Below are 57671 nucleotides of genomic sequence, written 5' to 3' on the forward strand. Positions count from 1 at the left end.
GTCGGGATCGGGCGCGACCGCCGCGGGCGCGGCCGCCTGGCCGCCGCCGCCCGAGGAGGACGGCGCCGAGTAGGAATCCGGCGGCGCGGTGCCGGGCTTGAACGCCTCCAGGATCGTCCCGGCGCCCTCCCCCGAGCCGGCGCGGGTGCCGCTCGCGAGGTTGATGCGGATCAGCTTGATCCCCGGGGGCACGCGGAACGGCGTCGGCGGCTTGTCCTTGAGGGCCGTCTTGAGGAACTCCAGGGCGATCGGCGCCGCCAGCCCGCCGCCGGTGGCGCGGTCGCCGAGCGAGCGGGGCTTGTCGAAGCCGATATAGATGCCGACCGCCAGGTCCGGCGAGAAGCCCACGAACCACGCGTCCTTGGCGTCGTTGGTGGTGCCGGTCTTGCCGGCGAGCGGCTTGCCGATCTGCTTCAGGATCGTGGCGGTGCCGCGCTGGACCACGCCCTCCATGATCGAGACCATCTGGTAGGCGGTCAGCGGGTCGAGCACCTGCTCGGAATCGTCCACCAGCTTCGGCTCGTCCTGGCCCGACCACTTCTCGGCGTCGCAGCCGATGCACTTGCGGTTGTCGTGCCGGTAGATCGTCTCGCCGATGCGGTCCTGGATCCGGTCGATCAGGGTCGGCCGGATGCGGCGGCCGCCGTTGGCCAGCATCGAGTAGGCGGTGACCATGCGCATCACCGTGGTCTCGCCCGCGCCGAGCGACATCGGCAGCACCGGCAGCATGTCGTCGTAGACGCCGAAGCGGCGGGCGTACTCGGCGATGAGCGGCATGCCGACATCCTTGGCGAGCCGGACCGTCATCAGGTTCTTCGAGTGCTCGATGCCGTAGCGCAGGGTGTGCGGGCCGCCCGACTTGCCGTCGTAGTTCGAGGGCGTCCAGGCCTCCTGGCCGGGGCCGGCCTCGATGGTGATCGGGGTGTCCTGGATGATCGAGGCGGGCGTGTAGCCGTTGTCCAGCGCCGCCGAGTAGACGATCGGCTTGAACGAGGAGCCGGGCTGGCGCATCGCCTGGGTGGCGCGGTTGAACTCGGACTCGTCGTACGAGAAGCCGCCGACCATCGCGTGCACGCGGCCGGTATTCGGGTCCATGGCCACGATGGCGCCGGACACCTCGGGCTTCTGGCGCAGGCGGAACTGGCCGCGGCCGCCGTCCATCGCCTCGACGTAGACCATGTCGCCGGGCTGGAGATTGGCGCGGCCGGCCCAGCGCATGCCCTCGGGGACGATCACGCCGGTCTCGCGGTCCTTGCCGACCTGGCCGGAGGCCTCGCGCCGGGGCTGCAGGCCGATCTGCACGCCGCCGCCGCCGTTGCCCAGCACCACGGCGAGCCGCCAGGGCGCCACGTCGCCGAGCGCCGGGACCTCGGCCGCCGCCATGCCCCAGTCGCGCCCGGTCAGGTCGACCTTGGTGACCGGACCGCGCCAGCCATGGGCCTGGTCGTAGCGCACGAGGCCGTCGACCAGCGCCTTGCGGGCCCAGGCCTGCATCTTCGGGTCGAGGGTCGTGCGCACCGAGAGGCCGCCCTCGTAGAGCTTCTTCTCGCCGTAGCGCTCGGAGATCTCGCGGCGGACCTCCTCGGTGAAGTAGTTGGCGTTGGCGGCGTTCGGGAAGGCGACGCGCGGGTTGACGCCGAGCGGCATCTTCTTGGCGGCATCCGCCTCCTCGCGGGTGATGTAGCCGTTCTCCGCCATCAGGCGGATGATCTCGTTGCGGCGGTCGAGGGCCGCCTGGGTCTTGCGGTAGGGGTGGTAGTTGTTCGGCCCCTTCGGCAGGGCGGCGAGGTAGGCCGCCTCGTTGATGGTCAGCTCGTGGACCGACTTGCCGAAATAGTCGAGCGCGGCCGCCGCGACGCCGTGCAGGTTGCGGCCGGGCACGATCGTGCCGAGGAAGATCTCGTTGAGGTAGAGCTCGAGGATCTTGTCCTTCGAGTAGGCCGCCTCGATCCGGAGCGCCAGCAGCGCCTCCTTGATCTTGCGGTCGTAGGTCTGCTCGGAGGAGAGCAGGAAGTTCTTGGCGACCTGCTGGGTGATGGTCGAGGCGCCCTGCCGCTTGCCCGACTTGGCGTTGGTCAGGAAGGCCCGCACGATCCCCTCGGGGTCGATGCCGCCGTGCTTGTAGAAGTTCTTGTCCTCGGCCGACAGGAAGGCCGCGACGACGATCTTCGGCATCGCCTGGATCGGCAGGTACAGCCGGCGCTCGCGGGCGTACTCGGCCAGCAGCGAGCCGTCCGCCGCGTGGACGCGGGTCATCACCGGCGGCTCGTAATTGGAGAGCGCGGCGTGGTCGGGCAGGTCCTGGCTGTACTTCCAGTAGAAGTAGCCACCCACCGCCGCGCCGACCATGAACAGCACCGCGGCGGCGCTGAACAGGATCCCAAAGAAACGGAGGATCAGACGCATCCGGTGTTCCGCTCGTCGCTGGCCCGGCCGAATGCCGGAATCGGCTCATCCGGCGCGTGCAATCCGCGCGCTGCGCGGCCGGCCCCCGGACGGTCCCGTGAGACCCCCTCGGAATGCCGGTTTCGGCGGCCGTGCGACGGGGCGTCGGACGTCCCGTATCGACACTCTATCTATGGTGAAACTGGGGCGGCGGCCGCCGCGCGGCGCGTCGGGGCCGGCCGGCCGAGCGTGGCGCGGTTGGTGAAGAACTGGTCGATCGCCTTGGCCATGGAGCCGGTGACGTCGGCCCGCCACTCCGGCGATTGCAGCATCTCCAGGTCGCGCTTGCTGGAGAGGTAGCCGAGTTCCACGAGCACGCTCGGCACGTCGGGGGAGCGCAGCACCACGAAGCGCGCCTCCCGGTGGGGCTTGGCGCTCATCTTCATCACGGGGGCGAGCTGGCCCATCAGCGTGCGGGCGAAGCCCGACGAGAAGCCCCGCGTCTCGCGCAGGGTCAGCTCCTGCAGGATGTCGGCGATGTCCGGCGGCGCCTCGGCGGCGTCGACGCCCGCGGCGGCATCGGCCCGGTTCTCGCGCTCGGCGAGCTTGGCGGATTCGGCGTCCGTGGCCTTCTCGGAATTGGTGTAGATCGTGGCGCCGCTCACCTGGGGCGCCGCCGAGATCGAGTCCGCGTGGATCGACACGAACAGGTCGGCCCTGGCGTCGCGGGCGAGGCGCACCCGCTCGGCCAGCGGCACGAACACGTCGCGGTCGCGGGTCATCCGGACCCGGTAGCGGCCGCCCGCCTCCAGCCTCGCCACGAGGGCCTGGGCGAAGCCGAACACGATGTCCTTCTCGAACACGCCGCCCACCGCGATGGCGCCGGGATCGGTGCCGCCGTGGCCGGCATCGACCATGATCAGCGGCCGCTGGTCGGCGGGCTCCGGCGGCGCGGCGCGGGCCTGGGCGGGGGCGGGATCGGCGGTGGCGGCGGCCTTGCGGAAGGCGTCGCGGTCGGCGCGCTGGAGCGGGATCGTGAGCAGCACCGCGCCGTCGCGCGGCCGCGTCGCGGTCTCGATCCGGCCGACCGTGGCGGGCGCGGTGAGGTCGATCACGATGCGCGACCGTCCGGGCGCGAACAGGCCGTAGCGGAAGCTCTGCACGAGGCCGTCGCGGCGGCTGCCGGTCCCCGAATCGAGCTGGAAGTTGACCTCGGGCAGGTCGATCACCGCCCGGTCGGGCCGCTCCATCACGAAGCCGCGGGCCTCCACGGACCGGGACAGCGTCAGGGTCAGGCGCGTCGTGCCGGCCTGGCTCGCGAGGTCGGCCCCGATGGCGACGGCCGGCTTCTCGCCGCCCGGCGCGGCCGCCGGGTTCTGCGCGGCAGCCGGCGCTCCCGCCAGCGCCGGCAGCAGCGCGACGGCGAGGCGGAGCCATGCGGAACGGATCAGGCGCGCGCGGTTCGGCATCGGTCCGGTGTCGTCTCCCGTGCCCTCCGTTAAGGCATGGGACCGGCTTGGTTAACGGGAGGTTGCCGCCGCGGGTTCGATCCGGACGGCCTTGTGGCCGGGATGCGACAAGTCCCAGGTCCCGGCGCCGGCGCCTCAGCGGTACGCGACCACCCGGCTCGTCTGCCCGACCACCGTGACCCAGCAGGTCAGGGACGCGTCGGCGGCCCGCTGGACCTCGCCGACCTGCAGGCGGATGACGTCGGCCGGCGAGCGGGCGCCCGAGAGCGCCCGCAGATGCGCGACGGCGGCCTCACTCTCGCCGCGCACGTAGCGGGCGATGATCGAGCCGATCTCGACGACGTCGAGGCGGTCGGGGGCGAAGACGATTCGGTTCGCGGCCGTGGCGAGGCCTGGACCGGCGATCGCCGCCGGCGCGAGGGCGATGTCGCTCGCCGCCCCGGTTCCGGCTTCGGAGTCGGTCTCGAACGTGGTCTCGGCGGCCTCTGCCACCACGTCGGACGGGACGTCGACCGCGCCGGCGGGCGTCGCTTCAGCGGAGGATTCGGCAGAGAATTCGGACGCCGCGTCGGGCGTCGTGTCGAACATCGCTGCTCCGAGAGCCTCGACGGACCGGTCCGTCGCCGTGGCGGGTCGATCCGCCGGGCTCGCGGCGTCCGCGGCCTGGATCTCGGGGGTGGCCGACGCGTCCTGCAACGGCTGGGGCGTCCCGGCGGGACGGCTCCTCGGTCGACGCGGCTTTCCCATCGCGCGATCTCCTCCTGTCGGCGTCGGCCCGTCCCGACGGGGCGGCGGCCGGAGGTCGTGCGCGGCCGGCTCGCCGGCGGTGTCGGCGCCGGGCCCGTGACGCCCGGGCGTCAGAGCGAGGGATCCGGCGAGCCCTCGGCGGCCCACCGGATCCCGGTCTTCGAGCCCCGATCGCGGATCGGGGCGGCCGGCCTCAGCGGGCGGCGGCGTTCTGCGCGAGGGCGCCGTAATCCTTGGCCTGGGCCTGGAGGGCGGCGAACTGGCTGCGGACGAACTCGGACTGGAGCTCGAACGCCTCGCGGAGGTCCTTCGTGCGCACCAGCTTCTGGGCGAAGTCGAAGGTCGCGTTGGCGTTGGCCTGCGCGTGATCGAACCCCTTCGCGACCGCGGCGCTGAGGGTCGCCTGGAAGGTCTGGCCCGAGGCCTGGACCTGCTCGGCGGCCTTCACGGCGTTCGCCATCATGGTGCCGACGGCGGTCCGAGCCTGATCGACGCTCTTGTCGGCGAAGTCGCGCATCTCGGTCGGGATCTCGAAGTTCGGGGTCTGCATCGATGTCTCCAGCGTCATCCTTGGAGCGGGACGCCGCACGCGTCCGCGTTGACGCCCCTCTATATGTTGCACCGCAACAAGAAGTCAAGTGCAGGTTCGGAGGGCAAACGCGCACCCGGAAGCCCGATAAAATGCCGGTTCAACGGTCTCGCGAAGTCATCGAATCGCGAGTGCGACCCGATAGCAGGTTGCGATCAAGCTGCGCCGTTGAAACGGACCGCCAAGATTGCTCATTTCGGCGGCGACCCGCTTTGCAAAAAACTATCTCGCTGTCCAGAGGCGCGCGAACGGATCGTGAATTCTTCTGGCATGCCAAATATCACCGCGCTCGTCAGGGTCGGTGCGACAGGGCGAGCGCTGGCCGATGCTGCGTCGCACCACCAGCCGCCGACTCGGCCAGCCGGGCGTAGAGCGCGCGGAGCGCCGCCGCGTGCGGCTCCAGGCCCATCGGCGCCGCCCGGGAGAGCCGGGCCGCCTCCGCCCCGAGGGCTCCCGCCAGGGCGTCGTCCCGGAGCGCCCCGAACGCCTCGGCGAGGGGGCCGATCGCCGGCGCGACCACGAAGCCGGTCCGGCCGTGCCGCACCTTCTCGGCGGCGCCGGAGCGGTCGGAGGCCACGACCGGGATGCCGGCCGCCAGGGCCTCGTAGACCGTGAGCGGCCCGGTCTCGTACCAGCGGGACGGCGCGGCCAGCGCCCGGGCACGGGCCCGGAGGGTGGTCCAGACCGCCTCGGGCCTCTGCCACCCGATCACCTCCACGCCGTCCCGGGCGCGCAGCTCCGCCTCCAGGGGGCCGGCGCCGATGAACAGGGCCGGGAGCCCCGCGGCGCGGGCGGCGTCGGCCACGAGGTCGGCGCCCTTCTCGCGGGTGAGGCGCCCCACATAGGCGATCGCGTCGCCGCGAGCGGGCTCGGCCGCCGGCCCGTCCGGGAGCCGGACGGGATTGTCGACCCGGTGATGCGTCAGGGCGTAGCCGCCGAGGAGGGCGCCCAGCCGCTCCCGGCTGGCGTCGCAGACATGGACGACGTGGAGCGGGCGGCGTCGGCCCGCCCGGCCGACGACCTGCCGCAGCGCCGTGGCGCGGGCGACGCCGGCGGCCGCGTGCCAGATCCCGGCGGCGGCCGCCCGCGCGGCGCCGAGCGACCAGATGTCCGGCAGGCCCAGGTCGATCCGGCGGATGCCGGCATGGTCGAGGAGCGGGTCGACGGGGCCCGGGATCGCCTGGATGTAGGTGACGGCGAGGCCCGCCTCGGCGAGCCCGCGGGCCGATTCCAGCGCGACCTTCTCGGCCCCGCCGCTGGCGGCCGCGAACTCGGCCAGGATCACGACGTGCATGGTGACCCTCCCGGGGATCGCGTCGGCCCCGATCGGTGCCGATCGGTCTCGCAGGCCGGGAGGATGGGGCAGACCGGTTTACGGGCGATCAACCGCGGCCGGATACAGATCCCGGACCCGGATCGCAGCGGCGGAAGTCCTGACGTGCACGTCGTCCTCGTCGCAGACCACGCCGCGATCAACGGCGGCCAGGCCAAGGTGGCCATCGAATCCGCCCTGGGGCTCGCCGCCCGGGGGATCCGCGTCAGCCTGTTCGCCGCGGTCGGCCCGGTCGATCCGCGGCTGGAGTTGGCCGGCATCCGGGTGGTCTGCCTGGACCACGACGACGTGACCACCGCGCGCAGCAAGCTCGCCTTCGCGGCCCAGGCGATCTGGAACGGGCCGGCCTGCCGCGCCCTGGCGGCGGAACTCGCCGCCTGCGATCCCCGCGACACGCTGGTCCACGTCCACGCCTTCGCCAAGGCGCTGTCGCCGTCGATCGGAACGGCGCTCCGGGCCTCCGGGCTGCCCTGCCTCTACACGATGCACGAGTTCTTCCTCGTCTGCCCGACCGGCGGCTTCTACGCCTACCCGGCGCAGCAGATCTGCCACCGCACCCCGATGTCGCCGGCCTGCATCGTGGCGAACTGCGACGCGCGCAGCTACCCGCGCAAGGTGGCCCGGATGGTGCGCCATGCCGGCCTCGCCCACGTGGCCCGGCTGCCGGAGCTGTTCGCCCACGTCATCACGATCAGCGACCTGCAGGAGAGCGTCGTGCGGCCGCTCCTGCCCCGCGGCACCGCCTTCCACCGGGTCGACAATCCCATCGCGGTGGCGCGGGCGCCGGTTCACGACGGCCCGCCGGGCGACTTCCTGTTCGTCGGGCGGATCTCCACCGAGAAGGGCGCGCCGATCTTCGCCGAGGCGGCCCGGCGGGCGGGGGTGCGGGCGGCCTTCGTGGGCGACGGCCCCGAGCGGGCCGAGCTCGCCGCGCGCTATCCCGAGGCGGTGATGCTCGGCTGGCGCGACGCCGCGGCCGTGCAGGCGCTGATGCGGCGGGCCCGGGCGCTGGTCTTCCCGAGCGTCTGGTACGAGGGCCAGCCGCTCACCGTCTACGAGGCCCTGGCCTGCGGCGCGCCGGTGATCGTCAGCGACGCCTGCGCGGGCCGCGAGGCGGTGGCCGACGGCGAGACCGGCTTCTGGTTCCGCTCGGGCGACCCGGACGATCTCGCCGCGCATCTGCGCCGCCTGACCGACGACGGTCTCGCCGCCCGGATGGGCCGGGCCGCCCACGAGCGCTACTGGGCCGCGCCCCTGACCCTGGACGCCCATCTCGACCGCCTCGAGGCCGTCTACGGGACGGTGCTGCGCGAGGCCGCGGCCCGCGCACCGGCCCGCGGCCCCCTCGGGCGACCGCTCGCCACCGCCTGACGACGATTCCGGTGCGCGCGTCCTCGCGAGCGCGGCGAAGCAATCCGGGGCAGCGGGACGCCTCGCCCCGTGGCGCCGTCCCGGGGTCGCTTCGCCGCGCTCGCGAGGACGGCGCACACCGATCAGGCCGGAAAGATCGGAAACACCCGCCCGCCCCCGCGTTGTTGCGCACCGGCACCCTTGCGTGCCTCCGTCACCGACGAGCGAGCGACATGGCCGAGACCCACAAGCCGAACGAGACCAAGCCGGGCTTCCAGCAGGGCAGCGCCAAGCCGGGCGACGCCAAGAATCCCGACAACAAGCAGGAGAAGCTGAACGAGCGCCTGGACGACGCCCTCGAGGAGACCTTCCCGTCGAGCGACCCGGTCTCGGTGAAGATCACCAAGTAGGCCCGCAGTAGGCCCGCAGTAGGCCCGCAGTAGGCCCGCGGAACCGGCGCGGGCCGGGCGGCGTCAGGCCGCCCGGTCGTCCGGGACCGCCGCCCGCCCGCGCTCGATCAGGCGGCGGGCCTCGGGGCCCGGGACCGCGCGGCTCAACAGGAAGCCCTGGACCTCGTCGTAGCCCTCCGCGCGGAGCATCGCGAGCTGCTCGGCGGTCTCGACGCCCTCGGCGGTGGTCGCGATGCCGAGGCTGGTGCCAAGGCTCGCCACCGCCCGCACGATCGCCGTGCAGTGGGTGTTCTCCCCGACCTGGCTCACGAAGGAGCGGTCGAGCTTGATCTTGTCGAACGGGAAGCTGCGCAGGTAGCTCAGGCTGGAATAGCCCGTCCCGAAATCGTCCATCGCGATCCGGATCCCCATGTCCCGCAGCGCGTGCAGCGTCGCGAGATTGGCCGTGCTGTCGGCGAGCAGGACCGATTCGGTGATCTCCAGCTCGAGGCGCCGCGGGTCGAGGCCCGTGGCGGCGAGCGCGCCGCGCACGGTCTCGACCAGGGTGCGGTTGCGGAACTGGATCGGCGACAGGTTCACGGCGAGCCGGATCGTCTCCGGCCACGTCGCCGCCTCGGCGAAGGCGGTCTGCATCACCCAGGCGCCGATCGGCACGATCAGGCCGGTCTCCTCGGCGAGCGGCACGAACTCGGCCGGCGAGACCGGGCCGTGCTCCGGGTGGTGCCAGCGCAGCAGCGCCTCGAAGGCGAGGATCCGGTCGGCGCGGGCGTCCACGAGCGGCTGGTAGACCAGCGAGAACTGGCCGCGGGCGAAGGCTTCGCGCAGCTCGTTCTCGCGCCGCCGCCGCGCCTGCACCCAGGCATCCATCTCCGGCTCGAAGCACCGGAAGGTCCCGCCGCCCTCGGCCTTCGCCCGGTACAGGGCGAGGTCGGCGTTCTTCATCAGCGTCTCGGGATCGGTGCCGTCCCGGGGCAGGCAGGCGACGCCGATGCTGGTGCCGATGTGGCAGTCCTGACCCTCCAGGCGGAAGGGCCGGCCGAGCTCGGCGATCACCCGGGCGATCGGCCCGTCGACCAGCGCCGGGAGATCCATCCCGCGCACCAGGATGGCGAACTCGTCGCCGCCGAGCCGGGCCACGAGGTCGTCCTTGCGCAGGCAGCCGGCGATCCGCTCGGCCGCCTCGCGCAGCAGCGCGTCGCCGACCGGGTGGCCCAGCGTGTCGTTGACGATCTTGAACTTGTCGAGGTCGAGGCAGAGCAGCACCGCCTCCTCGCCGTCCCGGGCGTGGCGGGCGATCGCCTCGGCGAGGCGGTCGCGGAACAGCACGCGGTTCGGCAGCCCGGTGAGCGCGTCGTGATGGGCCATGTGGGCGATGCGGGCCTCGGCCCGGCGCCGCTCGGTCATGTCGATGGCGGCCTCGAGCACGGCCTGCCGCCCCTCGAACGGCATCGCCCGCCGGAACAGGGAGACCTCGATCGCCGAGCCGTCGGCGCGGCGGTGGAGCGAGCCGGCGGCGGAGGGCGGGCCGAGCCCGGTCGCCTCCTCGGCCGCGATGGCGAGGTCGGCCGGCGCCCGGCTCAGGAACTGCTCGCGGCTGTAGCCGTAATGGGCGACGGCCGCGTCGTTCACCGCCAGGAAGCGGTCGCGCGCGTCGGCCACGACCCACATCGGCACGGGGTTGTTCTCGAACAGGAGCCGGAACGACGCCTCCCGGGCCTTGATGTCGCCGACATCCGTCATGGTGACCGAGAGGAGGTCGCCGACGCAGCCGGCCTCGACCTTGAGGTAGAGCGTGCCGCCGTCGGACCGGGGACGGCTCAGCTCGAAGGCCGAGCGCCCGCCCCGCTCGACCATGGCGGCGAGCGTCGCGATCGTCCGCGCGGTGACCGCCCCCGGGAAGAGCTGGCCCACGCGCTGCCATTGCAGGGCGGCGGCGGGTCGCTCCAGCAGGCGCTCGGCACCGCGGTTGAGGGCGACGATCTTGAAATCGACCGGCCGGCCCGCGGCGTCCCGGACCGTGCTGAGGGCCAGGATGCCCTGGTCGGTGGCGGTGAACAGCGCCTGGACCAGCTCGGTCCGGACGCTCGCCCCGTCGAACCCGACCAGCACGAACGGCTCGCCCCAGCGGTTGCCCAGGGGCACGCCGACGAGGCGGGTCGAGGTCACGACCCCGGCGGCGAGGCGGTCGCACCGGGCGTAGGCGGGCTGGCCGGACGCGCGGGCGGCCGCCACCATCTCGTCGACGGGCTCGCGCAACTCGATCGGGAGCGCGTCGACCGGCAGGGTCCCGGCCGACAGGCCGTCCGCGCCGTCCGCGAGCCAGGCACCGAAGGCCTGGCCCGCCCAGAGGATCCGGGCGGCCCGCCCGTCGCGGGTCGTCACCAGGGCGGCCCGGTCGGCGAGGCGGCCGAGTCTCCCGAGCACGACGGCCTCGTAGGACGGGATCGGCGCCCCCGGCGTCCGGCAATCCTGCCAGTGCCGGAGGAGGCTCTTGCCCGTCTGTCCGTCGTCTCGCTGCGCGCTCACCGAGCCGCCCCAGTTGTTCACCGGGCGCCAGGAAGCAGGGACTTCGTTTAAGCCGGGTTCATATGCCGACTTATAATCCCAAGATACGCACTATTCCCCAGATCTAGCTGGGCTTTCAGGCGGTTTCGAGCAGCCGGCGGGCGATCACCTGGGCCTGGATCTCCGCGGCGCCCTCGAAGATCGAGAGGATGCGGGCGTCGCACAGGATCCGGCTCACCGGGTACTCGAGCGCGAAGCCGTTGCCGCCGTGGATCTGGAGGGCGTTGTCGGCGGCCGCCCAGGCGACGCGGGCGCCGAGCAGCTTGGCCATCCCGGCCTCCAGGTCGCAGCGCTTGCCCTCGTCCTTCTCGCGGGCCGAGAAGTAGGTGAGCTGGCGGGCGATGTTGATCTCCACCGCCATCATGGCGAGCTTGTCGGCCACCCGGGGGAAGTTCACCAGCGCCTTGCCGAACTGGACCCGCTCCTCGGCGTAGCGCAGGCCGACGTCGAGGGCCGACTGGGCGACGCCGATGGCCCGCGCCGCGGTCTGGATGCGGGCCGACTCGAAGGTCTGCATCAGCTGGGCGAAGCCCTTGCCCTCGACCTCGCCGAGCAGGTTGCCGCCCGGCACCGCGAAGCCCTCGAAGGCGAGTTCGTACTCCTTCATGCCGCGGTAACCGAGCACCTCGATCTCGCCGCCCGACAGGCCCTCGACCGGGAAGGGCTCCCCGTCGGTGCCGCGGGGCTTCTCGGCGATCAGCATGGAGAGGCCCTTGTGGCCTTTCTCCTCGGGCTTGGTCCGGACGAGCACCGTCATGATGTCGGCCCGGACCGGGTGGGTGATCCAGGTCTTGTTGCCGGTGATCTTCCAGGTGTCGCCCTCCTTCACCGCGCGGGTGCGCAGGCTCGCGAGGTCCGAACCCGTGTTCGGCTCGGTGAAGACGGCGGTGGGCAGGATGTCGCCGCTGGCGATCTTCGGCAGGAAGCGCTGCTTCTGCTCCTCGGTGCCGCCGCACAGGATCAGCTCCGCGGCGATCTCCGAGCGGGTGCCCAGCGAGCCGACGCCGATATAGGCGCGGGACAGCTCCTCCGAGACCACGCACATGGCGGTCTTCGGCAGGCCCATGCCGCCGTACTCCTCGGGGATCGTCAGGCCGAAGACGCCGAGTTCGGCCATCTTCTGCACGATCTCCATCGGGATGTAGGCGTTCTTCAGGTGCCACTCGTGCGCCTGATCGACCACCTCGGCCTTGCCGAAGCGGCGCATCTCGGAGCGGATCGCCTCCATGTCCTCGTCGAGGCCCGAGGCGCCGACGGTCGCCGAGCCGCCGCCGTCGCGCATCTGCGCCACCAGGGCGGCGCGGTTCTCGGGCGTGTTGCCCTCGGCGATCAGGGTCTCGACCGCGTCCGTGCGGTACTGGGCCACCTCCTTGGCGGAGAGGCCGAGCGACCCGGTGAGGCGGACCATCTCGCCCTGGCTCATCGGGATGCCGGAGAACAGCTGGTCGAGATACTCCCCGGCGCCGATCCGGACGAGGAGCGCCTCGGTCTCACCGAACCGGCCCTCGGCCTGCAGGCGCTCGGCGTAGCCGCCGAGCTCGTTCACCGCCTCCGCGTAGGTCGCGAGCCACGCGAGCCCGTGGGCGGCGTGCTGCTGGCTCTCGAGCTTGGCCGCGTCGATCCGCCCGTCCGTCCCGAGGATCCGCGTGCGGACCCGGCGGGTGGCCTCCGCGACGAGGGCCTTGGCGCTCGCGCCGGCGGCCTTGGCGAGGGCGGCGATATCCTGCGGCTCGGTCTGGATGGCGGGGGATGCGGACATGGTTTTTGGCTCGCGTGGCGTCTTCTTGGATCGGCTCTTTTAACCCGTCGCGGTCCGGAGCCGAAGCAGATTTCGTTTGGCCCGCCTTGAACTCAAGTTGAATACCGACCCTGGCGGGCCGGCGCGCAGCCCTGCGAAGTCGAGGCTGGACCGGCGCGGCGACGCGCACATGTCCGGACATTGATGATCGCGCATTCCGCCCGCCGAAAGCTGGGCGCGGGACCGGATCCGCTCAGCGCCTCTGCTCGCAGCGCGTCTTCACGTAGGCCCCGTCCTCGCCCTTGAAGCCGGAATTGGCCGCCAGGACCGGTCCCTGGACGAGGCATTCCTGGAGCGTGTGGGCCGGGCCGGTGACGACGTCGATGGCGGTCTCGCGCGAGCAGTCCGGCGCCTGGACAGAGGCGGCGCAGATGAGGGCGACGACGATGATCTGGTTCATGGGGCCTCCCGTGCGGGCCCGGCTCTCGAGACGGCGGGCGGCGTCTACCGAAAGTGGGACCGCCGCACCTGGTTCCATCCGCCCGGCCGCCCCGATGTCGCGCCGATCCCGCGCCGATCCCGCCGGGCCGTCACACCAGAGCGGCGAGATCGGCGCCGGACTCGATCGCGTCGGGGCCGGGCACGCGCCCCTCGCCCAGCAGGTGGAGGAACGCCGTGAAGGCCGGGTTGCGGCCGATGCTGCAGGCGGCCACCGCGCGGCCGTCGCGGACGTAGTAGGCGATGAAGTCGAGCGCCGCCGGGTCGCCCTGCAGGATGATCCGCTCGAAATCCGGCGCGTAGCCGCCGTAATCGAGGCGCTTGTCGCCCTGGTTGCTCCAGAAGAACGGCGCGCCCGCGAAGGCGCCTTCGGCGCCGAGCATCGCCCGGGCGACGTGCGTCCCGTGCTGCTGCGCCAGCCGCCAGTGCTCGATCCGCGCCGTGACGCCGCTGCCGCGCTCCGGGAAGGCCGCGATGTCGCCCGCGACCCAGACGTTGTCGGCGAGCCTCAGGTCGGCGCCGACCGGGAGGCCGCCGGTCTCGTCGGGCTCCGCCCCGGCGACGATCCCGGTCTCCGGCGCGGCGCCGGCGCCGATCAGCACGAGATCGGCCGGGAGCCGCGCCCCGGCCTCGGTCTCGACCGCCTCGACGGAGCCGGTGCCGGCGATCCGCGCGACGCTGCCCGTGACGAAGGTCACGCCGTTGCCGGCGTGGTAGCGCTTCAGCGCCGCGCCCACGGCCTCGCCGAACCGCTTGGCGAAGGGGACCTCCTCCCGGGACAGGACCGTCACCGACAGGCCGCGCTTGGTCAGGAAGGCCGCCGCCTCCAGGCCGATGAAGCCCGCGCCGATCACCACCACCCGCCGGGCGTGCTCCGCCGCGGCGCTGAGCCGCACCGCGTCGTCGAGGCTGCGCAGGGTCATCACGCCGTCGAGGTCCCGGCCCTCGAAGTCGGGCACCACGGCGCGGCTGCCGGTGGCGATCAGCAGCGCGTCGGCGGTGAGCGTGCGCCCGTCCGCCAGCGCGACGCTGCGGCGGGCCGGGTCGATCCGCGTCGCCTCGGCCTCGACGCGCTCGACCCGGTGGGCGGCGGCGAAGTCCGGCTCCAGCAGGGTCTTCTCCGCCGGAGTCGGCTTCGCCAGGAACTGCTTGGACAGCTTGGTGCGGTCGTAGGGCGGGTGGCCCTCGCGGCCGACCATCGTGATCGCCCCCGCGAAGCCCGCGCGCCGGAGCGCGGTGACGCAGGCCGCGGCCGCCGCGCCGGTGCCGACGATCAGGACCGTCCCGACCGGGGTCTCGGCCTTTCGCGCCGGGGCCGGCTCGGGGGTCAGCGTCGCCACCGCCTCGCCGCCCTCGATCCGGACGGGATAGCGGGTGAGCGATTCCAGCGCCGGCGGCTCCTCCAGGCCGCCGTCGGCGACCGCGAAGGCCGCCTTGTGCCAGGGACAGTAGAGCCGGCCGCCGCAGATCTCGCCCTTGGCCAGCGGTGCCCCGAGATGCGGGCACTTCGCCTGGAAGGCGCGCACCCCGTCGGCGTCGCGCACGAACAGCACGGCGTCGTCGCCGGCCTTGCCCTCGGCCTTGCCGCCGAGCGGGATCGCGTCGAGGGCGAGGCGGATCTCGCGGGGCTTGTCCTGGTTCATCCTCGCCTCGCGCGCTGCCGGCCCGGGCCGATCCGGCCCGCGCGCACCAAACCGCGACGGCGCGAAGGGTTTCCGCGCCTTCCGTCGCAGGGGCGTCGGACCCGGCGCGGGCCTCAGCGGCAAGCTCAGCCGCGGCTCGCCACCGCCACGCCGAGGGCGGCGAGGGCCATGCCGGCGCCCTGCACGGCTGTGAGCACCTCGCCGAACAGCAGGTAGCCGAGGACCGCCGCGACCGGCGGCACGAGGAAGAACAGGGCGGCGACGCCCGCCACCGCCCCCCGCCGGATCAGCACGAGCAGCAGCAGGATCCCCGCGACCGAGTTGACCAGGACCGCCCAGCCGAGGCCGAGCCACAGGGCCGGCGCCGGGTCGAACGCGGCGCCGCCGAAGGCGAGCGCCAGCGGGATGGCACAGGCCATGCCGCCGACGAACTGGAGGGTCGCGCCGGCCAGGAGATCGACCCGGCCGCCGGTGCGCTTCTGCCAGAGCGTCCCGAGGGTCAGCGCCAGCACCGCCAGGAGGCTGACGGCCAGCGCCGCAGGCGGGATCCCGGACGGGTCCGTGGCGCCGAGCTTCGGGGCGAGCACGAGGCCGGTGCCGACGAATCCCATGAGGATCCCGAGCGCCCGCCGGCCGCTGACCCGCTCGCCCAGCAGCGGCTGCGCCAGGAGCGCGGTGAGCAGCGGCTGGAGGCTGCCGACGAGCGCCGCGATGCCGGCCGGCAGCCCGTGGCTCACCGCCCAGAAGACGCCCGACAGGTAGACCCCCTGCATCAGGAAACCCGCGATGACCGGGTCGCGCCACCCCGCCCGGTCCCCCGGCCAGCGCACCCGGGAGGCCGCGGCGATCAGGGCCAGGACCAGGGCGACGGCCGTGAAGCGGACGGCCGTGAAGGCGAGCGGATCGACGTGCGGCACCACCGCCCGCGCGGAGATGAAGCCCGTGGCCCAGATCGGGATGAACAGCGCCGGGAGGGCGCCGGACGCGAGCGTCGACGGGCGTGAGAGCAGCGGCATGGCCGCCGGACGGAGCATGCCGGCGCGGCCGGCGCAACGGTGATCTCGCCCGCCCGGCGCGACAGGCACCGGCGTGGCGCGGACGCGTCACCGGCGGCCGATCGGGACCAGAGCGCGCCGGCGGCGTTGACGCGCGGGTGCGGGCGCCGTTCATCGGCGGGCCTCCCTCCGGGAGGAGCGCCCCGAGGATCGCGCGATCGAGGATCGTTGGACACCCGTGAAACCTCTCCGCAGCGGATTACAGGTCATGGGCGTCGCCGCGCAGCGCTTCGTCTCCCACGACGGCTGGGCGATCGCGAGCCACATCGCGCTCTCGAGCCTGACCTCGCTGTTCCCGTTCCTGATCCTGCTGGCGGCGCTCGCCGGCCTGTTCGGCACGCAGTCGCTGGCCGACGAGGCCGGGGTGCTGATCTTCGATGCGTGGCCGCGGGAGATCGCCAAGCCGATCGTCGGCGAGGTCCACCGGGTGCTCACCGAGCAGCGCAGCGGCGTGCTGACGCTCGGCGCGCTGTTCGCCCTGTACTTCTCCTCCTCGGGCGTCGAGAGCCTGCGGGTCGGGCTGAACCGGGCCTACGGCCTGCGCGAGAGCCGGCCCTGGTGGCTGACCCGCCTCGAATCGATCGGCTACGTGATCTGCGGCGCCTTCGCGATGCTGGCCTTCGCGCTGCTCGTGGTGCTGGGGCCGCTGATCTGGCGCAACGTCGTCCTGGTGGCGCCCGGTCTGGAGCCCCTGAGCCTGACGGTGGCGATCGGGCGGATCGCCGTCACGGCCCTGCTGCTCGCCGTCGTGCTGGTCATCGCCCACAAGTTCGTCGCGGCCGGGCGGCGCTCGATCCTGTCGGTGCTGCCGGGGATCGGCGTGACGCTGCTCCTGTGGTTCTTCGCCGGCCTCGGCTTCGGCTACTACCTCGACCGGTTCTCCAACGCCTACGCGTCGACCTACGGGGGGCTGGCCACCGCGATGGTGTTCCTGGTCTTCCTCTACTGGCTCGCCGCCATGTTCCTGTTCGGCGGCGAGATCAACGGCACGGTGATCGCAGCCCGCCGCACCCGCCTGCAGGCGAAGATGCTGGCGCGCCGGGCCGAGATGGAGGGCCGCAGGACCGCCGCGAACAGCTGACGACCGCTGGGCCGACCTGCCCGGGCACGGGTTTCAACGCCGTCATCCCGGCGCGCCGAAGGCGAGCCCGCAAACCAGGATCCCTGCCGGCGCACCATCTCGGCAGTCGGCGCCTCCGGATCCCGGGCCCGCTGCGCGGTCCCGGGACGAGGAAGTGGGCTCCTGTCCGGCGGGGGATAGCCGGGGCGGAGGCGCTCAGGCCGCCAGCGCCAGCCCCTCCTCCTCCTCGTCGGCCTGGGCAGCCATGAACTGCGCCCGGGCGAGCTCGGCGAAGCGGCCGCCCTCGGCCACCAGCTGGTCGAAGGTCCCGGCCTCGACGATCCGGCCCTCGTGGAACACCAGGATCCGGTCGGCGTCGCGGATCGTCGCGAGGCGGTGGGCGATCACGAAGGTGGTGCGGCCCTCCATCACGGTCTCCAGGGCGCCCTGGAGCTTGCGCTCGGTGGCGGCGTCCAGCGCCGAGGTCGCCTCGTCGAGGATCAGGATCGGCGGGTCCTTCAGGAGCGCCCGGGCGATCGAGAGCCGCTGGCGCTCGCCGCCCGAGAGCGACCGGCCGCGCTCGCCGATCACCGTGTCGAGCCCGTCGGCCTGGCGCGCCATGAAGGCGCTGGCCTGGGCGCGCTCCAGCGCGTCGAGCATCTCGGCGTCGGTGGCGTCGGGGCAGCCGACCTGCAGGTTCTCGCGGATCGAGCGGGCGAACAGCATCGGCTCCTGGAACACCACGCCGATGTTGTGGCGCAGCGAGGCGAGGCCGACGTCGCGGATGTCCATCCCGTCGATCCGGATCGCGCCGGAGGCCGGGTCGAAGCTGCGGTGCAGGAGGCCGAGCGTCGTCGACTTGCCCGAGCCGGTGGTGCCGACCAGCGCGATCGTCTCGCCGGGCTTGGCGGTGAACGAGACACCGTCGAGCGCCTGGCGCCGGCCGTCGTACGAGAAGGCGACGTCGTCGAAGGTCACCGAGCCCTCGAAGCGCGCCACCTGCCGGGCGTGCGGCCGGTCGGCCACCGCCGGGACGGTGTCGTAGATCTCGAAGAACTCGGCGATCTTCGGCGCCTGCTGGAACAGGCCGTTGACGAAGCCGACCACGTGGTCGAGCCGGGCCACGAAGGCGGTGGCGAGGCTCATGAAGGCCACGACCTCGCCCACCGTGGTGGTGCCGGCCTGGTAGAGCCAGATGCCGGTGACGAAGATCGCCGTCATGGTGATGGTCGCTGAGGCGCGGGTCGCCACGTTGGCCAGCGCCCACCAGGACAGGACCGGGATCTGCGCGGCGAGCAGGTTGGTGATGATGCCGCGCATCGCCTCCTTCTCGGCCTTGGCGCGGGTGAAGGACTGGATCACCGCGACGTTGCCCAGCGCGTCCGAGGCGTGGGCGGCGAGGCCGGAATTGAATTCCTCGACCTGACCCTGGAGCGTCTCGGTCCGGCGCATCACGAAGGTGGTGAGCGCCGTGAAGGCGAGCACCAGCACCACGAGGATCGAGCCGAGCTGCCAGTTGATGAACAGGGTCATCGGCAGGAGCACGCCGAGCGAGACCAGCGCCACGAGGTGGTCGCGGAAGAAGCCGAGCCACAGCCACGCCATGCCGTTCGTGCCCTCCAGCATCGCCTTCAGGACCCGGCCGGAATGGTTGGCCGAGTGGAAGGCGAGCGGCAGGTCGAGGACGTGCTCGAAGTAGCTCGCCATCGACGACAGGCGGTTGCGGTGGGCGAGCCGGTCGGCGTGGAGCGCGATGAACACGCCGGCCGCGATGGTGAAGAAGCCGAACGCCACCCAGGCGGCGAGCAGGGGCAGCATCGTGCCCATGGCGTCGCCGCCGCGCTTGAGATGGGTCAGCTGGTCGATGATCCGGCCCATCAGCAGGGGCTCGGCGAAGGCCGCGATCGCCAGGACCACGTTGGTGGCGGCCAGACCTATGGCCAGCCGCCGCTCCGCCTTCAGGAATCCCAGGACCCGCCCGTACAGACGAACCATCGTACCGCTCCGCCACCCTTGGCGCGGCCCGTGTGACCCGGGTCTCACGCCTTCACCGAGGAGGTCCGCGCGGCCGGCATGGGCGCCGGATCCGAGTCAAACCCCTCGTACGAAACGGGTATGCCAGCGCCTGCCTGAACGGGCGATGACGGGCCGATACAGGTTCGAAACAGTCGCCTTCACGGTTGCCTCAGCAAAGTTTACCAAAGCTTAGCGCGGACCCGCCGCGTCCCGGACGCGCGGGCGGTGCCCGACACGCCCGGCGTCGGCGCGGCCTTCGCGCCGTTCAGGACCGATGGCGTCCGGACGTCCGGACGACCGATTCGCCTCCGCCGCCGGCAAGGCAGCCCCCCGCCATGCCGTCCGGCGGGGCTCCGCTACTTCGCGGTGAGCAGCGCCCAGTAGACCTTGTACTTGGAGCCCGGCGCGTAGGCGGTGGCGATCCCCATCCGGGTCGCCCCGGGCGCCAGCATGGTGGCGTCGTGGGGCGGGCTCTCGCGCCAGCCCGAGAAGGCCTCGGCCAGGGTGTGGTAGCCCGCCGAGAGGTTGGCGTTGACGTTCGCGTAGCCGAGCCGCTCGACGGCGGCCTTGACGGTCTGGGCCCGGCTCGGCCGGTCGGCGAGCGCCATGGCGGCCGCCTCGGCCTCGGCGAGGCGCTGCAGTTCGGGATCGACCGTCAGCGGCGGCGCGCCGCGGTTGCGGCGGTAGGACGAGATCATGTCGCGGGCCGCCTCGACGTCGATATGCGCGCTGTTGCTGGCGAGCGGCAGGTAGATGCTCGGCAGCGCGGTGCCGCTCGGCGGCTGGGCGGCGCAGCCGCCGAGCAGCGCCGCACGTCTGCCCCACCGCGATCCCCACGGGAGCTGCGGATCGGCGCCTCCGTGGGGATCGCGGTGGGGCAGACGGCGGGGCTGTCCGCCGGGCGCGGCGGCCGCGCCCGGCTGTTCGGCCGGGCGGACGCGGCCCTCTACGCCGCCAAGGACGCGGGCGGGAACACCGTCCGCATCGCCCTCGGCGGCCGGTCAGGCGCCGGCGCTGCGGAGGCCGCGATCGCGCTGGGGCCGGGCTGATTCGCCGCCCTCGGGAACCGCGGCCGGCTGGATGAAGCGGCTGGCGATCTCGCCCATGGCGCTCTGCATCGTGTCGAGGCCCTGCACGGTGACGATGCTGGAGCCGGGCCCGAGCGGCGGGATGAAGCCCGCCTCCGACAGGCTCGCGAACACCGAGAAGTTCAGGTCGGTCACCACCTTCTGGCCGAGGCTCACGTCCACGATCCAGACGAGCAGCTCGAATTCCAGGAACGGGTCGCCGATCTTCTTGAACACCACCCGGGGCGGGGGCTCCTTCAGGACGTCGGAATGGCCCTGCGCGCAGGCCGTGATCATCTCGGCGGCGCGCACCGGGTCCTGGTTGCGCAGGACGCTGACCGTGATGCTGACGCGCCCGGTCCGGTCGCCCCGCACCCGGTTCTTCACCACCCCGGAGATCAGGTTCGAGTTCGGCACGATCACGGCCGAGCGGTCGAAGGTCTGGATCTCGGTGGAGCGGACCGAGATCCGCTTCACGATGCCCTCGGAATCGCCGATCACCACCTGGTCGCCGACCCGGATCGGGCGCTCCCACAGGAGCAGCAGGCCGGAGACGAAGTTGTTGACGATCGACTGGAGGCCGAAACCGATACCGACCGACAGGGCGCCGGCCACGATGGTCAGCTTCTCCAGGCTCAGGCCGAGATACGAGAAGGCGAGCGCCAGCGCGATCAGGAACCCGCAATAGCCCGCCACCGTGGTGATCGAGTTGCGCAGGCCGGCGTCGAGGTCGGTGGCCGGCAGGTAGGTGTTCTCCAGCCAGCGCTGGACCCCGCGGGTGATGAACACGCCGACCACCAGGATGCCGATCCCGAAGGCGATGCTGGAGAGCGAGATCGTGACGTCGCCGACCTTGAAGCCGAAGAAGGCCTGCCGGACCGACGAGACGATGTCGGTGGAGTCGAGACCCCAGGGCGCCAGCACGAGGACCGCGGCCGCCAGGAACAGGACGAGCCGGGTCGCGCCCGTCGTCAGGACCGAGATCTGGTTGAGCGAGCGCTTGCGCAGGCCGGTATTGGCCTGGAGCGTGGTGGCGAGCCGCGTCTCGTCGCTGAGCGCGCGGCCGACGAAGATGTCGACGCTCTGGACCAGCAGGTAGAGCAGCACGAGGACGGCCGCGTCCCAGATCAGCTGGTCGATCAGGAAGGCCGCGAAGGCCACGTAGCCCACCAGCGCGCCGAGCCCGATCAGCGCCACCGCGGCCCAGCCGAGGAGCCGCGCCGGCCCGCCGATGCCCGTCGTGGTCTTGGTCGGCACGTAGGGGCCGAAGCAGGCCTCCTCCTCCTGCTCGGTGTCGGCGAACCGGTGGAGGCCGACCGCCAGGATCAGCGCGGTGGCGACCGCCCCGATACCCCGCGTGGCGATCGAGATCGGCAGGGCCGCGGAGATCCCGGAATTGAGCGCCTCGACGGACTTCACCACGGTGATCACCGTGGCGATGCCGACGGCGAGCCGGGTCAGGCGGATGGCCGCCGCGTCGCTCACCGGGGCGGGGCGCCACGCCGGCTTCTCGGGGCTGAGCAGCCCGTCGCAGAGGGCCTCCACGAAGGCGATGAAGGCCAGCCCCCCGAGGATCGCGGCGGCCACCGGCAGGAGCCGGGACGGCAGCAGGTTGGTGGAATCGAGGGCGTAGTAGACCGCGTAGGACCCGGCCACGGCCGGCACCGTGCCGAGCAGGATCACCCGCCAGGCGGCGAGCATCACGGCGCGCCGCGAGGGATCGGCCCTGGCGGCGTCCCGGCGGGCACCCTTGGGGGCGATGTTGCGCCGGCCGAAATACAGCGCCACCGAGATCCCGAAGGCGAGGCCCAGGAACAGCAGGTTGGCGAGGCTGCCGTTGCGGGAGAACAGCAGCCCGATATCCGACACGGCGCTCTGCAGGGCGCGCGTGTCCCGGGGCACGTCGCCCATCACCTTGGTCCAGAGACCGGGACCGACCAGCGGCTGGGAGCGCTGGAGCAGGTCGCGGGTGAACGATTCGCGGCGGCGGTTCGAGACGCGGTCGACGATCTGGTCGCCCTGCACCACCAGGGAGCGGGCCAGCCGCTGGGTCTCGTCGATGCGGGTGACGGCGGCCTCGCGCTCGGCGCGCTCGGCGGCGACGTCGGCGCTCTCCTGGGTGTCCTTCGGCTTCGGCCCGAGCTGGGCCAGGCGCTCGCGGGCGGCCTCCAGCGGCGCGTCGAGCCGGGTGACCAGGGTGCGGATCTCGTCGGTGACCGTGACCGCGCTGTCGCGGATGGCGGTGAGGTCGGCGACCGTCAGCTCCGTGTGGCCGAGCTGCTTCTCGCGGGCGTCGAGCTCGGCCTTGGCGGCGTCGAGCTTGGCCCGGACCTTCTTGAACTGCTCGGGGACCTCGGCCTTGGCGACCGGCGGGGGCGCGGGCTTCGTATCGGGCGCCTTCGTATCGGGCGCCTTGCCGTCCGCGGGCTTGGCCTCGGGGGCCGCCTTCTCGGGCGCGGTCTTCTCGGGCGCGGTCTTGGCGTCCGCGGGCCTGTGATCGGAAGACTTGGCGGCGGGCGCCGGATCCTGGGCGAAGGCCGGCAGGGTCAGGGCCGCCGGGGTTGCGAACACCAGCGCGGCGAGCAGGGCGAGTGCGCGGGACGGGCGCGGGGCGCCCTCCGGCTTCCGGGTCCGCGCGGGGATACGATGCATGAGCAACCTCTCGTCGGGCGCGCGGCGGCCGGCCGGAGTCCGGCATCGGCGAATCGGCGGCGATCGGGGACCGGGCAGGCCTCCTGGCGGCCGGGCGCTCTGGGCGAGCAATAGGGCGAAAGCGTGCCCCTGCCCACCCCGGGCCGGATCCCGCCGCCTCCAGCCCGCTGTGGGTGCGTCCCCGGGGCTCATCCGGAAAAGCTTCACAAGGGTGTCACGCTGGGATTAGATGAACACCTGATGGACAGGGCCTTTTCGTTGCTACGCGAAAGGGCGCGGCCGGTGGCGATACCGGCCCGGCCCGGCCGCGTTCCGGATGCTACCGCATCGACCGGCGCCCCCGCGCGCCGGCCCGCCGCCCTGTTGTTCCCTCCGTCTCTCCCGTCAAGCCGTCGCCCCGCGCGCCGGCCCGTCCTGCATCGGCCCCGGGCCGGTTCGGACGGGCCGGCGGGGCGGCGGCATGGTCCCGCGCGTCTCACGCGCCAGAACTAGTCCGAAGAGTCGCGCCGATGATGGATCTCCAAACCCTCGTCCTCAACGCGGATTATCGGCCGCTCTCGTACAATCCGCTCTCCCTCTGGTCGTGGAAGGACGCCTTCACGGCCCTGTTCCTCGACCGGGTCACCCTGGTGGCGAGCTACGACGTCGAGGCGCGCTCGCCCTCGCGCGCCCTGCGGGTGCCGAGCGTGGTGGCGCTGAAGAACTACGTGGCGCTGGCCCGCAGCCCGGCCTTCACCCGCTACAACATCTACCTGCGCGACGGTTTCAGCTGCCAGTATTGCGGCCTCCGGCTGCCCTCGGGCGGCCTGACCTTCGACCACGTGGTGCCGCGCTCCCGGGGCGGGCTGTCGAGCTGGGAGAACGTCGTGGCGGCCTGCTCGCCCTGCAACCTGCGCAAGGCCAACCGCACGCCGGACGAGGCGGACATGCCGCTGATGACCGAGCCCCGGCGGCCGACGCGCTACGAGCTGCACCACCGGCAGCCCGAGTTCGACCACCGCCAGTACCATCACACCTGGCTCGACTACCTCTACTGGGACAGCGAGCTGGAGAGCTGAGGGCGGCGCGGAGGCGTCACCAGGCCGGCGCGCGCCGGGGCGGCTCGTTGTACATCGGGACGTTGAGGTTGCGCGGCCGGTAATCCCGCACCAGCACGGGCGGGGGGACGGCGGGCACCGGTCGCACCCGCACGATCCGGCGCGTCGGGTGATGCGCCCCGCGGCGCTCCGCGAAGGCCGGTCCGTGGACGAGCACGAGACCGGCGAGCAGCGCGGCGCGCGACGTCAGGGGCCACAGCCTCGAGAGGCGGTCAGTCATGGTCAGGCTCCGGCCGGCGCGGGAGGAAGGGTCAGAACTTGACGGCCGCGCCACCCCGGACGGTGTTCAACTGGGCGTTGTGACCGTTGAAATCCTGGAACCGCACGTACTGGTACTCGCCGCGCACCAGGATGTTGGGCGTGATGGCGTATTCCAGGCCGAAGCCGAGGGCGACGCCGCCGATGGTCTTGGTCCGGGCATTCGCCGTCAGCGTCGTGGGCGCGTACGGGATGGTCTGGGCGCCCTGTCCGGCCGGCGTCGAGTTGTTGAGCGGGAAGTTCGGATTGAAGCTCGCGTAGTCGTGCCTGTAGACCGCCGCGGGCTGCCCGGTGGTCAGGGCCTGGTTCGCCGCGTAGGTGGTGGCGCTGTAGCCGTAATTCTGGACCGCAACGGTGTCGTTGATGGTCACGCGACCGATTGCGGCACCGGCGGTGACGTACGGGAGCAGGTTGCCGAACGCGTAGCCGGCGCGGCCCCGGATGGTGCCGTAATCCTCGATCCGCGTGTTCGACGTCCCGGACAGGTTCACCGACTCGGAGTTGCCGGCGGCGGTCGTCATGATCCGGTTGATGCCGTTGGTCGACCAGCTGTTCTGGTCCGTGTGCGTGTAGTCGGCCTCGATGCCGAGGACGATCCCGTCGAACTGCACATTGAATCCGGCGAAGGCACCGAAGCTGGCCCCGCGCGTCCGCGTGCCGGGAAGCGACAGGAATTTCGAGACGCTGAACTCGTTCTCGATGTCGCGATTGCTGAAGTAATTCGCCAGCGTGGACTGCATCGCGTTGCGCTGCGACAGGCCGCCGGAGGTGAAGCCGCCGTGGCCGCCGACATATACGCCGCTCCAGTCGACCACCGGGGCCGGGACCGGGTCGTAATCGGCGCCGCGCAGGTAATCGTAGTCCAGATCGGCGGCGCGCGCGGTGTTCACGCCGCAGAGACCGAGAACCGCCAGCAGCGGAAAGGTGACGGTACGCATCGGGATCGTCCTGGACGGAAAGAGACGGACGGCGGATCGAGCCTCGACACGGTGATACGCCGGTAACCTTAATTCTCCGTTGCTCGACCTGGACAGACCAGTCCCGATCCGGGGATGTCAGTCCAGGCGCGTCCCGAGGGATACTGGATCGGGCAAGAACCGCCCGAGAACCGGTCCGGTCGCGGCGGGGCGCCGGAACGCGAAACGGCGCGGAGAGCCTCCGCGCCGTCGTCGTCCGTCCGGGGGATCGCGGTCGAGGCGCGATCAGTACTTGCGCACCAGGGGGCCGGGGACCGGCTCCGGCATCAGCGGCGGCAGCGGGGCCGCCACGAAGCCACCGAGGTAGTAGCGCAGGCCGATCTTCACGTCGTGCGCCTCGATATCCTTCACCTTGATCGCCTGCAGGCTGCCGGTGCAGCAGGGCTCGAAGCCCGCGCCGGTCTGCGCCTTGCCGAGGTTCAGGTAGCGGTAGGCCAGCTCGATCTTCAGCGCGTCGGTCACGTTGTAGGCCAGACCGGCGTGGAGCGCCCAGGCGAAGCTGCCGCTGGTCTTGTCCTTGTAGAACTTGCTGCCGCTGTTGGTGTTGTAGACCGCGTTGCCGTTCGCGTCGTAGACCGGCGCGTAGTTGTAGGAGGGTTGTCCGCAGCCGCAGCCGTAGATCGGGTTCGCGTAATCGTAGCCGTAGGTCGGGCTGGTGAACTGCTGGTTGGTCGAGTAGCTCGAGACGTGGTTGAACGCGTAGCCGACGCCGCCGCCGATGAACGGCGTGATCCCGTACCACGTGCCGAGGTCGAAATACGCGTTGGCCAGAACCACCGCGGAGTCGAAGTTGCCGCTCGACTTGTTCACGCCGTACGAGCCGAGTCCGTTGTCGAAATCCGGACCCTTGTAGTACTCGCTGCCGCGCAGGCCGGTAGAGTAGCGGTACTCACCGGTGATGTCGCCGCGCAGGAACGGAGTGAACTGGTAGCCGACGCCGACGCCCGCGAAACCGCCGCCGCCGACCGCGTTGCCGAAGGCGCGGTTGGACTCGGCGTAGCCGGTGTAGTCGTAGGCGTCGCTGTAGCGCGGACGGGTGTAGATGCTCGCGCCCACGTCGCCGCGCAGGTACCAGCCGCCGCCGACCTCGATCGGCGGGGGCGGCGGAGGCGGGGGCGGCGGGAGCATCAGATCCGCGGCCGCGGCGAGGCAGGGCGCGCCGACGCTCGCCGCGAGCGTCAGGCTACGCACCAAAGCGTTCAGCTTGGAGCGGGCCATGGGGATTCCTTCACTGGACTCGTGAGCCGGACGCGCGGCGCGCGGTCCCGGGGTACGAGGGCAGGATGGAAGGAACGTCTTAAATCCGGCTTAACGTTAAATGTTAGCCTTGCGCATCGGTTGCCGAACTGTCGAATCGGACAACCGGGCGAGACTTGCTTGTTTCCGCCGCGCCGCGCCGCCGGGGTCGGCGCGGTTCATCTGTCGGGGGGGCCGCGTGGGCGACCCGATCGGCGTCGCCCGCTCGTCCGGGCCGCGCGGGAGTTGAGAGATCCGCATGGGGCCCGACGACGTGCGCGTCCTGGCGCTGATGCTGCCCGAGGCGGTGGCGGGCGCCCACAGCGGCAACCCGGATTTCCGGGTCGGCGGCCGGGTCTTCGCGACCCTCTGGGTCGAGGAGGCGCGGGTCGTGCTGCGCCTCGCGCCCGCCGATCAGGCCGCCCTGTGCGAGGCCGAGCCGGACCTGTTCGCGCCCCTCGACGGCGCCTGGGGGCGGCGGGGCTGGACCAATCTCGACCTCGACCCGTGCGCGGAGGAGGCCCTGCGGACGGCGCTGCTCGCGGCGTGGCGGATGACCGCACCCGCGGAGCTGCGCGCCGCCTACGCCGATCTGGGTTGATCCCGCGCCCGGCCCCCTCGGGGTCGGGGGAGCCGGGGATCAGGCCGCCGCGCGGGTGACGGCGTCGACCACCTCGTCGACCACCGCGTTGACGAGGCCGCGATCGTCGCCCTCGGCCATGACGCGGATCACCGGCTCGGTGCCCGAGGGGCGGATCACGAGGCGGCCGGCATTGCCGAGCCGCTCGCGGGCGTGCTCGATGGCGCTGACCACGCTGTCCTCGCGCAGGGGCTCGCCGCTCCGGTAGCGGACGTTCTTGAGGATCTGCGGCAGCGGGTCGAAGCAGTGGCAGACCTCGCTCACGGGCCGGTTCTGCCGCTGCACCACGCTCAGCAGTTGCAGGGCGGCCACGAGCCCGTCGCCGGTGGTCGTGTAGTCCGACATGATGATGTGGCCGGACTGCTCGCCGCCGAGATTGTAGCCGTGCGCCCGCATGTGCTCGAGGACGTAGCGGTCCCCCACGGCCGTGCGGGCCAGGGTCAGGCCGAGGCCGCCGAGGAAGCGCTCCAGGCCGAGATTCGACATGATCGTCGCGACCACGCCCGGCTGCGTCAGGCGCTCGTCCTCCTTCCAGGAGCGCGCCACGACGGCCATGAGCTGGTCGCCGTCGACCACCTGGCCCTTCTCGTCCACGATCAGCACCCGGTCGGCGTCGCCGTCCAGCGCGATCCCGATATCGGCCCGGCGCTCGCGCACCATGTCGATCAGGGCCGCGGGCGCGGTCGAGCCGACATCCCGGTTGATGTTGAACCCGTCCGGCTCGGTGCCGATGGCGATCACCTCGGCGCCGAGCTCCCACAGGGTCTCGGGGGCGACCCGGTAGGCCGCGCCGTTGGCGCAGTCGACCACGACCCGCAGCCCGTCCAGCGTCACCTGCCGCGGCAGGGTCCGCTTGGCGAACTCGATGTAGCGGGCGTGCACGCTCTCGATGCGCTTGGCCCGGCCGAGATCGTTGGAGCCGGACAGGCGCTTGTGCATGTCGGCGTCGATCAGCCCCTCGATCTCGTGCTCGATCGCGTCGTTGAGCTTGAAGCCGTCGGGCCCGAACAGCTTGATGCCGTTGTCCTCGAACGGGTTGTGCGAGGCCGAGATCATCACGCCGAGATCGGCCCGCATCGAGCGGGTCAGCATCGCCACGGCCGGCGTCGGCACCGGCCCGAGCAGCAGCACGTCCATGCCCACCGAGGTGAAGCCGGCGACGAGCGCGGTCTCGATCATGTAGCCGGAGAGGCGGGTGTCCTTGCCGATCACCACCCGGTGGCGGTGGTCGCCGCGCTGGAACACGAGGCCGGCGGCCTGACCGACCTTGAGGGCGAGCTCCGGCGTGATCACGCCGTTGGCGCGGCCCCGGATGCCGTCGGTTCCGAAATACTTGCGCACCATCACGTCTCCGGCGCCCGGCCTCGCGGACCCGGCACAGCTTAGCAGATTATCGCGCCCGTCGGCGGCTCACCGGCCGGCAGAGTCAACGGGGTGCTCCCCGACAAAGGCGGTCGAAATGGGGCGCCCGGCGCGCTGCAGGAGCCGCGGCGCCGAGGCCGAGACCAGCGCGAGGCCCGAGACGGTCAGCAGGCCGAGCACGAGCCGGCGGAAGGCGACCTCGCTGAGGCCCAGATAGATCCGGGTGCCGAGCAGCGTCGGGACCAGCATCGCCGGCAGGACCACCGCCACCATCGGCAGCGTCGCCCGGGTGACGAGCCCCGCGGCGAGGTAGGTCGCCAGGGTGACGCTGAGCATCGCGAGGTTGAAGTTCTGGATCACCGAGCGCTGCACGTCGCGCTCGTAGCGGCGCAGGGTGCACCAGAGGGTCGGCAGCACGCCCGTGAAGCCGCCGAGCCCGCCCATCATCCCGCCGCCGAGGCCCACCGCGGCGTCGGCGAGCCGGCCCCCGACCGCGATCCGCGGCAGGTTCCGGGCGAACAGCATGGTCGGGCACCAGACCATCAGCAGCAGGCCGAGGAGCGTCTTGAACCAGTCGGCGTCGAGCCGCGGCAGCAGCAGGACGCCGAGGGGGATGCCGGCGAGGCCGCCGAGGATGAACGGCGCGAGGCGCCGGGTCTCGAACCCGCGCCGGACCGAGACCGCCGCGATGACCTGGCCCGTGAAGGCGCCGGAGACGGCCAGAACCGCGGCGAGCTGCGGGTCGATCACCCAGGCCCAGAACGAGAGGGCCGTGAGTCCGAAGCCGAAGCCCGACAGGCCCTGGACGAAGCCGGCGACGACGGCGCCGAGGGCGACGACGAGGTAGGTCGAGACCGGCATCGGGGATTTCGCGGCGGCCTGGGGAAGGGTTCTGTGTTTCCGATTCGGCGGAGTCCGCCGAGCCTCCGGCCAAGCTGACCCCGTCGATCCGCCGACAGGCGGGCCGGTTTGTCACGCGAGATGCGACGATGATCACGCTTCGCCGACGCATGCCGCCGCCGATGAGGGAGCACACCGCGCCCCCGCTCCCGTCGGATCCCGGGCCTGCCCGAGATCCGCCCTGAGATGCCCGGATCGGGAAGTCCGACGCGGGTGGAGAGCGGTCCCGCGCCCGGTCCTGACAGCGCACCGCCGACGCAGGTGCCGGAGCTGCACCCGCGTCGGAGGAGGCCGCATGCACGAGAAAGGGCGCCTCGCGGCGCCCTCCTCGCTCAACCGACCGTGCGGTTCAGGCCTGCGGCTGCGGCTCCAGCCCGCCGTCGTTCTCCTTGGGCCGGCCGCGGCCCGCCGAGGGGACCGAGGAGCCCCGGGCCGGGGTCGGCGGCACGTCGCCGCCGTCGCGGATCGGGGGCTGGCCCTTGAGCAGGTTGCGGATCTCCTCGCCCGAGAGGGTCTCGTACTCGAGCAGACCCTGCGCCAGGGCCTCCAGGTCGTCCTTGTGCTCGGCCAGGATGCGGCGCGCCTCCTCCAGGCCGGTCTCCACGAGGCGGCGGACCTCGGCGTCGATCTTCTGGGCGGTCGATTCCGAGACCGATTGCTGCCGGCCCATCGACATGCCGAGAAAGACCTCGTCGTTGTTGTCGCCGTACGCGACGGTGCCGAGCTCCGGGCTGAAGCCCCAGCGGGTGACCATCATCTTGGCGAGCCGCGTCGCCTGCTCGATGTCCGACTGCGCGCCCGAGGTCACCTTCTCGCGCCCGAAGATCATCTCCTCGGCGATGCGGCCGCCCATCATGATCGCCAGCCGCGAGGTCATCTGCTCGAAGCTCATGGAGAGCTTGTCGCGCTCGGGCAGCTGCATGACCATGCCGAGAGCCCGGCCGCGCGGGATGATGGTCGCCTTGTGCACCGGGTCGGTCGCCGGGACGTTCAGCGCCACGATGGCGTGGCCGCCCTCGTGGTAGGCGGTGAGCCGCTTCTCGTCCTCGGTCATGACCAGGGTGCGCCGCTCGGCGCCCATCATGACCTTGTCCTTGGCGTCCTCGAACTCGTGCATCGTCACGATGCGCTTGCCGCGGCGGGCCGCCAGCAGGGCCGACTCGTTGACGAGGTTCATCAGGTCGGCGCCGGAGAAGCCCGGGGTGCCGCGCGCGATGGTCTTCAGGTCGACGTCGGGGGCCAGCGGCACCTTGCGGACGTGGACGCGCAGGATGCGCTCGCGGCCGGTGACGTCCGGGTTCGGCACCATGATCTGGCGGTCGAAGCGGCCGGGCCGCAGCAGGGCCGGGTCGAGCACGTCGGGGCGGTTGGTCGCCGCGATGATGATCACGCCCTCGTTGGCCTCGAACCCGTCCATCTCCACGAGGAGCTGGTTGAGGGTCTGCTCGCGCTCGTCGTTGCCGCCGCCGAGGCCGGCGCCGCGGTGGCGGCCGACCGCGTCGATCTCGTCGATGAAGATGATGCAGGGCGCGTTCTTCTTGGCCTGCTCGAACATGTCGCGCACGCGGCTGGCGCCGACGCCCACGAACATCTCGACGAAGTCCGAGCCCGAGATGGTGAAGAACGGCACGTTGGCCTCACCGGCGACCGCCCGGGCGATCAGGGTCTTACCGGTGCCGGGCGGGCCGACGAGCAGCACGCCGCGCGGGATCCGGCCGCCGAGACGCTGGAACTTCTGCGGGTCGCGCAGGAACTCGACGATCTCCTGGAGATCTTCCTTGGCCTCCTCGACGCCCGCGACGTCGTCGAACGACACGCGGCCGTGGGCCTCGTTCAGGAGCTTGGCCTTCGACTTGCCGAAGCCCATGGCGCGGCCGGCGCCGGACTGCATCTGGCGCGAGAGGAAGATCCAGGCGCCGATGAAGACGAGGATCGGCAGCCAGCTGACGAGCAGCTGGATGAACCAGGGGGTGTTGTCGGACGGCGGGCGGGCGGTGATCTGCACGCCCTTGCCCTGGAGCTTGGAGACGAGGCTCGGGTCGTTGGGCGCGTAGCTCGTGAAGTTGCCGCCGCCCACGTAGGTGCCGGACACGTCCTGCCCGGAGATCACCACCGACTGGATCTTGCCGGCATCGGCGTCGTTCAGGAGCTGGCTGTAGGCGATCTCGCTGCCGCCGCCCCGGTGACCCGGGTTCTGGAACAGGGTGACGAGGGCCAGCACCAGCAGGAAGATGACGACCCACAAGGCAAAGTTGCGAAAATTCGGGTTCATCGATCAATCCCTGGCGCGTGCGACCCCCAGGACGGACCTGCCACGCGGCTATTCCGGTCCATCCGTGCACACCTCGCCAATGTAGGCGGGGGGCTCTCCCTTGCCAAGTAAGTCGGGAGACCCTGCGGCGAGGGCAGCACCTGCGGGCCCGTGCCGGCGCGGCGGCGCCGGGGCGAGGGTGACGGCCCCGCCCGCGTCTGCGGAAACGAGGATTCCCGCCAGGGTTCGGCGGACCGGCTCCCGGCGGCGCAGGGCCGGCAGGAGCGATTCGAGGACGAGGGTCTCGAGGCGCTCGAGGCGGCGCGGCGCGGCGCCGGCCCGGGCCAGGGCGCGATCGAGGCAGCGCAGGGCCACGGCGTCCGGCAGGGCCGCCAGGGCGCGCCCGTCGAGGCACAGGCCCGCGCCCGTCTCCGGCCCGGGGCGCAGTGCCNGGCCTCGTCGCGGGCGGCGCGGTCGGCGAGCCGGGCGAGGCGCGCGCGGGTCAGGCCCTCGCGCTCCAGGGCCGGCCACGCCTCGCGCAGGCGGCCGCGGGCGAAGCGCGGATCGCCGTTGGCGGGATCGCGCAGGTAGGCGACGCCCAGCGCCGCGCACCACGCCACCAGGCCGGCCTTCGGCAGGTGCAGGAACGGGCGCCCGAGGGTGAGGCCGGGGCCGAGGCTCCGCTCGGCGCGCATGCCGGCGAGCCCGGCGGGGCCGCTGCCGGCCGCGAGCCGGATCAGCACCGTCTCGGCCTGGTCATCCTGGGTGTGCGCGGTGAGGACGAGGCCGGCTCCGACCGCCCCGGCATGGGCGGCGAGGAGAGCGTAGCGGGCCGTGCGGGCCGCGTCCTGAAGCCCGGTGCCGGGCTTCGCGCCCGCCCAGGTCAGGGTCGCGTGGGGCAGGTCCAGCGCCCGGGCGGCGCGGCCGACGCCCTCGGCTTCCGCGCCGGATTCCGGCCGCAGGCCGTGATCGACGGTCGCCACGCGCAGGGACGCGCCGGTCGCCTTGCGCAGGCGCGCGGCGGCGTGCATCAGGGCGCTCGAATCGGGACCGCCCGAGACGGCGAGGAGCACGCCCCGCCCGCCGCGCGCGGCCCGGTCGAGCCAGGGACGGAGGGCGCCGAGAACCGGATCGTCCGGGTCGCCCGAGACGCTCAGGCGCCGCAGCGGGCGCGCTTCTGCTCGCGGGCGACGCCCTGGCGGACGCCGGTGCCGGCATTCGGGAATTTCCGGTCGAGCTCGGCCAGGGTCGCGCAGGCCTGCTCGCGGGCGCCGAGGGCGTTGAGCGTGACGCCGAGCTTCAGCATCGCGTCGGGGGCCTGGGCGGACCGGGCGTAGTCGGTGGAGACCTTCAGGAACTGCTCGGCGGCCTCGCGGTTGCGGCCGCGGGCGAGGTAGCTCTCGCCGAGCCAGTAGGTCGCGCCGGCGACGCGGTTGTCGCGCGGGTGCGACTGGATGAACTGGCGCAGGCCCATCTCGGCCTGCTCGTACTGCTTGGCGCGGTACAGCTCGACCGCGGCGTCGAAATCGGCGGCCGGATCGCCGGTCCGGGTCGCCGCCACGCTCTCGGCGGGCCGCGCCGGGATCGCCCCGGTCCGGGCCGGCGGCCGCAGGTCCACGGGCTCGTCGTAGCCGGAGGTTCCGGCCTCCGCGTCGTCCTCGCCGGACTCGTTGAGCGCGCCCTGCGGCAGGCGCTGCGGCCGCGGCGCCGCCTCGGCGGCCTCCTGTCAACGGCGGCAACCCGGGCGCTTGCCGGGGCGGCCGGCGCCCGGGTTGCCGCCGTTGACGGGCCCCGACGGCGCGGGCGCGGCCGAGGGCTTGCCGCCCTTGCCCTCGTTCAGGCGGTACTCGACGTCCTCCTGGAACTTGCGCAGCTGCTCCTTGAGCTGGCGGTTCTCGTACTGGAGGGTCTCGATCTGCCCGGCCATCATCCGGGACTGGTTCTCGATGCGGCCGAGGCGCACCACCAGTTCCGAAGCGTCCTGCGCGGCGGCCGGGTGGCCGAGGAGCGCGGCACCGAGGGCGGTGGCGAGGGCGAGGCGGGTGCGAAGGCGGGCGGGCATGGTTCGGCTGCGGTCCGGTGTCGGCGCGAGGCCCTAACAGATGCGCCGCACCGCGGCAAAACTGCGGCGCGGTCGAAGGTGTGATCGAAGGCCGCGATCGAGCGCATCGATCGGAGGCGGCGGCCGCGCGCCGCCTCCGAGGTCGTTCGCGCGGCGGCCTACGCGCCGGCGCCGCGGTCGAGGACGATCACCGCGCGGCGGTTCTGCGACCAGCAGGAGATGTCGTTGCACACCGCCACCGGCCGCTCCTTGCCGTACGAGACCGTCCGCATCCGGCTCGCCGCGATGCCGCGGGTGGCGAGGTAGTCGTTCACCGCCTGGGCGCGGCGGGCGCCGAGGGAGAAGTTGTACTCGCGGGTGCCGCGCTCGTCGGCGTGGCCCTCGATGATGAAGGTGTAGCGCGGGTAGCGCTGCAGCCACGCGGCCTGCTTGTCGAGGGTCGCGGTCGCGGTCGGCGTCAGGTCGGTCGAGTCCGACTCGAAGAAGACCCGGTCGCCGATATTGACGACGAAGTCCTGCGCGCTGCCCGGCGTCGCGGCGCCCGCCCCGAAGGCGGAGGCGTCGGCGAGGTCCTTGTCGTTGCTGCAGGCGCCCAGGCCGAGGGCGGCGACGAGCGCGAGGCCGAGGGCGGCGGCGCGGAAACGCTGGGGCATGGTCTGAAAAACTCCTCGAGCGGTGCCGAAGGCCGGCTGCTGGTCTTCGAGGCGGGTCCGCGTATTCCTGGCGCCGTTGGTAGGCGGGGTTGGTTAAGCGACGGTTCCGCCGGGCGGCGCGGGGGCGTGGTGACGGTCGGCACCGGTCGACGGCGTGCGCTGACGCACCCGGACGCGCCTGGAATGCGGCGGCGGCGGGGCGGCGGGCCGCGAGGCGCCATTTCGGCCGCCCCGGTTGCGGCGCTGCAACAGGCGCCGGGCGCCGCCGCGTACCGGGTCCGGACGGGTCTTTAAGAGATCCTCAACCCTGTCGACCCCCTAATCGGCGGGCCGAACACCGGACCTCCCGCATGCGCCCCGCCCAGAGCGTCCTCATCGTCGAGGACAGCTACCTGCTCCTCGAGATCGTCGCGAGCCTGTGCGAGACGCACGGCATCCGGGTGATCGAAGCCTCCACGGGCGAGGCCGCGCTGACCGTCCTGCGCGACCGGGGCGCGGCGATCGACTGGCTGTTCACCGACATCCACCTGCCCGGGCTGATCGACGGCTGGACGGTGGCCCACGCCTTCCGGGCGATCCACCCGGACCGGCCGGTGGTCTACACCTCGACCGACACGCACGGCCGCAGCGGCGTGCCGGGCAGCCTGTTCCTGCGCAAGCCCTTCCAGATGCAGGAGGTCAACCGCCTGGTCCGGATGATGGTCGAGGGCCTCGGCGAGGCCGGCGCCGACAGCCGGCTCTGCGCGGCGGGCTGAGCGGCAGGCTGAGCGGCGCCGCGGGTCCGCGGCCGCCTCAACCCGCCCGGAACAGCGCGACGATCTCGGGCGCGGCGAGCCACGCCTCGACCCGCGGGCAGGCGAGATCCCCGGGGGGCATCGCGTCGTAGAGGGCGTAGCTCGCCGCGACGAAGCCCGGCAGGTCGTAGAGCACCGGGAAGTCGTCGCCCCGCGGCTTGGTCTTGAACAGGTACGAGCCGGTCAGGCCGAAATGCTCGGCGACGGGCGGGTAGATCGGCCAGACCACGTCCTGGGCGAGTTCGTCGCCGAGGTAATCCTCGATCTCCACGGGCTCGGGCGCGAACCCGCTCTCCTGCAGCAGCCGCCGCGCGATGTCGCCGAGGACGTGGACCTTGGGATGGTTCATCAGGTGCATGAAGGCGCCGCGGCGCGCCCAGCGGGTCACCTCGCGCTCCAGGCCGAAGCCCAGGGCGTCGGCCGCGCCGACGAGTTCGCGCACGGCCGGGTCCCAGTGGTCGAGGTAGCCCAGGCGGGCGAACACGTCCTCGCGGAACAGGCCGACGGTGCGGCCGGCATCGAGGCCGAGCCGGTGGGCGGTGACGACGATCGCCGAGTGGTACTGGCCCAGCGGCGACGGCGTCAGCTTCAGCGCGGCGAGGTCCGAGGCCTGCCCGACATAGACCATGTCCGGGTGGAAGGCCGAGAACACGATCGACGGGAACAGCCTGAGCCGCGGGTCGGCCGCGCGCACGGTGGCGGCGTCGCCGCCGGGGATCAGCCCGGCCGGGAAGGCCTGCGAGAAGACGTGGTCGTGGGCGCGCAGGGTCCGGATCAAGCCGTCGACATGGCCGTGGTCGCGCTTCAGCGAGCCCATGGGCAGGTAGCGGACCGGGCTCTTCGGCGCGAGCAGGCGCATGGCCCGGGCGATGCCCCGGGCCTGGCAATTGCCCAGCACCGCGATGCTCGGCCCGTCACGCCCGGTGGCGGCGCGGGCGCGGTTCCGCCATGGTGTCGCCCAGGTGGGGGGCCAACTGGGGGCCCAACTGGGCGTCGGCAGGGTGAACGCGCTGCGGGCGCGCCGGGGCAGGTCGTTCAGGGCCACGTCGCGTGCCGGTGTCAGCGGACGGTTCAGCGGTCCCGAGGGCCGTCGCCGTCGTGAGGAAGAGGGTTCGAAGATGGCGTTGAATCCGTATACGGGTCTACCGGCCGAGCGATTCTGGCGCAAGGTCGTGACCAACGTGCCGCCCTTCGCGGTCAACCCGCACCCGAAGGACACCTTCGTGATCGGGCCGACCGACAAGGTCGCCACCGGCGGCTCCTGCTTCGCGCAGCGGGTGGCCGAGGCGGTGCGCGGCGCCGGGTTCAACTACTACCTGACCGAGCCGCCGACCCCCGGCATGAGCGCCGAGGAGGCCAACGCCCGCCAGTTCGGCACGTTCTCGGCGCGCTACGGCAACCTCTACTACACGCGCCAGTTCGTGCAGCTGTTCGACCGGGCCTACGGGACGTTCGAGCCGGAGCTGAAGGCGTGGCTGCGCGACGACGGCCGCTACGTCGACCCGTTCCGCCCGACCGTCGAGCCGGCGGGCTTCGCCAGCGAGGCCGAGGTGGTCGCCGCCCGCGACGCGCACCTCGCCGAGGTGCGCCGCCTGTTCGAGACGCTCGACGTGTTCGTGCTGACGCTCGGCCTCACGGAGGGCTGGCGCTGGCGGGCCGACGGCGCGGCGCTGCCGCTCGCCCCCGGCGTCGCGGGCGGCACGTTCGACCCCGCGCTCTACGAGTGCGTGAATGCCGGCGCGGGCGAGGTTCTGGGCGACCTCAACGGCTTCCTCGACCGGCTCTGGAGCGTGAACCCGAAGGCGCGGGTGATCTTCACGGTCTCGCCGGTGCCGATGATCGCCACCTACATGGACCGGCACGTGATGGAGTCGAACAGCTACTCCAAGTCGGTGCTGCGGGTGGCGGCCGGCGAGGTGGTCGGCCGCGGCGACCCGCGGGCGGTCTACTTCCCCGCCTACGACATCGTCACGAGCAACGTGAATGCCGGGCGCTACTACAACGAGGACCAGCGCACCATCAACGACGCGGGCGTGCGCCACGTGATGCGCCTGTTCCTGGCGACCTTCGCCCGCGACCGGGTCTCGCCGGCGCCGACCCACGCCCCCGTCGACCTCGCGGCCGAGTTCGAGGGCAATGCCGGCGTGATCTGCGACGAGGAGGAGATCGAGCGCAGCGTGGCTTAACGTGGCGTAGGCCCAAGGTTTGCCTCCGGCCGGCCCTTTCGGGCAAGCTCGGCCTCGCCCGGGCGCCCGCGCCCTTCGGAGACGAATCCCTTGAGCCTGCCCCCGCCCCGCCGCGCCGACCACGACATCGATCCGGTCTTCGTGAAGCGGCACTCGCCCCGCGCCTTCACGGGCGAGGCCGTGCCCGAATCCGAGCTGATGCGGATGATCGAGGCGGCGCGCTGGTCGCCCTCCGCCTACAACTCGCAGCCCTGGCGCTTCCTCTACGCGCTCCGGGGCGACGCCCACTGGGACACGTTCTTCGACCTGCTGGTGCCCGGCAACCAGAAATGGGTTTCCGGCACCGGCGCGATCCTGTTCCTGGTCTCGAACGGGCTCATGAAGGTCGGTGACGAGCTGAAGCCCTCCTACAGCCACTCCTTCGACGCCGGCACCGCCTCGCTGGCCTTCCAGCTCCAGGCGATCCACCAGGGCTGGCACGCCCACGGCATGGTCGGGTTCGACCATGTCCGCGCCCCCGCGGTGCTGCGTCTGCCCGAGCATCACCGGATCGAGGCCGCCTTCGCGGTCGGCCGCAAGATCCCGGAGGCGGACCTCACCGAGGAGCAGCGGCCCCGCGAGACCCCGAACGGCCGCCGGCCGATCACCGACTTCACCATCGCGGGACCGTTCCCGCCGGCCGCCGGCTGAGACGGGCCGGAACCCGCTTGCACGACCGGGGATTGGCTCCGCGACGCGACGCCGTCGCAGGTCCGTGGGCGCAGGCCCACGGGCTCGACCCGGGCCGGCAGGGGGCCGCCGCCGCGCGCCTCCTGTCCGCCCTCCGACGCTTCGGGAGCTGGCTCATGGATCCGTCCGACACCACCGCGTCCGACCCGTTCCGGGACGACGGGCCGTTCGACCCCGTCCCCGGGCTGCAGGCCGTCGCCGACCGCCACGGGGTCAGCCCGGACGCCGTGCGCCACCTGGTCCGGGCCCTCGAGCGCGGCCACGGCACGATGGCGCAGTTCGACCATCCCGATCTCGGCGGGATGGGGCAGTGGTTTTCCGGCGGGATGGTGATGGTCGGCCGGATGTTCGACGACGCGCTGAAGGCGCGGGTCGACGCGCTCTGCACCGAACTGGCCGGCGCGCTCCCGGCGGGGGGCTTCTCGGAGGCCGCGCCCGCGGCGCGCCGGGGCGGCGGCGAGTGGTGGCCGGCCGGCCTCGGGGATCCGGCCAGCACCGGCGCGCAGAACGGGCTGCGCTACGCCTATTTCCCGGAGAGACGGCGGCTCGCCGTCGACGCGGGATCCGGGGTCGCGCTGTACGATACCGGCGCGCACCGCATCACCGGCGTCTCCCAGGCGAACGGCAGCCTCGGCTTCACGGGACCGGCCGGGGCCGTCGCCCTCGACCGCCTGCGCCGGATCGAGGCTGAGGTCGCGGCGCCGCGCCAAGCGGATCCGCGCCAAGCGGATCCGGGCCAAGCGGATCCGGGCCGAGCGGATCCCGACCATGTGGATCCGGGCCGAGCTGATCCGGCCGAGATCCCGGCGAAGGACGCTTCGCCCACCGCTTCCCACGCCGCTTCGCCTACCCCTTCACCCGCCCCGGACCGGTCGTCTCCGGACGAGGTTCTCGGGACCATCGAGCGGCTGGCCGAGCTGCACGCGCGCGGCGTGCTCACCGACGCGGAATTCGCGACCAAGAAGGCGGAGCTGCTCGCGCGGCTTTGAGCGGCGCCCGACCGCCGCACCTCGCGCCCTCGGCCCGAGGCCTCGCAGGATGCGGGGCCGGACGGCCTCAGGCGATGCCGACGCGCAGCAGGTCGTGGACGTGCACGATGCCGACCGGCCGGCCGTCGGTGACGGCGAAGACCGCCGTGATCAGCCGGCGGTTCATCAGCTCCAGCGCGGCCTGAGCCAGCTTGTGGGGCTCCACGGTCACCGGGTCCCGGGTCATGACCGTCGAGACCGGCGTGTCGAGGAGCGCCGGACCCATGTGGCGGCGCAGGTCGCCGTCCGTGACGATGCCGACGAGGCGCCCGGCCGCGTCCGTGACGCCGACGCAGCCGTAGCGCCGCGCCGCGATCTCGATCAGCACCTCGGACATGAGGGCAGTCTCGTGCACCAGCGGCATGTCCTGGGGGCCGTGCATCACCTGCTGCACCGTCCTGAGGCGGGCCGCGAGGGTGCCGCCCGGATGCAGGGTGTGGAAGCGCGCGGAGGTGAAGCCGCGCCGCTCCAGCAGCGCCACCGCCAGGGCGTCGCCCAGCGCCAGCTGGATCAGGCTGGAGGAGGTCGGCGCGAGGTCGTGCGGGCAGGATTCCCGCACGCGCGGGAGTTCCAGCAGCACGTCGGCGGCCTTGCCCAGGGTGCTCTCGCCGTTGCGGGTGATGGCCACCAGCGGAATCGAGAACCGGCGGCTGAAGCCGACGAGGTCGGACAGTTCCGCGGTCTCCCCCGACCACGACAGCGCGATGATGACGTCGTCCCGGGCGATCATCCCGAGATCGCCGTGGCTCGCCTCGGTCGGGTGGACGAAGAAGGCGTGCGTGCCGGTGGAGGCCAGCGTCGCGGCGATCTTGCGCCCGACATGCCCGCTCTTGCCGATGCCGCTGACGATGACGCGGCCCTTGCTCTGCAGGATCGTCTGCACCGCCTCCTCGAAGGCCGCGCCGAGCCGGCCATGGAAGGCCGCGCTCGCCTCCTGCAGGGCCGCGATGCCGAGCTGGAGGCTGCGGATCCCGAGGTCGCGGGTGGTGGCGAGATGCGCCGACGGGGCGTCGTAGCGGTCGTCGCGCAGGGCGCTGGAGGCGGGAGCGTTCATCGTGTCCGTTCTTGACCCGTCGACCGGATCCGGCACCGGGGCCGGACTCGGGGAGCGGCGCAGCGAGGCGTCTCCGGCGACGCTAGGCAGCCGTCGTGGTTGAAATGTGACGCGGGGACGACGCAGCGCCGCACGCCGGTTGAAGGCGCGGCCGCCGGGGTCCATGCTCCCGGCACGCCATCCCGCGCGCCATCCCGCGCCGCGGGCCCCAGGAGGGCAAGAGCCCCATGACCATCCGCTTCCCCGACCCCGATCCCGCGATCCTCGCCCGCCGCGAGGCGATCCTGGCCGGTCTCGCCCCCCTGGTCGCGCCGGAGGCGCTGGTGGTGAGCGAGGACGAGCGCCGGGCCTTCGAGACCGACGGGCTGACCGCCTACCGGCAGATGCCCCTCGCCGTGGTGCTGCCCTCCACCACCGCGGAGGTCGCCGCCGTGATGGCCTACTGCCACGCCAACGGCGTGCGGGTCGTGCCCCGCGGCGCCGGCACGTCGCTCGCGGGCGGCGCCATCGCGCAGGCCGACGCGATCATCCTCGGCGTCGGCAAGATGACCCAGGTCCTCGACATGGACTTCGCCAACCGCACCGCCCGGGTGCAGAGCGGCATCACCAATCTCGCGATCTCCGGGGCGGTCAGCCACGAGGGCTTCTTCTACGCCCCCGACCCGTCGAGCCAGCTCGCCTGCACGATCGCCGGCAACATCGCGATGAATTCCGGCGGCGCGCACTGCCTGAAATACGGCGTGACCACCAACAACCTGCTCGGCGTCACCCTGGTGCTCAACGACGGCACCGTCGTGGAGATCGGCGGCCAGCACCTCGACAGCGGCGGCTACGACCTGCTCGGCCTCGTCTGCGGCTCGGAGGGGCAGCTCGGCATCGTCACCGAGGCGACCGTGCGGATCCTGCGCGCCGCCGAGGGGGCGCGGCCGGTGCTGGTCGGCTTCTCGAAGGTCGAGGACGCGGGCGCGTGCGTGGCGGCGATCATCGCGGCCGGGATCATCCCGGTGGCGATCGAGTACATGGACCGCGAGGCGATCCTGATCACCGAGGATTTCGCCCAGGCCGGCTATCCCCGCGACGCCGAGGCGATGCTGATCATCGAGGTCGAGGGCTCGGATGCCGAGTGCGACGCGATGCTGGCGCGGATCGAGACGATCGCCCGGGATTTCCACCCGACCAGCGTGCGGGTCTCGCGCTCGGAGGCGGAATCGGCCGCGATCTGGAAGGGCCGCAAGTCGGCCTTCGGCGCCACCGGCCGGATCTCCGACTACATCTGCATGGACGGCACGATCCCCACCGGCCAGCTCGGGCCGGTGCTGGAGCGGATCGGGTCGATCTGCGCCGAGAAGGGCCTGCGGGTCGCCAACGTGTTCCACGCGGGCGACGGTAACCTGCACCCGCTGATCCTGTTCGACATCAACAGGCCCGGCGAGCTGCAGAAGGCCGAGTCGGCGGGCGACGAGATCCTGAAGCTCTGCGTCGAGGTCGGCGGCTGTCTCACCGGCGAGCACGGGGTCGGCATCGAGAAGCGCGAGCTGATGCGCTTCCAGTACGATCAGGTCGACCTGGAGCAGCAGATGCGGGTCAAGGCGGTGTTCGATCCGGACTGGATGCTGAACCCCGCCAAGGTGTTCCCGCTGGACGGGCGCCTCGCGGCCTGAACCGGGCCGCGGGACGGGTCAGGCCAAGAGGTCTGGCCAAGAGGTCTGGCCAAGAGGTCCGGACCGGTGCGGGCGCGCTCGCGCCCGTCCGGCCCTCGCGGCCGCGCTCAGGCGGCCTCGACCTTGCGGCTCGCCCGGGCCTTGGTCGACGCGGTCGCGCCCTTGCGGCGGCCGGACGNCGGACGCGGGGGCGGCGGCCGTCTCCTCGGCGGGGGCCGCGGCGGCCTTGTCGCCCGCCGGGGACCGGCCCGGCTGGCCGAGGCCGAGGCTCTTGGCGAGCGCCGAGCGCTGCGCCGAGTAGTTCGCCGAAGTGGTCGGGTAATCGGCCGGCAGGCCGTAGCGCTCACGGTAGGTCTGCGGATCGAGGCCGTGCTTGGTCAGGTGACGCTTCAGCGTCTTGTACGACTTCCCGTCGATGAAGCTGACCAGTCCGTCGGGGCGGATCGACTTGCGGACCTGGGCGGGCGTCGGCCGCTCGACGCTCTCGGTCGCCGGAGCGACGGGGCCGGACCCGATCGTGTTCAGCGCCTCGTGGATGCTCGCGATCAGGGCCGGCAATTCGGCCGAGGGCAGCGAGTTGTTGGAAACGTAGGCCGCGACGACGTCCACGGTCCGCTCGATGAAATCCAATTGCGATGTCGGCGCAGCTTCTGACATTCTCTCGTTCCTCGGCACAAAAGCCTGATGGGGTCCCCACTTTCCGCGAGTTAAGACAGCGTCTGAAAAATGCAAGGCGATTCATACAATTATCTGTGATGTGACCGAAGTCTAACTCTGCATCACACGGCGAGGCTTACAGGGTATGGTTGCATTGGGAGCACTTGAGGGGCACTTCTGAGAGGCTTTATCGGTGTCCGTCCGGCGAATTCTAGTCGCTTCCTCGAAGCGGGTTTTCGCAGCCGGCAGAGACCTTTACCCCCAGGTCCGGGGCCGGATCTAGACGATCGTATAGGGTTGCCGCCCGGCCGGGCGGGCACAATGCGCAATCTTCGTACAGTTGTGCGCGCGCAGGTCGGCGCCCTGCGTCATTTTCGCAATCCGGTCGCGACCTATCGCGGCCTCAGGCGAAAGTCTTGCGCGGATCGAAGGCGTCCCGCACGGCCTCGCCGGCGAAGACGAGCAGGCTCAACATCACGGCGATGACCAGGAAGCCGGTCAATCCGAGCCACGGAGCGGTCAGATTGTCCTTGCCCTGCGCGAGAAGTTCTCCGAGGGACGGCGAGCCCGGCGGCAGGCCGAAGCCGAGGAAGTCGAGCGAGGTCAGCGTGGTGATCGAGCCGTTCAGGATGAACGGCAGGAAGGTCAGCGTCGCCACCATGGCGTTCGGCAGCAGGTGGACCGTCATGATCCGGATGTTCGACAGGCCCAGCGCCCGGGCGGCCCGGACATACTCGAAGTTCCGCGCCCGCAGGAACTCGGCGCGCACCACGCTCACGAGCGCGACCCACGAGAACAGCAGCATGATCCCGAGCAGGACGAAGAAGCCCGGGGCGATGAAGGCCGAGATGATGATGATCAGGTAGAGGGTCGGGATGCCGCCCCAGACCTCGATGAAGCGCTGGAAGGCGAGATCGACCCAGCCGCCGAAATAGCCCTGCACGGCGCCCGCGACGACGCCGATCACCGACGAGACCGCCGCCAGGATCAGGCCGAACAGGACCGAGATGCGGAAGCCGTAGATCACCCGCGCCAGCACGTCCCGCGTGGTGTTGTCGGTGCCGAGCCAGTGCCACGGGATGTCCGCGCAGGTGCTGCCGCCGAGCTTCTCGGCGACCGGCCGGCACTGCGCGTCCGTGAGCATCCAGGTCGGCGGCGACGGCGACGGCGTCGGCAGGTCCTCGTTGATCGTGTCGTACGAGAACGGGATCGGCGGCCACAGGGCCCAGCCGTTCGCCGCGATCTCCCGGCGGATCTCGGGGGAGCGGTAGTCGGTCGTGGCGAGGAAGCCGCCGAACTTCTCCTCGGGATAGTCGACCAGGACCGGGACCAGCCACTCGCCCTTGTAGGACATCACGATCGGGCGGTCGTTGGCGATGAACTCCGCGAACAGGCTGAGCACGAACAGGATCGTGAAGATCACGAACGATCCGTAGCCGAGCCGGTTGCGGCGGAAATTGTCGAGCCGGCGCCGGTTGAGCGGCGACAGGCGGGCGCGCCGGCAGGCGGCCTCGGGGAGGACCGGGGGCGGCGCCCCCTCGTCCGGTCGCAGGACCAGCGGCTGGGGGCCGGGCATCGCCGCGGGCACGACCTCGTTGTCGCCGGGACGCGTGACCTCGTTCATCCGTGCCGCCTCCGGGACCGGGCCGCCCGCGCGCCCGCCGCCCCGGGATCGGGGCGGCCGGCGGNGGCCGGCCGCGGGGCGGGGGCCGGGGACGCTCAGCCGTCGAGCCGGGTCGCGGTGCCGTCGATCTCGGTGGGACGCAGGTTGCCGCTGCGCTCCAGCCAGCCGCGCAGCAGCCGGACGTTGCGGCGGTTGGCCTTGAAGGCGGCGTCGAACAGGTCGCCCGCCACCGGCACCGCGCCGATCAGCCCGTCGAAGGCCACGTTCAGCCCCATCCGGGCCAGCAGCCAGCGCGGCGCGCTGAGGCGCTTCGCCTCGTAGACGATGAAGGACGAGATCACCATGCCGGCCACGTCGCCGATCACCGGCACGAGGCCGATCAGCGCGTCGAAGCCGACCCGCCGGTTGAGGCCCGGGATGACGAAGGCCGTGTCCATCAGATGGGCCAGCGTCTCCAGCCGGGCGAGGCTCGCCTCGCGGCCGAGATCCGCCGACAGGAAGGGGGGCCGGGTCCCGGAGCGGGTCTCGCCCCCGGGGAAGGTCTCGGCACGGGCGAAACGCCCGGCCTGGGCAGCCTGGGTGAAGTCCATGGTCGGGATCCGTCGGGAAGCCATCGTCCCCAACGATGTGGCCCCCCGCCCGGATCCCCGCAAGGACGGCGCCCGCGTGGACCGTGCCGCCCGTCGAGCCGTCGCTCGCGCCGTGCCTCACGCCGGCGCTCATGCCGTCCCCTCGGGGAGCCCGCGCATGCGGTCGAGCGCCGCATCCAGGGTCGCGTCGTCCTTGGCGAAGCAGAGCCGGACGAGGACCCGCACGGAGGCGTCCGGGTAGAAGGCGCTCACGGGGATCGCCGCGACGCCGTGACGGGTGACGAGCGCCTCGCAGAAGGCCACGTCGTCGGCGTGGCCGCGCGCGGCGATGTCGACGTTGAGGAACCACGTGGCCTGGGCCGGCAGCACCGTGAAGCCGAGGCCGCGCAGGCCGTCCGCGAGCCGGTCGCGGGAGCGGGCGTAGCCGGCCCGCATGGCGTCGAACCACGGGGCCGGCTTACCCAGCCCGTAGGCGACGGCCTCCTGGAGATTCGGGGGCGTGGTGAAAGTGAGGAACTGGTGCGCCTTGGCGAGCCCGCGCATCAGCCGGGCATCGGCCATCACGAAACCGACCTTCCAGCCGGTGAGCGAGAAGATCTTGCCGGCCGAGCCGATCTTGACGGTCCGCTCCCGCATCCCCGGCAACGCCATCAGCGGCCGGTGGCGCGCGCCGTCGAACACCACGTGCTCCCAGACCTCGTCGCAGAGGGCGGTCACGTCGAAGCGCTGGCAGTAGCGGGCCAGCAGGTCGAGGTCCTCCGGCGCGAACAGGGTGGCGCTCGGGTTGAGGGGATTGTTCAGCACCACGACCCGGGTCCGCGCCCCGAAGGCCTCCGCCAGCGCGGCCTCGTCGAGGCGGAACGCCGGCGGTCGCAGCGGCACGATCCGCGGCACGCCGCCGGCCCTTCGGACCAGGGGCAGGTAGGCGTCGTACATCGGCGCGAACAGCACGACCTCGTCGCCGGGCTCGATCAGCGCCAGGAGCGCGCCGGCCAGGGCCTCGGTCGCCCCGGAGGTGACCATCACCTCGGTCTCCGGGTCGAGGACGAGCCCCTGGTGCTGCGCGTAATGGTCGGCGACCGCCGCGCGCAGGGCCGGCAGGCCCATCATCGGCGGGTACTGGTTCCAGCCGTCCAGCAGCGCCCGGGCGCCCCGCGCGCGCACGTCCTCCGGACCGGGATCGTCCGGGAAACCCTGGCCGAGATTGATCGCGCCGTGGACCCGCGCGAGCCGCGACATGGTCTCGAACACGGTGGTGGGCAGCGCGTCGAAGACGGGGTTGATGAAGGCGGGCTTCATGCGGCGCGGCGAACGGCGCGGCCCGGGGTGCGGCCCGGGGTGCGGCTCGCGGCGCCGGGCATCGAGAAGGTCGGCATGGCGGGTCTCGGCATCGCCGGCCTGTAGCATGGTCCAGCATGGCCGTCGCGCGTCGCGGCATGTGCGCGGTCGCACAGACCTGGTCTCCGGCGCGCCAGCGTCGGCTGACGAATGTTGACATTCATCACCCGTCTCGTAGGTTCGGGTCACGGCCGGAGTGGCGCACTCGCCGACGGGGCTTCGCCCCCTCGCCCCGTCAGCGGGGTGCCGCTCCGGTCCCCAGAAGGGCCATCGACTTGCGGGTCGGTGGCCCTTTCGGCATGCGCGGCGGTGCCTGCCCCGAACACCCGCCGATCCTCGGGCCGGCCTCCCGGATACGACGATGCGGCCCTCCTCACGCGCGTTCCTCGGCTGCCTGGTCCTGGCACTGCTGATCGGCGGCCTCGGACTCGGCCTGCGCCGCGCCGTGGCCGTCGCCCCGGTCGATCCGCCGTTCCGGGCGGTGCTGCGCGCTTATGCAGCACCGGAGGCGGCGGGCGGGCCGCAGCAACACGACTGAAACGTCGCCGCCCTAGTGACGGCGCATTGGCCGGGCACCGGTGGAGCGCACCGCGAGGTGCGCGAGCGGCGCGACCGCGGGCGACCATGTCGCCGCGGTAAGGAGCCGTTCGGGGCCCGGACAGCTTTATGGGCTTACGCTCCCGCAGACGGGATCGGAGCCGCCGGTTCCCGCGGGATCGGGCGGCTTCAGGACGGGCTTCCGGGACGCGGCGTTCCGGGGGCGGCATGGGGGCTTGGACAGCGAGGGATAGGGTGCCGCCGGTCGCGCTGACGACCGTCCTGTGCTCTAGTCAGGCATGAACGAGAGTTCACCGATCCGGACCGACACGGCCCGCGCCTACCAGCCCGGCGAGGCCCCCGCGCGCGAGGTCCGGACGCGGCGCTTCCGGCCGATCCGCTGGCTCGTGATCCTGGTGCTGCTCGCCGGCGCCGGGGCGATCGGCCACCGCTGGTACGAGGCGCGCACCGACAAGGGCGCGGGGCCCGCGACGGCGCATCGGACCGGCGGACGCGGCGGCCGGCACGGCGGCTCCGACATGCCGCAGGCGGTGGGCATCGCCGGCGTCACGACCGGCGACATGCCGGTGGTGCTGCAGGGCCTCGGCACCGTGACGCCGCTCGCCACCGTGACGGTGAAGTCGCAGATCAGCGGCTACCTCACGCAGGTGCAGTTCCGCGAGGGCCAGATGGTCAAGGCGGGCGACGAACTCGCCCGGATCGATTCCCGGCCGTACGAGGCCCTGCTCGCCCAGTACCAGGGCCAGCTCGCCCGCGACCAGGCGCTCCTGCAGAACTCAAAGCTCGACCTGCAGCGCTACCAGACGCTGAACCGGCAGGACTCGATCTCCAAGCAGAACGTCGACACGCAGGGTGCGCTGGTGAAGCAGAACGAGGGCACGGTCGCGGCCGACCAGGCGCTCGTCGATCAGCAGAAGCTCAACATCGCCTACACGCACATCACGTCGCCGGTGGACGGCCGGGTCGGCCTGCGGCAGGTCGACCAGGGCAACTACATCTCGGCCGCCTCGACGGCGATCGTGGTGGTGACCCAGTTGCACCCGATCTCGGTGGTGTTCACCCTGCCGGAGGACGACGTGGCGCGGGTGATGCGGCAGGTGCGCGCCGGCGCGAAGCTCACCGTGCGGGCCTACGACCGCGGCGACGCCCACGAGATCGCCACCGGCCGCCTCGACACGGTCGACAACCAGATCGACACGACCACCGGCACGGTGAAGCTGCGCGCGCTGTTCGACAACGCCGACGAGGAGCTGTTCCCGAACCAGTTCGTCAACGCCAAGCTGACCGTCGACACGGTGCGGGGCGCGACGCTCGTGCCGAATTCCAGCCTGCTCCAGGGCACGCCCGGCACCTACGTCTACCTGATGGACGGGGACAGCAAGGTCACGGTCCGGCCGATCAAGACCGGCGAGACCGACGGGACCCACACCGTGGTGGTCTCCGGCCTGAACCCGGGCGACCGCGTCGTCACGGACGGCACCGACCGGCTGAAGGACGGCGCGCCGGTCCGGATCACCGAGGGCGCACAGGCGGCGGCCGGCGACGGCAAGGCGGCCGAGGCGAAGCCGGATGGCAAGGGGGACGTGAAGTCGGGCGCACCGACCGAGGCCGCGGCGCCGGATTCGCAAGGGACAGCGGAGGGCGGTCGTCGGCACCGGCGCCGTCAGGCGCAGTGAGGGCGGCTCCGGCGCGACGCGCCCTCCTCGGTGGGGAGAGGGACAACGGGAGCGCGTCATGAACCCGTCCCGCCTGTTCATCCTGCGGCCGGTGGCCACGACGCTCTTGATGCTGGCGATCCTGATCGTCGGCGGCGTGTCGTACCTGAACCTGCCGGTCTCGGCGCTGCCGGCGGTCGACTACCCGACGATCCAGGTCCAGACCTTCTATCCCGGCGCCAGCCCCGAGGTGATGACCTCCTCGGTCACCGCGCCGCTGGAGCGGCAGTTCGGCCAGCTCGCCAACCTCAACCAGATGACCTCGCAATCCTCGGCGGGCGCCTCGGTCATCACCCTGCAATTCAGCCTCGACCTGCCGCTGGACATCGCCGAGCAGCAGGTCCAGGCGGCGATCAACGCCGCCGGCAACCTCCTGCCCTCGGACCTGCCGGCGCCGCCGATCTACGCCAAGGTCAACCCGGCCGACGCGCCGGTCCTGACGCTCGCGCTGACCTCCAAGACCCTGCCGCTCACCCAGGTGCGGGATCTGGCGGAATCGCGGTTGGCTCAAAAAATCAGCCAGGTGGCGGGCGTCGGCCTCGTGAGCATCTCGGGCGGCCAGCGCCCGGCCGTGCGGGTGCGGTTCAACGCAAGGGCGCTCGCCGCCTACGGGCTCAACATCGACGACCTGCGCACCACCATCACCAACCTCAACGTCAACACGCCGAAGGGCACGATCGACGGGCCGAAGCAGTCCTACGCGATCAACGCCAACGACCAGATCCGCGACCCGAAGGCCTACGACGCGGCGATCATCGCCTACCGCAACGGCGCCCCGGTGATGCTCTCGGAGGTCGCCGACGTGGTCGAGGGGCCGGAGAACACCAAGCTCGGCGCCTGGGCCGACGCGACGCCGGCGGTGATCCTCAACATCCAGCGCCAGCCCGGCGCCAACGTCATCGCCACCGTCGACAAGATCAAGGCGCTGCTGCCGCAACTCCAGGCGAGCCTGCCGGCCGCCGTCGCGGTGGCGCCGCTCACGGACCGGACCACCACGATCCGCGCCTCCGTGGAGGACGTGCAGTTCGAGCTCGGCCTCGCCATCGCGCTCGTGGTGCTGGTGATCTTCCTGTTCCTGCGCAGCCTGTCGGCGACCCTGATCCCGAGCCTGTCGGTGCCGCTGTCGCTGGTCGGCGCCCTGTCGGTGATGGACCTGTACGGCTTCTCCCTCGACAACCTGTCGCTGATGGCGCTGACCATCGCCACCGGCTTCGTGGTCGACGACGCCATCGTGGTGATCGAGAACATCGCCCGCCACGTGGAGGCCGGCGATTCACCGCTTGAAGCGGCGCTGAAGGGCTCCCGCGAGATCGGCTTCACCATCATCTCGCTCACCGTCTCGCTGATCGCCGTGCTGATCCCGCTCCTGTTCATGGGCGACGTGGTCGGGCGGCTGTTCCACGAATTCGCCATCACGCTGGCGGCCACGATCGTCATCTCGGCGGTTGTGTCGTTGACCCTGGTGCCGATGCTGTGCGCCCGGCTCCTGAAGCACGTTCCCGAGGCGGCCCACCGCCGGGAGGGCGTCCTCTCACGCCTGGGCCGGCGCGCCATCGACGGCACGATCGCGTCCTACGGCCGCTCCCTGCGGGTCGTCCTGAACCACCAGGGCCTGACGCTGCTGGTGGCCCTCGGCACGCTCGGGCTCACGATCTACCTGTTCGCGGTGATCCCGAAGGGCTTCTTCCCCGTGCAGGACACGGGCGTGATCCAGGGCATCACCCAGGCCGACCAGTCGGTCTCCTACGCCGCCATGGCCGAGCGCCAGCAGCGCATGGCCGAGATCGTCCTCAAGGACCCGGACGTGGCGAGCCTGTCGTCGTTCATCGGGGTCGACGGCCAGAACGTCACGCTCAATTCCGGCCGGATGCTGATCAACCTGAAGCCGCGCGAGGAGCGCACCGCGACGGCCAGCGCGATCATCCGGCGGATCTCGGCGGCCACCGCGAACCAGCCCGGCATGCGGCTCTACATGCAGCCGGTCCAGGACCTGACCATCGACACCGCGGTCTCGGCGACCCAGTACCAAGTGATCCTGGAGAGCCCGAACATCGACGATTTCGAGACCTGGGTGCCGCGCTTCACCGAGGCGCTGGCGCAGTCCCCCGTGGTCACCGACGTGGCGAGCGACCACCAGGGCCAGGGGCTCGCCGCCTACGTGACCATCGACCGGCCCACCGCCGGCCGCTACGGCATCACCCCGGCCACCATCGACAACGCCCTCTACGACGCCTTCGGGCAGCGGATCATCTCGACGATCTTCACCCAGTCCAACCAGTACCGGGTGATCCTGGAGGCCGACCCGAAGCTGCACACGACGCTCCGCAGCCTCGACGCGATCTACCTGCCCTCGTCGACGGCGACCAACGGGCAGGTGCCGCTCTCGGCGGTCGCGCGGATCAGCGAGCGGCGGGCGCCGCTGCTGATCTCGCATCTCGGCCAGTTCCCCGCGACCACCGTGTCGTTCAACCTCGCGCCCGGCGCGGCGCTCGGTCAGGCGGTCGAGGCGATCGACAAGGTCAAGGCCGAGATCGGGCTGCCGCCCTCGTTCCGGGTGGTGCCACAGGGCTCGGTCTTCGCCTTCCAGTCGGCGCTCGGCAACGAGCTGTTCCTGGTGCTGGCGGCGATCGTCACGGTCTACATCGTGCTGGGCGTGCTCTACGAGAGCTTCATCCACCCGATCACGATCCTCTCGACCCTGCCGTCGGCGGGGATCGGCGCGCTGCTCGGCCTGATGCTGTTCGGCCTGTCGCTCGACATCATCGCGGTGATCGGCATCGTGCTGCTGATCGGCATCGTGAAGAAGAACGCCATCATGATGATCGACTTCGCGCTCCAGGCGGAGCGCGAGGACGGGATGGAGCCCCGCGAGGCGATCTTCCAGGCCTGCCTCCTGCGCTTCCGGCCGATCCTGATGACGACGCTGGCGGCGCTGTTCGCCGCGGTGCCGCTGATCCTCGGCACCGGCGTCGGCTCGGAGCTGCGCCAGCCGCTCGGCATCTGCATCGCGGGCGGCCTGATCGTCAGCCAGGTGCTGACGCTGTTCACGACGCCGGTGATCTACTTGGCCTTCGACCGGCTGGAGCGGCGGATCTCGGGGCGGCGGGGGCCGGATCTCGCGCCCGGCGAGGCGCTGCCGTGAACATCTCCGAGCCGTTCATCCGGCGGCCGGTGGCGACCACGCTGCTCACGATCGGCGTGCTGCTCGCCGGGCTGTTCGCCTTCCTGAAGCTGCCGGTGGCGCCGCTGCCGCAGATCGACTTCCCCGTGATCCTCGTCCAGGCGCAGATGGCCGGGGCCTCGCCCGACACCATGGCGACCACCGTGGCGGCCCCCCTGGAGCGGCGGCTCGGCGCCATCGCGGACGTCAACGAGATGACGTCCACGAACTCCCTCGGCTCGACCCGGATCGTGCTGCTGTTCGGCCTGAACCGCGACATCGACGGCGCGGCCCGCGACGTCCAGGCCGCCATCAACGCGGCGCGCGCCGACCTGCCCGCCTCGCTCCGGCAGAACCCGACCTACCGGAAGTTCAACCCCGCCGACACGCCGATCATCATCCTCGGCATGACCTCGGAGACGCTGACCCGCGGCCAGGTCTACGATTCCGCCGCCACGGTGGTGCAGCAGAAGCTGTCGCAGCTGCCGGGCGTCGGCAACGTCGATATCGGCGGCTCGTCCCTGCCGGCGGTGCGGGTCGAACTCGACCCCACGGCCCTGTTCAACTACGGCATCGGCCTCGAGGGCATCCGGGCGGCGCTCGCCTCCGCCAACGCCAACTCGCCCAAGGGCGAGATCGACGCGGGCGACCGCCGCTACCAACTCTACGCCAACGACCAGGGCCGCAAGGCCGCCGATTACCGCGACATCATCGTGGCCTACCGCAACGGCGCCGCGGTGAAGCTCACCGATGTCGGTCAGGTGCTCGACGGGGTCGAGGACAAGCGCAACCTCGGCATCGTCAACGGCAAGCCGGGCGTGCTGCTGTTCGTCTACAAGCAGCCCGGCGCCAACGTGGTCGAGACCATCAAGGCCGTGAAGGAGGCGCTGCCGCAGATCACCGCGGCACTCCCCGGCGGCATCGACATCAAGCTCACCGGCGACCGCAGCGCCACGATCCGCGCCTCGCTCTCGGCCACCGAGGAGACCCTGCTGGTGGCGGTCGGCCTCGTGATCCTCGTGGTGTTCGCCTTCCTGCGCTCCTGGCGGGCCACGCTGATCCCGGCGGTCGCCGTGCCGATCTCGATCGTCGGCACCTTCTCGGCGATGTACCTGCTGAACTACTCGCTCAACATCCTGTCGCTCACCGCTTTGATCATCGGCACCGGCTTCGTGGTCGACGATGCCATCGTGGTGCTGGAGAACGTCCAGAGGCACATCGAGGCGGGCAAGCCCCGGCTCCAGGCGGCCCTGATCGGCGCCCGGGAGGTCGGCTTCACGGTGATCTCGATGAGCCTGTCGCTCATCGCGGTGTTCCTGCCGATCCTGCTGATGGGCGGCCTCGTCGGCCGCATCTTCCAGGAATTTTCCGTCACGCTGTCGCTGTCGATCCTGATCTCGCTGGTCCTGTCGCTCACCACCACGCCGATGATGTGCGCCCGGCTGCTGCGGGCCGAGGGGCACGCTCCGGACGGCAAGCCCGTCTCAAGCCGCCGGCCGAACCTTCTGATCCGGATGCTGGAAGGCGGCTTCTCCCGGCTGCTCGGCGCCTACGCGCGGACGCTGGAGGTGGCGCTCGCCCATCCGCGCCTCGTCCTGCTGAGCCTGCTCGCCACGGTCGGGCTCAACGTCTACCTCTACATCATCGTCCCGAAGGGCTTCTTCCCGGAGCAGGATACCGGGCAGATGATGGGCGGCATCCAGGCCGACCAGCGCATCTCGTTCCAGTCGATGGAGCACAAGCTCAAGCAGGCGACCGCGATCGTCGGGGCGGATCCGGCGGTGGAGAGCGTCGTCGGCTTCACGGGCGGCCGCGGCACCAACTCGGCCAACGTGTTCGTCGGCCTGAAGCCGCTCAACGAGCGGGCGCCGATCTCGGCCGTGATGGCGCGGCTGCGGCCGAAGCTCGCGCAGGTCGCGGGCGCGCGCCTCTACGTCTTCCCCCGCCAGGACCTGCAGATGGGCGGCCGCCAGAGCTTCGCCCAGTACCAGTACACCCTCCAGGGCGACACCGCCGAGGAGCTGTTCGCCGCCGCCCCGAAGCTGGTGGCGGCCCTGCAGAAGGATCCGACCTTCGCGGACGTGACCTCCGACCAGCAGGAGGGCGGGCTGGAGAGCCGGGTCGTGATCGACCGGGCGACCGCGTTCCGCTACGGCATCACGCCGAACAAGATCGACAACACCCTCTACGACGCCTTCGGCCAGCGCCAGGTCTCGACGATCTACAACCCGCTGAACCAGTACCACGTCGTGATGGAGATCGCGCCGCGCTACCTGGAGACGCCGGAGACGCTCAAGCAGATCTACGTCTCGACTTCGGGCGGCAACGCGCCGGGCTCGGCCACCACCAACGCGGTCGCCGGCACGGTGGCGGCGGGCGGGACCGTCAACACCAACGCGGCGACCGGCACCAGCAGCCCGGGCAGCGGGTCGTCGGCGAGCGCCGCGCCCGGTGAGCGCCGCGGCCGCGCCGAGGCCGGCGGTCAGCACGCTGCGGCGCCGCGTCCCGGCCGCGGGGGATCGCGCGAGGTGAGGTTCGTCCAACGGCATCTCGTCCGAGCAGGTCCGGCCCGGCCGGGCCGGATCGGGGGTCGCAGGTAGCACGTGCGTGCCGGTTCTCGAAAGCCGCGGGCGGGCGGAGCAGTTCCGTCGCGCCTCGAAACCGGCGCGCGCCCGTGCTAGGCGCCCGGGATGCACACCCAGCCCGCCGTCACCCTGCACACCGTCTGCGGCCTGGAGGAGCTGGCCGGCCACGGCGCGCGCGGCGTGAGCCACGTCCTGTCGCTGCTCGATCCCGGAACGCCGGAGCCCGCGGCCTTCACCGCCTACGGCGCCCACGCCCGGACGACCCTCCGGTTCCACGACTGCCTCGGCCCCGGCGAGGGCCTCGTCCCGCCCGAACCGGAGCACGTCGCGGCGATCCTGGAGTTCGGGCGGGCGCTCGACGGCGCCGGCCATCTCCTCGTCCACTGCCATTACGGCCTGTCGCGCTCCACCGCGGCGCTGCTGACCCTGTTCGCGCAGGCCGAGCCGGACGCGCCCGCCGCCGGCCTGGTGGAGCGCCTGCACGCCCTGCGCGAGCCGGCCTGGCCGAACGCGCGCATGATCGGCTTCGCCGACGCGATGCTGGGGCGGGACGGGGAACTCAGCGCGGCGGTGCGGCGGCTGCACGCCCTGCAGCTGCGGGTCCGCCCGCATCTCGCCGAGCTGCTGCGGGGGCTCGGCCGCGGCGCGGAGGTCGAGGCCGCAGAGACCTTGTGAGGGCGCCTGGGAGGGGTCCGCCCCTCACTTCCCGGCCGGCGTGAAGCTCCCGTCCTTCCACACGTAGAGCACGTAGCCCTGCGCGGTGACGTCGCCCTTGGCGTCGAAGCCGACGGTGCCGAGCACGAGATCGAAGCGCTCGGTGTGCAGCGCCTGCGCGATGGGCTTCGGCTCGGTGGAGTGGGCGAAGTTGCCGGCCGCCACCAGCGCCTGCATGGCCGCGTACCCGTAGATCGTCGAGCCGGTGGGATCGACGCCCTCGGCCTTGAAGGCCTTCACGACGGTCGCGGCGGCGGGCTGCCGGCTCGGGTCGAGGTAGAAGGTCATCAGCACGCCGTTGCTGGCCGATCCGGCGATCTTGGCGAAATCCGGCGTGGCGATGGCCGAGGTGCCGAACCATTGCGGCCGGAAGCCCCGGTCCGCCGCGATCTTGACGAGACGGCCCATCTCGGCGGCGTCGCCGCCGTAGTAGACGACCTCGATCCCGGCGCCCTTGAGCCGGTCGGCCAGGGCGGCGTCGTCGGCGTCGCTCGGCGAGAACGACAGGAACAGCGCCTCGTTCACGCCGATGCGGTTGAGGTTGTCCTTGGTGGCGGCCGCGAGGCTGCGGGCCGCCGGCGTCTGGTCCTGGATCAGCGCGATCTTCCGGTCGCGGAACCGCTCGGCCAGCACGGCGGCGGACAGGCGCGCCTGATCGTCGTCGCGGCCGCAGACGCGGAAGATGTTCGGGAGCCCCCGGTCGGTGAGCCGCGCCGCCACCGAGGCGGCGGTGATCATCACCACCCCGTTCTGGGCGTAGATGTCGGAAGCGGCGATGGAGGCGTTGGAGCAGACATGGCCGACGACGAGGCGGACGTTCGACCGAACGAAGTGGTTGGCCACCGCCATCGCGGTGTTCGAGTCGCAGGCGTCGTCCTGCACGTCGAGGGTGACGGGCTGGCCGTCGAGGCCGCCCATGGCGTTGGCGTCCCGGGCGGCGGCCTCGACGCCGCGCAGGACCTGCTCGCCGACCGCCACGTAGGGACCAGACCGCGGAACCGCGACGCCGACCACCACGTCGGCCACCGCTTGGGTGGCCGGCAGGAGCGCGAGACACAGGCTCAGGGCGATCAGCGCGGGCCGGAGCGGCCCGTGGGCGGGGACGAAACGTCCGATCTTCATCGGGCTCTTCTGGGCATCCTTGCGCGACACGTCGGCGCGACGGCGGATGCGGCTCCGTAGCCTCGATCCCGCCCCGCACCCAGTGCCCATACGCGAGGACGCGGCGAAACGCGATTTTTTTCCGCGGCGGTCCTGTCGACGACCCGGCGCCTACTTCGCGTAGGCGTAGGCGGTCGCGGCGGAGGCGACCGGTCCGGTGACGCCGTTGAAGGCGGTGAGGACCTTCTGGACCTCGGTGAAGGGCGCGTTCGACACGTAGACCAGGTCGCGGTTGCGCATGCGGAACGCCTGGGACACGAACAGGCTGTTGGGGTCGCGCATGTCGATCCGGTAGACGACCGGCACCAGCGGCGTGCCGAGCAGCTTCGAGCCGGGGCTGAGCCGGCGCACGACGCTGGCGGGCTCGAACCGGAAGATGAAGGTGCCGGCCGGGTCGGCGGCGAAGTCCGANACCGGCGCCGCTGTCCCGGCGGCCGGCCGGCACAGGGCGACCGCCAGCGCCATCGCCGGCAGGTCGATCGCCGTGGCGAGCCACAGGCCGGGCTGGATCACGCCGTGCAGCAGCGCGCCCGCGAGGACGAAGGCCGCCAGGGCGAGGGACACGGAGGCGAGGATCCCCGTCCGCGGCGCGGCGACGGCGTAGGTGAGATAGCTGACGGTGACCGCGCCGAGCCCCTCCACCGAGCCGATCGCCGCGTCGGCGGCGAAGCGCTCGCCCTGTTCGGCGGCGAGGTAGATCGAGATCGGCGCCGAGGTGAGCGGCAGGCCCGAGAGCAGGCCGCCGACGAGGCTGCCCCACCGGCGCGCGGCCGCCGACACGGCCCACATCAGGGTCGGCGTGACGACGATCTTGGCGGCGATCAGGCTCATGGCGACCGGCGGGGCCCGGGGCCTCAGGCCGCCTGAGGCGGCCCGTCATCCTCCGGGTCGGCGGGCGAGTTGAGGATATCCTCCAGCTCGTCGACCAGCCGGTCGACCTGGTCCTCCGTGGCCAGCACCTTCAGCACCTCGCCGGTCTCCGTCTCGACGGCCAGCTCGATATGCGGCCCGACCCGGGCGGTCAGGATCCGGGCCAGGATCTTGATTGCACTCATGCGACTGCCTCCTCCGCGGCGATGAGGCCGACCGCCACCGCCGGTCCACAGGTCGAGATCCCGTCGCGCGCGCCGCCGATCCGGTCCGCCAGCAGCGCCACGAGCGGCGTCGCGGACCGGCCGAGCCGCTCGGCGAGGCGGGCGCCCACGAAGGCGCCGGCGCCGCACAGGACGAGGGGCGCGTCGGCGCCCAGATCGGGCCGGCTGAGGATCTCCGCCGCCGCGTCGTGCAGCAGGCGCAGCTGCGCCTCGGCGAAGTGGGCGGCGAGCGCCGTCCAGGCCGTTTCGGGCGCCTCGGCCCGGTCCCGCCCGACGATCCGCGCGAGCCGGGTCACGCTCTCGGCGACCGTCTTGCCCTTGCGGTCGCCGCTCGGCTGCTGGTCAGCGCCCTCGGGGAGCTGGCCGAGGATGCGGTAGACGTCCGCCATGTGGGCGAAGGTCTCGGTCATCAGCCGGGTCCGGCGGCCCGCGAAGGGGGCGTGGTCGGACAGGGCGATCACCGGCGTGCGCACCGCGCCGGTATAGACGAGCTCGCCGGTCTCCAGCCGCTCGGCGTCGCTGTAGCCGGTCGCGGCCGGCCGCCCGCCGACGACGGGAATCAGGTCGGCGGTGGTCGAGCCGATATCGATGAGGAGCGCGTCCGGGACGTGCCGGCCGGCGAGCGCCGCGGTGGCGTGCCAGTTGGCCGAGGCCACGTCCGCCGACAGGGAGGCGGCCGACTCGGGGGTGACGAGGCCGGAGCGGCCGGCATAGATCCGCACGGTCCCGGCGAGGTGCGACCCGGCCCATCCGGCGAGCGCCGCGACGCCGTCGCGCCGGTCGGCGAAGCAGTCGGTCAGCTCGCCCGTCATGGTCACGGCGTGGAGGGCCGCGCCGCGGGCCCAGGCGGGGGCAGCCTCCAGCGCCCGGTCGAGGGCCGGCAGGCCCTGCCAGAGCGGGCACGGCACCTGCGCGGCGGCCGCGACCCGGCCGTCCTCGACCAGGGCGACCTTGACGTGGACCCCGCCGAGGTCCCACCCGATCGTCGTTGGGTTTGATGAGCGCATGGG

At 72.2% G+C, this 57671-nt stretch carries 45 protein-coding genes and 3 pseudogenes; 16 read left to right on the forward strand and 32 right to left on the reverse strand.

Going from position 1 to position 57671, the window contains the following annotated elements:
- The 5 genes from MMR14E_RS12705 to MMR14E_RS12725 form a co-directional block, all read right to left on the reverse strand.
- A partial coding sequence (locus MMR14E_RS12705; RefSeq protein WP_331314747.1) for a penicillin-binding protein 1A occupies positions 1-2406 on the reverse strand: 2406 nt, incomplete at its 3' end.
- Between the two features lie 170 nt (positions 2407-2576).
- Entirely contained in the window at positions 2577-3854 is a 1278-nt protein-coding gene (locus tag MMR14E_RS12710) for an N-acetylmuramoyl-L-alanine amidase (RefSeq protein ID WP_331314750.1), read from the reverse strand.
- Positions 3855-3989: 135 nt separating this feature from the next.
- Positions 3990-4442 (reverse strand): hypothetical protein, encoded by a 453-nt coding sequence (locus tag MMR14E_RS12715; protein ID WP_331314752.1) that lies wholly within the window; start codon positions 4440-4442, stop codon positions 3990-3992.
- 352 nt (positions 4443-4794) lie between these two features.
- A complete protein-coding gene (locus MMR14E_RS12720) occupies positions 4795-5151 on the reverse strand; it encodes a phasin (protein WP_331314754.1) in 357 nt (118 codons plus the stop codon).
- Positions 5152-5482: 331 nt separating this feature from the next.
- A complete protein-coding gene (locus MMR14E_RS12725; protein ID WP_331314755.1) occupies positions 5483-6484 on the reverse strand; it encodes a glycosyltransferase in 1002 nt (333 codons plus the stop codon).
- A 144-nt stretch (positions 6485-6628) separates the two neighbouring features.
- Here MMR14E_RS12725 and MMR14E_RS12730 point away from each other — a divergent pair, with 144 nt between their 5' ends.
- Both MMR14E_RS12730 and MMR14E_RS12735 read left to right on the forward strand, forming a co-directional pair.
- The gene (locus MMR14E_RS12730) at positions 6629-7894 is read left to right on the forward strand and encodes a glycosyltransferase family 4 protein (RefSeq protein ID WP_331314756.1); all 1266 of its coding nucleotides are present in this window, start codon (positions 6629-6631) and stop codon (positions 7892-7894) included.
- 212 nt (positions 7895-8106) lie between these two features.
- Positions 8107-8283, forward strand: coding sequence for a hypothetical protein (locus tag MMR14E_RS12735; protein WP_012321273.1), 177 nt, complete (start codon positions 8107-8109; stop codon positions 8281-8283).
- A 63-nt stretch (positions 8284-8346) separates the two neighbouring features.
- Here the strand turns inward: MMR14E_RS12735 and MMR14E_RS12740 are convergent, their stop codons facing one another.
- From MMR14E_RS12740 to MMR14E_RS12760, 5 genes are all read right to left on the reverse strand, one after another.
- Positions 8347-10830: a putative bifunctional diguanylate cyclase/phosphodiesterase gene (locus MMR14E_RS12740; protein ID WP_331314758.1), complete on the reverse strand. Its 2484-nt coding sequence runs from the start codon at positions 10828-10830 to the stop codon at positions 8347-8349.
- A 94-nt stretch (positions 10831-10924) separates the two neighbouring features.
- Positions 10925-12607 (reverse strand): acyl-CoA dehydrogenase family protein, encoded by a 1683-nt coding sequence (locus MMR14E_RS12745; RefSeq protein ID WP_331314760.1) that lies wholly within the window; start codon positions 12605-12607, stop codon positions 10925-10927.
- A gap of 232 nt (positions 12608-12839) precedes the next feature.
- Positions 12840-13046 (reverse strand): hypothetical protein, encoded by a 207-nt coding sequence (locus MMR14E_RS12750; protein WP_331314762.1) that lies wholly within the window; start codon positions 13044-13046, stop codon positions 12840-12842.
- Positions 13047-13176: 130 nt separating this feature from the next.
- Positions 13177-14727, reverse strand: coding sequence for an FAD-dependent oxidoreductase (locus MMR14E_RS12755; protein WP_331314764.1), 1551 nt, complete (start codon positions 14725-14727; stop codon positions 13177-13179).
- Positions 14728-14852: 125 nt separating this feature from the next.
- The gene (locus MMR14E_RS12760; protein WP_331314766.1) at positions 14853-15761 is read right to left on the reverse strand and encodes a DMT family transporter; all 909 of its coding nucleotides are present in this window, start codon (positions 15759-15761) and stop codon (positions 14853-14855) included.
- Positions 15762-15990: 229 nt separating this feature from the next.
- Between MMR14E_RS12760 and MMR14E_RS12765 the strand changes: the two genes are divergently transcribed.
- Positions 15991-16863, forward strand: a complete 873-nt coding sequence (locus MMR14E_RS12765; RefSeq protein WP_331314767.1) for a YihY/virulence factor BrkB family protein — start codon at positions 15991-15993, stop codon at positions 16861-16863.
- Positions 16864-17058: 195 nt separating this feature from the next.
- On the opposite strand, the gene MMR14E_RS12770 is transcribed toward MMR14E_RS12765, so the two are convergent.
- Positions 17059-18837: a glucan ABC transporter ATP-binding protein/ permease gene (locus MMR14E_RS12770; RefSeq protein ID WP_331314768.1), complete on the reverse strand. Its 1779-nt coding sequence runs from the start codon at positions 18835-18837 to the stop codon at positions 17059-17061.
- A gap of 377 nt (positions 18838-19214) precedes the next feature.
- On the reverse strand, positions 19215-19664 hold the full coding sequence (locus MMR14E_RS12775; RefSeq protein WP_331314925.1) for a CAP domain-containing protein: 450 nt from the start codon (positions 19662-19664) through the stop codon (positions 19215-19217).
- Between the two features lie 54 nt (positions 19665-19718).
- On the opposite strand from MMR14E_RS12775, the gene MMR14E_RS12780 reads away from it, so the two are divergent.
- The gene (locus MMR14E_RS12780; RefSeq protein ID WP_331314769.1) at positions 19719-19907 is read left to right on the forward strand and encodes a hypothetical protein; all 189 of its coding nucleotides are present in this window, start codon (positions 19719-19721) and stop codon (positions 19905-19907) included.
- On the opposite strand, the gene MMR14E_RS12785 is transcribed toward MMR14E_RS12780, so the two are convergent.
- On the reverse strand, positions 19860-22577 hold the full coding sequence (locus MMR14E_RS12785; RefSeq protein WP_331314771.1) for a DUF3772 domain-containing protein: 2718 nt from the start codon (positions 22575-22577) through the stop codon (positions 19860-19862). The two genes, MMR14E_RS12780 and MMR14E_RS12785, sit on opposite strands and share 48 nt — an antisense overlap.
- Before the next feature lie 509 nt (positions 22578-23086).
- Between MMR14E_RS12785 and MMR14E_RS12790 the strand changes: the two genes are divergently transcribed.
- Entirely contained in the window at positions 23087-23635 is a 549-nt protein-coding gene (locus tag MMR14E_RS12790; RefSeq protein ID WP_020094004.1) for an HNH endonuclease, read from the forward strand.
- A gap of 16 nt (positions 23636-23651) precedes the next feature.
- Here the strand turns inward: MMR14E_RS12790 and MMR14E_RS12795 are convergent, their stop codons facing one another.
- The 3 genes from MMR14E_RS12795 to MMR14E_RS12805 all read right to left on the reverse strand — a co-directional run bounded on the left by MMR14E_RS12795 (position 23652) and on the right by MMR14E_RS12805 (position 26127).
- Positions 23652-23894 (reverse strand): hypothetical protein, encoded by a 243-nt coding sequence (locus MMR14E_RS12795; protein ID WP_331314773.1) that lies wholly within the window; start codon positions 23892-23894, stop codon positions 23652-23654.
- 31 nt (positions 23895-23925) lie between these two features.
- Positions 23926-24870, reverse strand: a complete 945-nt coding sequence (locus MMR14E_RS12800; protein ID WP_331314775.1) for an outer membrane protein — start codon at positions 24868-24870, stop codon at positions 23926-23928.
- Between the two features lie 264 nt (positions 24871-25134).
- Entirely contained in the window at positions 25135-26127 is a 993-nt protein-coding gene (locus MMR14E_RS12805) for a porin family protein (protein ID WP_331314777.1), read from the reverse strand.
- A gap of 277 nt (positions 26128-26404) precedes the next feature.
- On the opposite strand from MMR14E_RS12805, the gene MMR14E_RS12810 reads away from it, so the two are divergent.
- Positions 26405-26746, forward strand: coding sequence for an MmcQ/YjbR family DNA-binding protein (locus tag MMR14E_RS12810; RefSeq protein WP_331314778.1), 342 nt, complete (start codon positions 26405-26407; stop codon positions 26744-26746).
- A 39-nt stretch (positions 26747-26785) separates the two neighbouring features.
- Here the strand turns inward: MMR14E_RS12810 and glmM are convergent, their stop codons facing one another.
- From glmM to pal, 6 genes and pseudogenes are all read right to left on the reverse strand, one after another.
- On the reverse strand, positions 26786-28126 hold the full coding sequence (gene glmM / locus MMR14E_RS12815; RefSeq protein ID WP_026605059.1) for a phosphoglucosamine mutase: 1341 nt from the start codon (positions 28124-28126) through the stop codon (positions 26786-26788).
- A gap of 69 nt (positions 28127-28195) precedes the next feature.
- Positions 28196-29008: a sulfite exporter TauE/SafE family protein gene (locus MMR14E_RS12820; protein ID WP_331314779.1), complete on the reverse strand. Its 813-nt coding sequence runs from the start codon at positions 29006-29008 to the stop codon at positions 28196-28198.
- A gap of 388 nt (positions 29009-29396) precedes the next feature.
- Entirely contained in the window at positions 29397-31319 is a 1923-nt protein-coding gene (gene ftsH / locus MMR14E_RS12825) for an ATP-dependent zinc metalloprotease FtsH (protein ID WP_331314781.1), read from the reverse strand.
- A 48-nt stretch (positions 31320-31367) separates the two neighbouring features.
- A pseudogene (gene tilS, locus MMR14E_RS12830) lies at positions 31368-32455 on the reverse strand (tRNA lysidine(34) synthetase TilS).
- Positions 32452-33360, reverse strand: a pseudogene (gene ybgF / locus MMR14E_RS12835) (tol-pal system protein YbgF). Before ybgF ends, tilS begins: the two co-directional pseudogenes overlap by 4 nt.
- A gap of 158 nt (positions 33361-33518) precedes the next feature.
- The gene (pal, locus tag MMR14E_RS12840; protein ID WP_012321252.1) at positions 33519-34013 is read right to left on the reverse strand and encodes a peptidoglycan-associated lipoprotein Pal; all 495 of its coding nucleotides are present in this window, start codon (positions 34011-34013) and stop codon (positions 33519-33521) included.
- Positions 34014-34363: 350 nt separating this feature from the next.
- Here pal and MMR14E_RS12845 point away from each other — a divergent pair, with 350 nt between their 5' ends.
- Positions 34364-34768, forward strand: coding sequence for a response regulator (locus MMR14E_RS12845; RefSeq protein ID WP_331314783.1), 405 nt, complete (start codon positions 34364-34366; stop codon positions 34766-34768).
- Positions 34769-34805: 37 nt separating this feature from the next.
- On the opposite strand, the gene MMR14E_RS12850 is transcribed toward MMR14E_RS12845, so the two are convergent.
- Positions 34806-35852 (reverse strand): WcbI family polysaccharide biosynthesis putative acetyltransferase, encoded by a 1047-nt coding sequence (locus MMR14E_RS12850; RefSeq protein WP_331314785.1) that lies wholly within the window; start codon positions 35850-35852, stop codon positions 34806-34808.
- A 73-nt stretch (positions 35853-35925) separates the two neighbouring features.
- Here MMR14E_RS12850 and MMR14E_RS12855 point away from each other — a divergent pair, with 73 nt between their 5' ends.
- The 3 genes from MMR14E_RS12855 to MMR14E_RS12865 all read left to right on the forward strand — a co-directional run bounded on the left by MMR14E_RS12855 (position 35926) and on the right by MMR14E_RS12865 (position 38711).
- A complete protein-coding gene (locus MMR14E_RS12855; protein ID WP_042675851.1) occupies positions 35926-36993 on the forward strand; it encodes a GSCFA domain-containing protein in 1068 nt (355 codons plus the stop codon).
- 90 nt (positions 36994-37083) lie between these two features.
- A complete protein-coding gene (locus tag MMR14E_RS12860; RefSeq protein WP_331314786.1) occupies positions 37084-37683 on the forward strand; it encodes a nitroreductase family protein in 600 nt (199 codons plus the stop codon).
- Between the two features lie 155 nt (positions 37684-37838).
- Positions 37839-38711 (forward strand): SHOCT domain-containing protein, encoded by an 873-nt coding sequence (locus MMR14E_RS12865; protein WP_331314788.1) that lies wholly within the window; start codon positions 37839-37841, stop codon positions 38709-38711.
- A gap of 67 nt (positions 38712-38778) precedes the next feature.
- Here MMR14E_RS12865 and MMR14E_RS12870 read toward each other — a convergent pair whose 3' ends face one another.
- Positions 38779-39804, reverse strand: coding sequence for a KpsF/GutQ family sugar-phosphate isomerase (locus MMR14E_RS12870; RefSeq protein ID WP_331314790.1), 1026 nt, complete (start codon positions 39802-39804; stop codon positions 38779-38781).
- A 227-nt stretch (positions 39805-40031) separates the two neighbouring features.
- Here MMR14E_RS12870 and MMR14E_RS12875 point away from each other — a divergent pair, with 227 nt between their 5' ends.
- Positions 40032-41465, forward strand: a complete 1434-nt coding sequence (locus MMR14E_RS12875; protein ID WP_331314791.1) for an FAD-linked oxidase C-terminal domain-containing protein — start codon at positions 40032-40034, stop codon at positions 41463-41465.
- An 18-nt stretch (positions 41466-41483) separates the two neighbouring features.
- Here the strand turns inward: MMR14E_RS12875 and MMR14E_RS12880 are convergent, their stop codons facing one another.
- The 4 genes from MMR14E_RS12880 to MMR14E_RS12895 form a co-directional block, all read right to left on the reverse strand.
- Positions 41484-42122 (reverse strand): MucR family transcriptional regulator, encoded by a 639-nt coding sequence (locus MMR14E_RS12880; RefSeq protein ID WP_419539338.1) that lies wholly within the window; start codon positions 42120-42122, stop codon positions 41484-41486.
- Positions 42123-42525: 403 nt separating this feature from the next.
- Entirely contained in the window at positions 42526-43746 is a 1221-nt protein-coding gene (locus tag MMR14E_RS12885) for an ABC transporter permease (protein WP_331314793.1), read from the reverse strand.
- Between the two features lie 95 nt (positions 43747-43841).
- Positions 43842-44336: a DUF4112 domain-containing protein gene (locus MMR14E_RS12890; RefSeq protein WP_331314795.1), complete on the reverse strand. Its 495-nt coding sequence runs from the start codon at positions 44334-44336 to the stop codon at positions 43842-43844.
- Positions 44337-44465: 129 nt separating this feature from the next.
- On the reverse strand, positions 44466-45635 hold the full coding sequence (locus tag MMR14E_RS12895; protein WP_331314797.1) for an aminotransferase: 1170 nt from the start codon (positions 45633-45635) through the stop codon (positions 44466-44468).
- A gap of 400 nt (positions 45636-46035) precedes the next feature.
- Between MMR14E_RS12895 and MMR14E_RS12900 the strand changes: the two genes are divergently transcribed.
- The 5 genes and pseudogenes from MMR14E_RS12900 to MMR14E_RS12920 all read left to right on the forward strand — a co-directional run bounded on the left by MMR14E_RS12900 (position 46036) and on the right by MMR14E_RS12920 (position 54367).
- A complete protein-coding gene (locus MMR14E_RS12900; RefSeq protein ID WP_331314799.1) occupies positions 46036-46212 on the forward strand; it encodes a hypothetical protein in 177 nt (58 codons plus the stop codon).
- A 298-nt stretch (positions 46213-46510) separates the two neighbouring features.
- Positions 46511-47908, forward strand: a complete 1398-nt coding sequence (locus tag MMR14E_RS12905) for an MdtA/MuxA family multidrug efflux RND transporter periplasmic adaptor subunit (protein ID WP_331314801.1) — start codon at positions 46511-46513, stop codon at positions 47906-47908.
- Between the two features lie 58 nt (positions 47909-47966).
- Positions 47967-51089: an MdtB/MuxB family multidrug efflux RND transporter permease subunit gene (locus tag MMR14E_RS12910; protein WP_331314803.1), complete on the forward strand. Its 3123-nt coding sequence runs from the start codon at positions 47967-47969 to the stop codon at positions 51087-51089.
- Positions 51086-53495, forward strand: a pseudogene (locus tag MMR14E_RS12915) (efflux RND transporter permease subunit); the annotation flags it as partial. The gene MMR14E_RS12910 and the pseudogene MMR14E_RS12915, both read left to right, overlap by 4 nt.
- 302 nt (positions 53496-53797) lie before the next feature.
- Positions 53798-54367 carry a protein-tyrosine-phosphatase gene (locus MMR14E_RS12920; protein ID WP_331314808.1) on the forward strand — a complete coding sequence of 190 codons (570 nt, stop codon included), beginning with the start codon at positions 53798-53800 and terminating at the stop codon, positions 54365-54367.
- A gap of 24 nt (positions 54368-54391) precedes the next feature.
- Here the strand turns inward: MMR14E_RS12920 and MMR14E_RS12925 are convergent, their stop codons facing one another.
- From MMR14E_RS12925 to MMR14E_RS12940, 4 genes are all read right to left on the reverse strand, one after another.
- Positions 54392-55528 (reverse strand): branched-chain amino acid ABC transporter substrate-binding protein, encoded by a 1137-nt coding sequence (locus tag MMR14E_RS12925; RefSeq protein ID WP_331314809.1) that lies wholly within the window; start codon positions 55526-55528, stop codon positions 54392-54394.
- Between the two features lie 150 nt (positions 55529-55678).
- Positions 55679-56398 carry a hypothetical protein gene (locus MMR14E_RS29250; protein ID WP_419539339.1) on the reverse strand — a complete coding sequence of 240 codons (720 nt, stop codon included), beginning with the start codon at positions 56396-56398 and terminating at the stop codon, positions 55679-55681.
- A gap of 23 nt (positions 56399-56421) precedes the next feature.
- Entirely contained in the window at positions 56422-56622 is a 201-nt protein-coding gene (locus MMR14E_RS12935) for a hypothetical protein (RefSeq protein WP_012317969.1), read from the reverse strand.
- Complete coding sequence (locus MMR14E_RS12940) at positions 56619-57668, reverse strand: hydantoinase/oxoprolinase family protein (protein WP_331314811.1); 1050 nt, start codon at positions 57666-57668, stop codon at positions 56619-56621. Before MMR14E_RS12940 ends, MMR14E_RS12935 begins: the two co-directional genes overlap by 4 nt.
- Positions 57669-57671 lie beyond the last annotated feature (3 nt).

Origin of the sequence: Methylobacterium mesophilicum (assembly GCF_036441335.1) — a bacterium.
Lineage (GTDB): Bacteria > Pseudomonadota > Alphaproteobacteria > Rhizobiales > Beijerinckiaceae > Methylobacterium > Methylobacterium mesophilicum_B.

Excerpts from the sequence above, each read along its gene's own strand:
- MMR14E_RS12745 (WP_331314760.1), bottom strand. The coding sequence starts at position 12,607 with ATGTCCGCATCCCCCGCCATCCAGACCGAGCCGCAGGATATCGCCGCC.
- MMR14E_RS12875 (WP_331314791.1), top strand. The coding sequence starts at position 40,032 with ATGACCATCCGCTTCCCCGACCCCGATCCCGCGATCCTCGCCCGCCGC.
- MMR14E_RS12905 (WP_331314801.1), top strand. The coding sequence starts at position 46,511 with ATGAACGAGAGTTCACCGATCCGGACCGACACGGCCCGCGCCTACCAG.
- MMR14E_RS12795 (WP_331314773.1), bottom strand. The coding sequence starts at position 23,894 with ATGACTGACCGCCTCTCGAGGCTGTGGCCCCTGACGTCGCGCGCCGCG.
- MMR14E_RS12750 (WP_331314762.1), bottom strand. The coding sequence starts at position 13,046 with ATGAACCAGATCATCGTCGTCGCCCTCATCTGCGCCGCCTCTGTCCAG.
- MMR14E_RS12885 (WP_331314793.1), bottom strand. The coding sequence starts at position 43,746 with ATGAACGAGGTCACGCGTCCCGGCGACAACGAGGTCGTGCCCGCGGCG.
- MMR14E_RS12810 (WP_331314778.1), top strand. The coding sequence starts at position 26,405 with ATGGGGCCCGACGACGTGCGCGTCCTGGCGCTGATGCTGCCCGAGGCG.
- MMR14E_RS12845 (WP_331314783.1), top strand. The coding sequence starts at position 34,364 with ATGCGCCCCGCCCAGAGCGTCCTCATCGTCGAGGACAGCTACCTGCTC.
- MMR14E_RS12865 (WP_331314788.1), top strand. The coding sequence starts at position 37,839 with ATGGATCCGTCCGACACCACCGCGTCCGACCCGTTCCGGGACGACGGG.
- MMR14E_RS12895 (WP_331314797.1), bottom strand. The coding sequence starts at position 45,635 with ATGAAGCCCGCCTTCATCAACCCCGTCTTCGACGCGCTGCCCACCACC.
- MMR14E_RS12925 (WP_331314809.1), bottom strand. The coding sequence starts at position 55,528 with ATGAAGATCGGACGTTTCGTCCCCGCCCACGGGCCGCTCCGGCCCGCG.
- MMR14E_RS12710 (WP_331314750.1), bottom strand. The coding sequence starts at position 3,854 with ATGCCGAACCGCGCGCGCCTGATCCGTTCCGCATGGCTCCGCCTCGCC.
- MMR14E_RS12820 (WP_331314779.1), bottom strand. The coding sequence starts at position 29,008 with ATGCCGGTCTCGACCTACCTCGTCGTCGCCCTCGGCGCCGTCGTCGCC.
- MMR14E_RS12800 (WP_331314775.1), bottom strand. The coding sequence starts at position 24,870 with ATGCGTACCGTCACCTTTCCGCTGCTGGCGGTTCTCGGTCTCTGCGGC.
- pal (WP_012321252.1), bottom strand. The coding sequence starts at position 34,013 with ATGCCCCAGCGTTTCCGCGCCGCCGCCCTCGGCCTCGCGCTCGTCGCC.
- MMR14E_RS12735 (WP_012321273.1), top strand. The coding sequence starts at position 8,107 with ATGGCCGAGACCCACAAGCCGAACGAGACCAAGCCGGGCTTCCAGCAG.
- MMR14E_RS12725 (WP_331314755.1), bottom strand. The coding sequence starts at position 6,484 with ATGCACGTCGTGATCCTGGCCGAGTTCGCGGCCGCCAGCGGCGGGGCC.
- MMR14E_RS12770 (WP_331314768.1), bottom strand. The coding sequence starts at position 18,837 with ATGGTTCGTCTGTACGGGCGGGTCCTGGGATTCCTGAAGGCGGAGCGG.
- MMR14E_RS12920 (WP_331314808.1), top strand. The coding sequence starts at position 53,798 with ATGCACACCCAGCCCGCCGTCACCCTGCACACCGTCTGCGGCCTGGAG.
- MMR14E_RS12805 (WP_331314777.1), bottom strand. The coding sequence starts at position 26,127 with ATGGCCCGCTCCAAGCTGAACGCTTTGGTGCGTAGCCTGACGCTCGCG.
- MMR14E_RS12715 (WP_331314752.1), bottom strand. The coding sequence starts at position 4,442 with ATGTTCGACACGACGCCCGACGCGGCGTCCGAATTCTCTGCCGAATCC.
- MMR14E_RS12935 (WP_012317969.1), bottom strand. The coding sequence starts at position 56,622 with ATGAGTGCAATCAAGATCCTGGCCCGGATCCTGACCGCCCGGGTCGGG.
- MMR14E_RS12790 (WP_020094004.1), top strand. The coding sequence starts at position 23,087 with ATGATGGATCTCCAAACCCTCGTCCTCAACGCGGATTATCGGCCGCTC.
- MMR14E_RS12910 (WP_331314803.1), top strand. The coding sequence starts at position 47,967 with ATGAACCCGTCCCGCCTGTTCATCCTGCGGCCGGTGGCCACGACGCTC.
- MMR14E_RS12720 (WP_331314754.1), bottom strand. The coding sequence starts at position 5,151 with ATGCAGACCCCGAACTTCGAGATCCCGACCGAGATGCGCGACTTCGCC.
- MMR14E_RS12940 (WP_331314811.1), bottom strand. The coding sequence starts at position 57,668 with ATGCGCTCATCAAACCCAACGACGATCGGGTGGGACCTCGGCGGGGTC.
- MMR14E_RS12760 (WP_331314766.1), bottom strand. The coding sequence starts at position 15,761 with ATGCTCCGTCCGGCGGCCATGCCGCTGCTCTCACGCCCGTCGACGCTC.
- MMR14E_RS12900 (WP_331314799.1), top strand. The coding sequence starts at position 46,036 with ATGCGGCCCTCCTCACGCGCGTTCCTCGGCTGCCTGGTCCTGGCACTG.
- ftsH (WP_331314781.1), bottom strand. The coding sequence starts at position 31,319 with ATGAACCCGAATTTTCGCAACTTTGCCTTGTGGGTCGTCATCTTCCTG.
- MMR14E_RS12870 (WP_331314790.1), bottom strand. The coding sequence starts at position 39,804 with ATGAACGCTCCCGCCTCCAGCGCCCTGCGCGACGACCGCTACGACGCC.
- MMR14E_RS12765 (WP_331314767.1), top strand. The coding sequence starts at position 15,991 with ATGGGCGTCGCCGCGCAGCGCTTCGTCTCCCACGACGGCTGGGCGATC.
- MMR14E_RS12785 (WP_331314771.1), bottom strand. The coding sequence starts at position 22,577 with ATGCATCGTATCCCCGCGCGGACCCGGAAGCCGGAGGGCGCCCCGCGC.
- MMR14E_RS12855 (WP_042675851.1), top strand. The coding sequence starts at position 35,926 with ATGGCGTTGAATCCGTATACGGGTCTACCGGCCGAGCGATTCTGGCGC.
- MMR14E_RS12890 (WP_331314795.1), bottom strand. The coding sequence starts at position 44,336 with ATGGACTTCACCCAGGCTGCCCAGGCCGGGCGTTTCGCCCGTGCCGAG.
- MMR14E_RS12755 (WP_331314764.1), bottom strand. The coding sequence starts at position 14,727 with ATGAACCAGGACAAGCCCCGCGAGATCCGCCTCGCCCTCGACGCGATC.